The sequence below is a fragment of the Aliirhizobium wenxiniae genome, assembly GCF_019511445.1.
GTDB lineage: Bacteria > Pseudomonadota > Alphaproteobacteria > Rhizobiales > Rhizobiaceae > Neorhizobium > Neorhizobium wenxiniae_A.
The window spans coordinates 1-57671 of the sequence record NZ_JAEUAN010000006.1; the positions used below are offsets into that span (position 1 = coordinate 1).

Genomic DNA, 57671 nt, shown 5'->3' on the forward strand with positions numbered 1-57671 from the left:
ACCACGTTTCTCTTTCTTCTCATATTCAATTGTCAAAGAACCGACGCCCCCAAGCCCTAAAGCCCGAAAACGTCACAAAACCAAGAGACCTAACCGGAGCCCGGTCCCAATCAGCATCCGCCAATCTGTCGTGGTTTCTTCAGAACGAAGGACATCGTCGCTAGCAGCGCCGCCGCCCTCGTCAGTGAGCGGGTTATAAATCCGACAACAGCAAGGAGTCAACAGCGGTTTTTAAAAAAATGTCATTTTTCTCCAATGCGATGCGAGGAGATGTTTGTGGCTTAAATTGAAGGCAATGCATAGATTTTCAGCAGGCCAAACGACAGCCGCTGCTGACTGGAGTGTTGGCCGCTGCTATGTCATTGCGGACATCCGCCACCGCAGAAGATCCCCTGAACGATAGACACAGGTAAAGACACTGGAATCTCATCAATATGGAAACAAGGTCCCTAAAGGATAGTGTGCAGGATGCCGTGAATGCGACACTGCCTATAATGGAAGTCCTGAGCGACCTGACGTCGACCCTTGGTCAAAATGTGCGCGCAGTCCTTTCCGCGCCACCGGGCGCGGGAAAGACCACGATGGTACCGCTTGCGCTGATCAAGGAGCCCTGGTGTTCGGGCAAGGTCATCCTGCTCGAACCACGTCGGCTGGCGGCGCGCGCGGCGGCATCGCGCATGGCTGCGCTTAAAGGAGAGCCTGTCGGGCAGACGGTCGGTTACCGGATGCGACTCGATACCCGCGTTTCACAGGCAACAAGGATAGAGGTCGTCACCGAAGGGGTGTTTTCCCGCATGATCCTGGAGGATCCAGAGCTTGCCGGCGTCTCTGCTGTCATCTTCGACGAATTCCATGAACGCTCGCTCGATGCCGATTTCGGACTGGCGCTGGCGCTCGACGCACAATCGGGGCTTCGTGAAGACCTGCGTATCGTGGTGATGTCGGCAACGCTCGATACGGATCGGATCGCCACGCTGCTTGGCGATGCGCCAGTGATCAAGAGTGAGGGGCGTAGTTTCCCGGTCGAAATCCTTTATCATGAGAAAGGCCAGCAGGAGCGGATCGAAGACGCGGTCACCCGCGCAATCGAAAACTCGCATCGCGACGAAGGTGGCTCCATTCTGGCTTTCCTGCCGGGACAGGCGGAAATCCGACGGGTAGCCGAGCGGCTGCAGGGCCGGTTCGACGGCAAGACCGTGATCGCACCGCTCTACGGCAACCTGACGCAGCAGGAGCAGGATCTCGCGATCAAGCCGGCGGCGCCGGGGATGCGCAAGATCGTGCTTGCCACATCGATCGCCGAGACATCGATCACGATCGACGGGGTGCGGATCGTGATCGATAGCGGATTGCAGCGTCTGCCGGTCTTCGAACCTTCCACAGGGATAACCCGGCTGGAGACAGTGCGGGTATCGCAGGCTTCCGCCGACCAGCGGGCCGGCCGCGCCGGGCGAACCGCGCCTGGTATCGCGATCCGGCTGTGGCACTCCGGGCAGACCGCCGCGCTGCCGGCCTTCACACCGCCACAGATCCTGGCGAGCGATCTTGCAGGTCTCGTGCTGGATCTTTCCCATTGGGGCGTGACGGATCCGGCTACACTCCCCTTTCTGGACCCGCCGCCCGGGCCGGCATTTGCCGAAGCCAAAGCTCTCCTTGTTCTGCTCGGCGCGTTAAACGATGACGGCCGCCTGACACCAAAAGGTCAGGTCATTCGCCAGCTGGCGTTGCCACCCCGGCTGGCGGCCATGGTTATCCGCGCGGACGAGGACGGTCGGGGACGCGAGGCGAGCCTGCTTGCCGTACTTCTGACTGAGCAGGGACTTGGCGGAAACGACATCGATCTGGATGAACGCCTGCGCCGTTTTCGCGCTGATCGCAGCGAGCGAGCCCAAGCCAGCCGCGGACTTGCCAAGAGAATTGCCGACAGCTTGCCGAACACGGCAGGCCAGGAGCCGGGCGGATCGGCCGGCGAGCTACTTCTTCACGCCTATCCCGACCGGATCGCGTTACAGCGTGGCGGCAAGGGACGGTTCGTCATGGCCAATGGCCGGGGGGCGGAGCTGCCGGAAACCGAACGGCTGGCAGGAGCCTCGATGCTGGTGATTGCCGACGTGACCGGGCAGGCAGCGCGGCCACGCATTCTCGGCGCGGCAGAAATCTCGCGCGCACAGGTGGAAGAAGAGTTGCGCGGGGCAATCCAGTCCACCGAGGAGTGCTTTTTCGATCCGGCAAGCCGCCAGGTGCGCGCACGGCAGATCACCCGGCTTGGGGCAATCATATTTGCCGAGAAACCATTGCCGAAGCCAACAGGGGAACAGGCGGCACGGGCATTGGCAGATGGCGTGCGACAGTTCGGGCTGCAAAGCCTGCCATTTTCAAAGGAAGCACTGCAATTTAAGGAAAGGCTGGGTTTCCTTCACCGTTCGCTCGGCGAGCCGTGGCCGGATGTCAGCGACGATGCACTTATCGCCCGCCTCGATGACTGGTTCGTCCCCTATCAGGGAAACGCATCCGCACTTGCCTCGATATCGGCGTCGAGCCTTTCCGATGGCCTACGCTCGCTCGTGCCGCATGAGCTCATACACAGCATGAACCGGCTCGCGCCGACGCATTTCGAGGCGCCGACCGGTCAGCGGCATCCCATTCACTATGACGGTGAAGAACCGACATTGACGATCCGCGTTCAGGAACTGTTCGGCCTCAAAGCCCATCCGGCGATTGCGAACGGCAAGCTGCCGCTTCTTCTGGAATTGACGTCGCCGGCACACCGGCCGATCCAGACGACGCGTGACCTGCCGGGTTTCTGGTCAGGATCCTGGAAGGACGTGCGAGCGGAGATGCGCGGCCGATATCCCCGACATCCGTGGCCGGAAAATCCGGTCGATGCCGATCCGACAACCCGCGCGAAACCAAGAGGCACGTGACATCCTGTCACGTCTTATGGAATACTGAACGGATTTAAGAGTTTTGGTTACATTAAGGCACATGGAATAATGTCCGAACGAATGTTGCATAACGAAGATATATTGTCGCCACAGGGCGGCGAGATCGGTCACTTGAGCCGCAGCATCCGACTGCAGACACTGGTCAGGTTGAGATGGCTGGCTGTGGCGGGGCAGACAATCACGGTTGTCATCATCTGGGGCATTATCGGCTTTCCGATGCCGATCGCCGAGGCGACGATCCTGGTCGCGGCCCTGGCAGTAGCGAACCTCATCCTGTCCGCATGGTTTCCGGCAACGCACCGGCTCGGTCCCAAATCGGCCGTGGCCCTGCTCTGCTTCGACCTTCTGCAGATGGGTGCGCTGCTGTTCATTACCGGCGGGCTTGGCAATCCATTCGCGCCGCTGATCTGTGTGCCGGTGATCATTGCCTTTGCATCACAACCATTGCGGCATTCGCTGATATTGCTGGTCTTTGCGCTTGCCTGCACGACGGTGCTGTCGCTCTCCCCCTACCCGGTTCCGTGGTATGAAGGACAGCATCTGCGCATCCAGCCGATCATGCAGCTCGGTGTATGGTTCTCGATCGCCTCGATGATGGTGTTTGCGGCTTTTTACGCTTACCGCGTTTCCCATGAGGCTAGCCTGCTTTCGGATGCTCTTGTGGCAACGGAAATGATTCTGGAGCGGGAAAAACATCTCGGCCAGCTGGATGGCCTTGCGGCAGCGGCTGCCCATGAACTGGGGACACCGCTTGCCACGATCAGCGTCGTTGCCAAGGAGATGGAGCGCGAACTCGGGAATGACGAGCGTTTCAAGGAAGACGTGCAGCTTTTGCGCAGCCAGAGCGAGCGGTGCCGCGATATCCTGCGGCGGCTGACCTCACTGCCTGCCGAAGGGGAAGAGCATCTGCGGCGCCTTCCGCTTTCATCGATGATGGAAGAGGTTATCGCTCCGCACCGGCAATTCGATATCGACATCAAGCTGGTCAAGAACACCGATGGCGGCCACGAGCCGGTGGGTGCTCGAAACCCCGGAATTCTCTACGGCCTCGGCAATCTGATCGAAAACGCGGTCGACTATGCGAAAAACCAGGTGCTCATATCGGTCGACTATGACGACCAGCGGGTGGCAATTACCATCGAGGACGATGGGCCGGGTTATTCGTCTGTCATCCTCTCGCGGATCGGGGAGCCCTATATGACATCCCGGACACGCGAGCGCAGCGAACATGCCGGTGGCCTGGGCCTGGGGCTTTTCATCGCCAAAACCCTGCTCGAGCGTTCCGGCGCGTCGATCCGCTTCAGCAATCGCGGCGACGGCCAGGCCGGTGCGCGCATTCGAATTGAATGGCCTAGATCAATTATGGACAGGCCAATTTGATCTAGCTCCAATTTTATTGCGTTCTATATGATAATTGGGATCCATCGATCCCGGAGAATGAAGATGGAAACAACACTGCCGCAATCCAATCCTCAGAACGAGGATTACATTGGTTCCGACCCTTCGCTGTTGATCGTTGACGATGACGGGCCGTTTTTGCGCCGTCTGGCACGCGCCATGGAAACCCGCGGCTTTGCCGTGGAGGCGGCAGAAACGGTTGCCGAAGGCATCGCGAAAGTGCGCCAGAAGGCGCCGAAATATGCTGTCGTCGACCTTCGCCTGGGCGATGGTAACGGTCTCGACGTCATCGAGACAATCCGGCAGTTTCGTCAGGATACCCGCGTCATCGTGTTGACCGGCTACGGAAACATCGCGACTGCCGTAACCGCGGTCAAGCTTGGCGCCGTCGACTATCTTTCAAAGCCTGCCGATGCCGACGACGTGTTCAATGCGTTGACGCAGCGCCCCGGGGAAAAGGCCGACCTGCCGGAAAACCCGATGTCTGCGGATCGCGTGCGTTGGGAACATATCCAGCGCGTTTACGAAATGTGCGAACGCAATGTTTCGGAAACGGCAAGACGGCTGAACATGCATCGCCGTACGTTGCAGCGTATTCTCGCCAAGCGGGCGCCTAAATAAGGCGCCCGCTTGGAGTTTGGACTTCAGGCCATTTTAGATTGAAGCGGTTCCCGCCTGTTGCGGGACCTAGCTACACGTCGTCAAAGCTCTTTCCGGTCGCCCACTCCGCCATCATCAGGCGGTGCGCCGCGGCGCGCGAAAAACCAAGCATCAGCGACTTGCGCGTTGCCGGAGCGAGCTTGTGTTCGGGTGCGGCGCGTAGGAGATGTGCACCGTAGCCGTCCGATAAAAGCAGACCGCAATCTTCCGGGAAGATTTCGAGCGGGACATCCTGGTGCGTGGCAAACAGAAGCCGGTCACAATAGGCGCGATAATCCGGCCACTTGCAGTCGATACGAAAATCCTCGATCGACGTCTTTATCTCGACAATCCAGATTTCTCCCTTGTCCGACACGGTGATCAGGTCGGCACGGCGGCCATTGGGCAATACGAATTCGGGCAAAACCGCATGCCGCATATCGTGCAGCAGGATCTGCACGCCCTTGCGGACCATCATCGCACGAACCGATTGGCGTCCGTCGATCAGGGGATTGTCGTTCACGACATTCAATATCGTCATGCCTTGTTCCTTAGCCATTATAGCTTGGCAGCATTGTGAATGTTGCAAAAAGACAATGGCCTTTTCAATTCGACTGATGCCGACGCGCTGAGCGGATGCGCAACTTGCCAAGCGCAATCGAATGGAAAATAACGGTTTCGACGGCGGCTTGACGCCATTTCAATCGATCGTTTCACCAAGAGATATCCATGCGCTTTCGCAACAGCATGCTCGCACTCGGCCTGTTGGCAACCGCTGCCCTGGCCGGCTGCTCGACCACGTCCGAAACAGCCAAAATCGACACAGGCAAAACCGACGCACCGGTTCGCGTCGAGACGGCCCAGATCTTCACCGATTCGTATGGTTCGGTAACGGATGCAGGCTATACCCTGCCGGCCATTCCGATCAACCGGGTCAAGCAGCAGTTCGTCCGCCAGATCGTGACATACGAGACCACAGAAAAGCCGGGCACGGTTATCGTAAATACGCGCGAGCGCTTCCTCTATTACATCATGCCGGGCGGCCGTGCGATGCGCTACGGCATCGGCGTCGGCAAGGCGGGCTTTGCATGGTCGGGTACGGCCTATGTTGCCTGGAAGCAGGAATGGCCAATGTGGCACCCGCCGAAGGAAATGGCGGCTCGCAAACCAGATATCGCCAAGTATGTCGAAAAGGGTATGGGTCCGGGGCTGAACAATCCGCTCGGCGCACGCGCCATGTATCTGTTCAACGAAAAGGGCCAGGACACGCTGTTCCGCCTGCATGGCACGCCGGAATGGGCGTCGATCGGAACGGCCGCTTCCTCCGGCTGCATTCGTCTGATGAACCAGGACGTGATCGACCTCTATAGCCGCGTCCGTCCGGGCAAGGCGACCAAGGTTGTCGTGATCCAGTAAGGCGGATCAGACCTGAAACCGAAAAAGCCGCCAAGGATTTTCCCGGCGGCTTTTTTGTTGGCGGCTTTTCGGGATCAGCCGGCAAGCTTTGCCTTCAGCTCCAGCCTGCGGCGGTGCAGAACCGGTTCGGTATAGCCATTCGGCTGTTCGCGGCCCTTGAGCACCAGATCGAGGGCTGCCTGGAAGGCGATCGAGCCGTCGAAATCCTTCGCCATCGGGACATAGAGCGGATCGCCGGCATTCTGGCCGTCGACCACCTTGGCCATGCGCTTCATCGTCTCGACGATCTGATCTTCGGTGACGACCTTGTGGTGCAGCCAGTTGGCCATGTGCTGGGCCGAGATACGCAGAGTGGCGCGGTCTTCCATCAAGCCGACATTGTTGATGTCCGGCACTTTTGAACAACCGACACCCTGATCGATCCAGCGCACGACGTAGCCGAGAATACCCTGCGCATTGTTATCGAGTTCGCGCTGGATTTCCTCCTGCGTCCAGTTGGGGCGCGGCGCGACCGGCACGGATAGAATGTCCGAGAGCTTTGCGCGGGCGCGGCTCTTCAGGCTCTTCTGGACCGCAGCCACATCGACCATGTGATAATGGGTGGCGTGCAGCGTTGCGGCTGTCGGCGACGGAACCCAGGCGGTGTTGGCGCCGGCCTTAGGGTGGCCGATCTTCTGTTCCAGCATCGCCGCCATCAGGTCCGGCATGGCCCACATGCCCTTGCCGATCTGGGCATGGCCGGAAAGCCCGCATTCCAGGCCGATATCGACATTCCAGTTCTCATAGGCCGCAATCCAGGACGCCTGTTTCATGTCGCCCTTGCGGATCATCGGACCGGCTTCCATCGACGTATGGATCTCGTCGCCGGTGCGGTCGAGGAAGCCGGTATTGATGAAGACGACCCGGTCTTTTGCAGCGCGGATCGCCTCCTTGAGGTTGACCGTGGTGCGGCGTTCCTCGTCCATGATGCCCATCTTGATGGTGTTTTTCGCCAAGCCGAGCGCCTGTTCGACGCGAGAAAAGATTTCGGCGGCGAAGGCGACTTCTTCCGGGCCGTGCATCTTGGGCTTGACCACATACATGGAGCCAAGGCGGGAGTTCTTTTTCCGACCGTTCGGGCCGACATCATGGATGGCAATCAATGCCGTCACCATCGCATCCATGATGCCTTCCGGCACCTCGTTTCCATCGCGATCAAGGATGGCCGGATTGGTCATCAGGTGGCCGACATTGCGCACGAGCATCAGCGAACGGCATTTCAGCTCGAAACTCGAGCCATCCGGTGCCGTGTAGTCCAGGTCAGGATTGAGTTTGCGGGTGAAGCTCTTGCCGCCCTTGGAGACGTCTTCGGTCAGGTCGCCCTTCATCAGGCCGAGCCAGTTGCGGTAGACAACGACCTTGTCTTCCGCGTCGACCGCGGCAACGGAATCCTCGCAGTCCATGATCGTGGTGATCGCGGATTCAGCCCAGACGTCTGAAATGTTAGCCGGATCATCCCTGCCGATCGCGGTGGTTGCATCGATCAGGATTTCGACATGGAGATTGTTCTTCTTCAACAGGATCTGCGTTGGAGCAGCCGTGTCTCCGAGATAGCCGGCGAACTGGGACGGGTCGGTCAGGCCCGTCACCTCTCCATTGCTCAACGTGACGAACAGGCCGCTCTGTTCGATCTTGAACGAAGCGGCTTCCTTCCAGCTGCCGCCGGCCAGCGGCGCAGAGCGATCGAGAAAATCGCGCACCCAGGCGATGACTTTCGTACCGCGGACCGGATTGTAACCTTTTCCCTTTTCGGCACCGTCAGCTTCGGAAATCGCGTCGGTGCCGTAAAGCGCATCATAGAGCGAACCCCAACGGGCGTTTGCCGCATTCAGTGCGTAACGGGCATTCATGACCGGCACGACAAGCTGCGGCCCTGCGATCTGGGCAATCTCCGGATCGACGTTTTCGGTCGAGACCTGGAAATCGGGGCCTTCGGGCAGAAGATAACCGATCTCCCGTAGGAAGCTCTCATAGGCCGCCAGATCGGACGGGGCGCCATTGGCCCGATACCAATCATCGATCTTCACCTGAAAGGCATCGCGCCTGGCCAGAAGCTCGCGGTTCTTCGGCGCCAGGTCGTGGACTATGTTCGAGAACTCCGCAAAAAACCGGTCGGCACCGACGCCCGTATCCGGCAGGGCTTCCTCCACCAGGAACCGATAGAGCTGTTCGTCAATCTTGAGACCGGCGATATCCTTGCGTGCCATACGGCTTCTCCCTCACATGCTTTTGGTTTTTCGTGTCGTCACTTTGCCCGCGAGATATCCGGTGTCAATGCACCGAAAGCCCAAGGTGGTTCGGTCACGGTTGCGGACGGGTCATGCGCGGGCGGCCCGTTGCCGTGGCGGTTATCCGCGCTTCGACCAGTTTTATTGAGCCTTCCACCTCGGGCGCCAGAATTTCCTCTTCAGTGAAGATCAGGATGTCGTGCGCACCCTCCTGTCCTGCCTTCTCGTTCGCTGCAGCCAGCGCCCGATTGCGGGCGGCCTCCAGCGCATTGGTCTCTCCGATCACCATGACTGTCTCACCGGCACCGGTTACGACGTAAAGCCCTTCTTCCGGCGAGGTTACGATGACCGTCACCTTGACCCTGACATGGCTGACGACAGCGCCAATGGCATTGGCAACATCCGCATCCTTCGGGATGACCGATTCGGCACCGAGCTGATCTGCGATTGCCGGATAATAGACCGGTGCCGAAGCGCCGAGGCCGACAAGCGGCCGGTCGAGCCTGACGGAAAACCGGGCGATACCGGGCGTGCGCTTCAAGGCACGATCAACAGCAAGCGAGACCGACGGATTGATCGCTCCAGCTCCATCCTCCGCAAGGCAGGCCGAAAGCACAGCCTCGGAGGATTGACGGGTCAATCGATCGACAATCTGCCTTGCAAGGTCTTCCGCAGACGCGGCGATCTGACGACCGGCACCGTTCTTTTTCCGCGCCGCAATCTGCAGCCCGAGCCGCGCCGCATCGGCATTCCACTGGTTCTGGCGGCCCAGAACATGCAGCGCGTCGGATGGCGTGATACCGCTCAAATGTACTAGCCCGCGCGCGACAAGGCGGTCGAGAACCGCCTTCTGGGAATTCATCGTCAAAAGCGCATTCAAGGCCACCGGTGCCGAACCCATCCGCGCAAGAAGCGCCTGCTCCTGTGGCTGTAGGCCCGCACTCGAAGTCTCGTCCATCGAGATCCGGACCGCGAAGCGGCCGTTGTGTCGTCCGGCATGGGGGGCGCGAAGCTGCATATCCAGTGTTGAGAGCACGCTATCGCCGTGGGGCACAGCAAGAAGACTGAGGGGCAAAAGACGCCGGGGGCCGAGCGTGATTTTCGCCTCCAGCCCGCGATCATCGATATGCACTTCCGAATCACCGCCGAGACCGAAGGTGCGCAGGGCAACCGCCTCCACCATCGTCTCATGACCGCCGACATTCGCGCCATCGGGCGCAAGCTTCGGCCTGCCGCCCTGAAGAACGGCGATATCCGTCGTCGTGCCTCCGATATCGGACACAACTGCCTCATCCAGTCCGCTGAGATAGTGGGCACCCACAAGGCTTGCCGCCGGACCGGAGAGAATGGTCTCGATCGGTCGCAACCGCGCCTCGGCCGAGGACATCAATGCACCGTCGCCCCGCACGACCATGAGAGGTCCATGGATGCCTGACGTTGCAAGGAAATCCTCTGTCGAGCCAATCAGGCGATCGATGATGGAGACCAAGCGTGCATTGAGAAGCGTGGTCAAAGCGCGCTTCGGCCCGCCAAGCCGGGATGACAGCTCGTGGCTGCAGGTGACCGCTTTGTGCTGAAGTTCGCGAATACGCTCCCTCACCCTGATTTCGTGAGCCGGATTCCGCACGGCAAAATAACCGGCCACCGCAAAGGAAGAAACGCTTGGGGCGAGTGCGGGCAGCACCTCAGCCAATGCCGTCATATCGAGCGGCGTCTCGTTGCCATGGACATCATGACCGCCCGGCAGAAAGATCACTGGATCATTGCCCAGTGCATCCGACAAGCCACCGCGCGCAATATCGTCCGGGCCGAAACCGATCATCACCAGAGCGGCCCGGCCCCCCTGCCCTTCGACCAGGGCATTGGTGGCAAGCGTCGTCGACAGCGAGACCATGGCGATTTCGCCAGCCTTGATGCCGCTCTTTGCCAGGGCCGCATCGACAGCGCCCGAGATCCCCTCAGAGAGATCATGCCGGGTGGTGAGCGATTTCGCCTTGGCGATCACCCCTTCATCCTCGCGAAAAAGGACGGCATCCGTATAGGTGCCGCCGGTATCGATGCCGAGAAGAAGAGGTGAAACCACGCGAGAATTCCCAAACCCTTATGCAGCAATCCATAAAGCATGGTGCGGCAGGATCAATCGACCGGCAAAGACATGTCGTGTCGCGGTCAGGACCGGAGGCTTACCCGCATAGGCATGCCGTCCTGCGGCTGGGTCGTCAGTTTCTGCACCGGCCAGATTTCTGTGCCGGGCAAAGCATCGAAACGGTAGCGCTTCATCAGCACGGCAAGCGCAATCACGGCTTCCTGCATGGCGAAGGTTGCGCCGATACAGGTACGCGGGCCGGCGCCGAAAGGCAGATACTGGAAGCGGCCTATGTTGCCGCGGTTTTCCGGCAGAAAGCGTTCGGGCATGAAAGCGCGCGGCTTTTCCCAATAGAGCTCGTGGCGATGCAGCGTCCAGGGCATGACGAGGATGGTGACGCCCGCTTCGATCTCGATGCTTTCACCGCTGGGGCTCGTCCACCTGTCGTCGCCAATCGCCGCACGGTTTAGCGACGGCGCCGGGGGATAGAGCCGCAAGGCCTCCTCGAAGGAGGCGCGCACCCAGGGCATCAGTTCCAGCCATTCCACCGGCTCGGCACCGGTGGCCAGAACCTTGTCGATTTCCTTTTCCATCGCCTCGCGCACATGCGGCGAATGAGCGACGCAATAAAGCGCCCAGGCGAGCGCGCGGGCGGTGGTTTCATGGCCGGCGCCGATGAAAGTGAGAATATTGTCCTCGATCTCATCCAGCGTAAGACCATTCGCCCCTTCGAGCTGAAGGAGCAGTGTCAGGAAATCCTGTGGCACCGCCTCCGGCGTCTCACTCATGCGCTTTTGCCGCTCACGCATCGTGTCGGCGACGATGTTGCGGAATTTTTCAAGCACCTTGCGGCCGCCGATGCGGGTCAGGCGCGGTACCCAAGCCGGCGCGCGCAACAAATCCATAGGGTCGACGCGGCCCATGCGGTGGAGGAGGCTGTCGACATCATCGGAGAAACTGTTGCTCTCAGTGACGATCTGGCCCGAGAAAAGGGTTTCCGACAGGATCGAATAGGCGAGTTCCGTCATGTCGACGGAGATATCGTGGATCGCTCCGTCAGCACCGACCGTCGCATATTTCTCTGCGTATTCCTCCGATTTCGCCAGCATCTGACCGGCAAAGCCACGCGAATGGCGGGGCGTGAAAACCGGCGCCATCGCCTTGCGCGAACGCTTCCAGACCGGGCCTTCCGCCGTCAGCAATCCGTCGCGCAGAATCGGCCGCAGGATCAGCTGGCGGATTTCCGACATTTCGTAATTTGCAGCATTATCGACGAGGACATGGCGGATCAGGCCGGGATCGTTGACGATCAGCGTGCGTTCCTTGAAGAACTTCGTCTTGATCCAGGGCAGCGTATAGGACGGCACACCCCACAGTTCCAGCGGGTTGCGCATGACCGTGCGGATGATTTCCAGCCGAGACGGCGGGACAGTGCGCGGTATGGGTGCCGGCGGCACAAAGGGGTCGGGGCGCATGTCCAACGGCAACCCTCCTCTTCGGTTCCTGATAAAAGGAATATCAGGACTTAGAGCAGCGATTTCAACTCGGCGATCTTGTCGTTGACGAGCCAGCCGTAATAATTCTCTTCCGGCAAACCGCCGCGGGCTTTCAGCGCCGCTGCGCGCTGGGCCGAACCGCCCGTGTTGTAGAGCGTCGCTGTGACGCCGGGATTGCGGGAAATATCGACATCGGCGATCTGCTTATAGTCATCGATCGAGCGGCGGATATTGGCCGCCATATAGGCGAGCGACTTGTCGGGATCCATGATCGCTTCATAGACTTCCGCGGCGTCGTTTTCATCCAGCTTCGAATAGCCGGATGTGCGCGACACCATGTCGGACAACATTAGCGCCGTCAGCGGATTGACCTGGCCTAGACCAAAGGTCTGGCCGGCGTAGAAAGGCTGGAAGAAGACCGCGCTGAAACGGTTGTCGGGATAAGCCTTCCCATCGACCCTTTTGCCACGGAACGACTTTTCCCAAACGCCTTCGCGGCAATTCCATAGCGCGTAGGAACCTGACTTGTCGGCACAGGCGGAAAACTGCGAGTGCGTCAGGAATTCAGCAATGGTCTCGCCGTCATAGGCAAAACGGAAAGCATTGCCTGCATAAGCGGCCGCCTTGACGTAATAGCTTTGCAGCCTGTCATAGGCGTCGACATTATAGGTGTGCTCACCGACGATCGCGCCGACCATGTGGATCGGATCGATGCCATAGGCCGAAGCCGTCGACTTGATCTTGCCGATCAGTGCCTTGTCACTCGCCAGAAGCTCACGGATCTTGTCGTATTTGTCGTCGAAAGTGGTGCGGCCGGCGCGAGTGCGGCGCACGGAAGCGCCGGGGATCTTGGGCTGCACGGCATTGCGATTGCCTTCCGGCACGATGGTCATGGCCATGACCGGACCGGTCGAGGAAGCCGCCCAGGCGACAGTCAACAGCAATGCAATAAGGGTGCGTTTCAAGATTTTCCGTGTCCCAGCGTTTATCTGCGCCACTGCCGGCTCCAGAAACTGTGACAGATCGATCTGGGAAGCCGCTCGCGTCTTCGCGAAAGCGCGTCACCCATACGTTAAGACATATTGGAATGTCGAGATAAAGACGTTCAAAAAGGCGTCAAAGCAGAGATGCGTGGCAACCGAACGTTGCCCGGTTGCCACGCACGAGCATTACAGAATGTAACGCGACAGGTCAGTATCGGCCGCCAGATCGCCCACATGCTTGCGAACATATTCGGCATCGATCTTCACCGACGTGCCGCCCTGGTCGGGTGCCGTGAAGGAGATTTCATCCAGCACACGCTCCATGACCGTCTGCAGGCGGCGGGCGCCGATATTCTCGACCGTGGAGTTCAGATGAACCGCGACATCGGCAAGCGCGTCGATCGCGTCCTCGGTGAACTCCAGTGATAGATCCTCCGTGCCCATCAGCGCCTTATACTGGCGGATGAGGCTCGCTTCGGTTTCCGTCAGGATGCGGCGGAAATCTTCCTTGGTCAGCGGGCGAAGCTCGACGCGGATCGGCAGACGGCCCTGAAGTTCCGGCAGGAGATCGGAAGGTTTCGATACGTGGAAAGCACCCGATGCGATGAAGAGGATATGATCCGTCTTTACCGGGCCATACTTGGTCGAAACCGTCGTGCCTTCGACCAACGGCAGAAGATCGCGCTGTACGCCTTCACGTGAAACACCGGCACCCATGCCGCCATCGCGTGCCGCGATCTTGTCGATTTCGTCCAGGAAGACGATGCCGTCGTTTTCGACTGCACGAACCGCCTCGCGCTGGATGACCTCGTTGTCGATCAGTTTGTCGGATTCGTCGCGGATCAGCTCGCCATAGGATTTTGAGACGGTCGTTTTCACCTTCTTGGTGCGTCCGCCCATAGCCTTGCCGAACATGTCGGAGAGATTGAGCACGCCGATATTGGCGCCCGGCATGCCGGGGATTTCGAAGCCACCGGGCATGCCCGAGCCGCTATCGGCAACCTCGATCTCGATTTCCTTGTCGTCCATCTCACCGGCGCGCAGCTTCTTTCGGAAGCTGTCACGCGTCGCCGGAGATGCGGTGGAGCCGACCAGCGCATCGAGCACGCGTTCCTCGGCGCTTTGATGCGCCTTGGCCTGCACTTCCGTGCGCTTCTTTTCGCGAGCAAGGCCAATGCCGACTTCGACGAGATCACGGATGATCTGCTCGACATCGCGGCCGACATAACCGACTTCGGTGAATTTCGTCGCTTCGACCTTGATAAACGGCGCGCCAGCAAGTTTTGCGAGGCGGCGGGAGATTTCCGTCTTGCCGACACCGGTCGGGCCGATCATCAGGATGTTCTTCGGCATCACTTCATCGCGCAGGCTCTCGTCGAGCTGGTGGCGACGCCAGCGGTTACGAAGCGCGATCGCAACCGCGCGCTTGGCGTCGTGCTGGCCGATGATGTGGCGATCGAGTTCGGAAACGATTTCGCGGGGGGAGAAATTGGTCATTGTATCCTCTCGGCTTTCCCGTTGCGGCCGGCCAATGCGGCCCGGTCCGCGGGACCCTTTTGGGAATTGATTGAATTACTCGGCGTCGAGCGTTTCGACGACGAGATTGTGGTTGGTGTAAACGCAGATATCGGCGGCGATATCGAGTGCCTGGCGGGCGACGTCTTCGGCGGGTTTTTCGCTGTCCATCAGCGCGCGGGCCGCGGCAAAGGCGTAATTGCCGCCGGAACCGATAGCGATCGTGCCGTGCTCGGGCTCAAGAACGTCGCCGTTGCCGGTGATTGCCAGCGTGGTGGATTTGTCGGCGACCAGCATCATGGCTTCGAGATTGCGCAGATACTTGTCGGTGCGCCAGTCCTTGGCAAGTTCGACGGCAGCGCGCATTAGCTGGCCGGGATATTGTTCGAGCTTCTTTTCAAGACGGTCGAGAAGGGTGAAGGCATCTGCCGTGGCACCTGCGAAACCGGCGATCACATCGCCGCCTTTGCCGATGCGGCGCACTTTGCGCGCATTGCCCTTCATCACGGTCTGGCCGAGGCTCACCTGACCGTCGCCGGCCATGACGACCTTGCCGCCCTTCCTGACTGTAATAATCGTTGTCATCAAGTCACCTGTCTGCCCCTCGAAAGCGGGCCATTGCACTTCAGGAAATCCCGCCAAACCGCACTGGCTTTGCCGGGATCGTGTTGACACCTATGTAAGTGGCCGAGTGACGAATACAATCTCGCAGGTTTCGATCGACAAGGTGTCGCAAAGGCCCGTGCTTTTGCTGGATATTTCAGCTTACGGCTGATAAGGAGCGGCGAGAAAAGCATGGAGCAGACCCTGATGGGCGAAACCGCAGCCGCACGCGTGGGAAGCGTTTCCCGCAAGACCAACGAAACCTCCGTCTCCGTTTCCGTCAATCTGGACGGCACCGGCGTGGCCAAGATTTCGACGGGCGTCGGCTTTTTCGACCATATGCTCGACCAGTTGGCGCGACATTCGCTGATCGACATGGAAATCGACGTGAAGGGCGACCTGCATATCGACGATCACCACACGGTCGAGGATACCGGGATTGCGATCGGCCAGGCAATTTCCAAGGCGCTCGGCGACCGTCGCGGCATCACCCGTTACGCTTCGCTCGATCTGGCCATGGACGAGACGATGACCAAGGCTGCGATCGACGTGTCGGGCCGGCCTTTCCTCGTCTGGAACGTTGCGTTTTCGGCGCCGAAGATCGGCACGTTCGATACCGAACTGGTGCGCGAATTCTTCCAGGCGCTGGCGCAGAATACCGGGATCACGCTGCATATCCTCAACCATTACGGCGCCAACAACCATCATATCGCCGAGACCTGCTTCAAATCCGTGGCGCGCGTTCTTCGCACCGCGACCGAAATCGATCCGCGACAGGCCAACCGCGTTCCATCCACCAAGGGAACGCTTGCCTGACGCTTCCGGGAGATCATCCTTGAGAAGCTATCTCGTTCTGATACCGCCGAATGGTCCCGACAGGGATCACCGCTCGACGCTTTTCCTGCCCGACGGGTTTTCCTGGATGGCATTCGTATTTTCCTGGATCTGGCTGATCTGGCATCGGCTCTGGCTTGCGGGAGTTTTCGCACTTGCGCTGCAGGTTGCTGGTGCGGTGTTGATGGGCATGCAGGGCTTCTGGCTCGGGGGATCGCTGCTCGGTTTTGCGATACATATCCTTGTCGCGCTCGAAGGCCGCAATCACTACGCCAACTCCCTTATCCGCCGCGGCTGGACGCTTGAGAGCGTGATCACCGCGACAGACAGAGAGACGGCGGAAGAGATCTATTTTTCCGCCCTGCCGCAGAAAGAGACGCAGCCCCTGCCCTCTTCCGTGGATTGGGCCAAAACAAAACAGCCGCCCGTTTCGGGCTGGCAGGGTCCGGCTCTCGGACTTTTCGATCACGGAGGACGCTGATGCGCGTCGCAATCATCGACTACGGTTCGGGCAACCTGCGCTCGGCCACCAAGGCATTCGAACGGGCGGCGCGTGAAGCCGGCATCGATGCCGCAATCGAGCTTACCGACAAGCCGGATATCGTTGCCGCTGCCGACCGCGTCGTGCTGCCGGGCGTCGGCGCCTATGCGGATTGCCGCGCCGGTCTCAAGGTGGTTTCAGGCATGAACGAAGCGCTTATCGAAGCAGTCGAAACCAAGGCACGTCCCTTTCTCGGCATCTGTGTCGGCATGCAACTGATGTCGTCGCGTGGCTTGGAAAAGACCACGACGGAAGGGCTCGGCTGGATCAAGGGCGATGTCGTCGAGATGACGCCGTCCGATCCAGAGCTGAAGATCCCGCAGATCGGCTGGAATACGCTGGAACTTGCCACGCCTCACCCGCTGTTTGACGGCATTCCGACCGGCCCGGACGGGCTGCACGCCTATTTCGTGCATTCCTACCATCTTGCCGCGACCAATCCGGCCGAAGTGATCGCCACGACCGACTATGGCGGCGCGATGACGGCATTCGTCGGGCGCGACAACATGGCGGGTTCGCAATTCCATCCGGAAAAGAGCCAAAAACTCGGCCTCGCCCTGATTTCCAATTTCCTGCGCTGGAAGCCGTAAGGGCTCGCGCATCTATCGAAGGACCAAGAAGATGATCCTTTTCCCGGCTATCGACCTCAAGGACGGCCAGTGCGTGCGCCTCAAGCTTGGCGACATGGAGCAGGCGACCGTCTACAATCCAGACCCCGGCGCCCAGGCAAAAGCCTTTGAAGACCAAGGGTTCGAGTGGCTGCATGTGGTCGACCTCAACGGCGCCTTTGCCGGTGAGAGCGTCAATGGCGCCGCGGTCGATGCGATCCTGAAGGCAACGAAAAATCCGGTTCAGCTCGGCGGCGGTATCCGCACGCTCGATCATATCGAAAGCTGGCTTTCCAGAGGCTTGGCGCGGGTGATCCTCGGCACCGTTGCCGTGCGTGATCCGGCGCTTGTGATCGAGGCCTGCAAGCGGTTTCCGGGCAAGGTAGCAGTCGGCATCGATGCCAAGGGCGGCAAGGTGGCGGTCGAGGGCTGGGCGGAAGCTTCCGAGCTCGGCGTGATCGAGCTTGCGAAGAAATTCGAAGGCGCCGGTGTGTCCGCGATCATCTATACCGATATCGACCGCGACGGCATTCTGGCCGGCATCAACTGGGCTTCGACGCTGGAACTGGCCAATGCCGTCTCCATCCCGGTGATCGCTTCAGGCGGGCTTGCCTCGCTCGACGATATCAGCCGGATGCTCGAGCCGGATGCGGCCCGCCTCGAAGGCGCTATTTCCGGTCGCGCGCTTTATGACGGCCGTATCGATCCCACCGAAGCACTGGCGCTGATCCGCGCCGCGAAAGGTCTTGGAGCATGACCCTCAAAGCCCGCGTCATTCCCTGCCTCGACGTGAAAGACGGCCGTGTCGTCAAGGGCGTCAACTTTCTCGATCTGGTCGATGCCGGCGATCCTGTCGAAGCGGCCAAGGCCTATGATCTGGCCGGTGCCGACGAGCTGTGCTTTCTCGACATCACCGCCTCTTCCGACAATCGCGAGACGATCTTCGATGTCGTCGCCCGCACGGCTGACCATTGCTTTATGCCGCTGACCGTCGGCGGCGGAGTGCGTGCGGTTGCCGATATCCGCAAACTGCTGCTGGCCGGGGCCGATAAGGTTTCGATCAATTCTGCGGCGGTCAACAATCCGGATTTCGTTGCCGAGGCTGCCGACAAGTTCGGCAACCAGTGCATCGTCGTGTCGATCGATGCCAAAAAGGTTTCGGCCGCGGGCGAAGCGAACCGCTGGGAGATCTTTACCCATGGCGGCCGAAACCCGACGGGGATCGACGCCGTCGATTTTGCGCAGCGGATGGTCGAGCGCGGGGCTGGCGAGCTGCTGGTCACTTCTATGGACCGTGACGGCACCAAGGTCGGCTATGATCTGGAACTGACCCGCGCGATCGCGGATTCGGTGCGCGTGCCGGTGATCGCATCGGGCGGCGTCGGGGATCTCGATGACCTCGTGGCGGGCGTCAAGCAAGGCCACGCAACAGCTGTTCTCGCCGCATCGATTTTCCACTTCGGCACCTATACGGTCGCAGAGGCCAAACGCTATATGGCAGATCACGGCATCGCCATGCGTCTCGACTGAGCTTCGAGACCGGAGGACAAAGACTTGAGCGAATTCACTCTCAGCGATCTCGAAAAGATCGTCGCGGCACGGGCGAAAGCTTCGCCGGACGAATCCTGGACGGCGAAACTTGCTGCCGCAGGCCAGACCAAGGCCGCCAAGAAGCTTGGCGAAGAAGCGGTGGAAACGGTAATTGCCGCGCTTGCCCAGGATAAAAAAGAGCTCACTTCCGAAAGCGCCGACCTTCTCTATCACCTGTTAGTCGTATTGAATATTGCAGGGATTCCATTGCAGGATGTGCTGGACGAACTTCAACGCAGGACCGCGCAGTCCGGACTGCAGGAAAAGGCGAGCCGGCCCAAGTCATGAGTAGCGCACCGCAGCCCGTCGAAGTGTCGGAAGTCAGCCCGATGACAGAGTATTATTCGCCCTATCACCACTTCTCTGCGGATGAATGGGCCAAGTTTCGCGCCGATACGCCGCTGACGCTGACCGCCGACGAAATCTCACGCCTGCGCTCGCTGGACGATCCGATCAATCTCGATGAAGTGCGGCAGATCTATCTGTCTTTGTCGCGCCTTCTGTCGACCCATGTCGAAGCGTCGCAGCAGCTTTTTCGGCAGCGAAACCGGTTTTTGAGCCTGCCCGACGTTTCCAAAACGCCCTTCATCATCGGCATTGCCGGATCGGTCGCGGTCGGCAAGTCGACAACGGCACGTGTGCTGAAGGAACTGCTTGCACGCTGGCCATCAAGCCCGAAGGTGGACCTGATCACCACGGACGGATTTCTCTACCCGAACGCCGTACTGCAGCGCGAAGGCCTGATGCAGCGCAAGGGTTTTCCGGAAAGCTACGACATCGGCCAGATCCTGCGGTTTCTGTCGGCAATCAAGGCCGGCGAACCGAATGTCAGGGCGCCGCAATATTCGCACCTGACTTATGATGTTCTGCCCGATGCCTATACACTCGTCGATCGCCCGGACATCCTGATCTTCGAAGGCATCAACGTGCTGCAATCGCGCCCGCTGCCAGCCGACGGCAAGATCGTGCCGATCGTGTCCGACTTCTTCGATTTCTCAATCTATATCGATGCGGACGAAGAGCAGATCCATCAGTGGTATGTGCAGCGGTTCATGAAGCTGCGCGAGACCGCCTTCCGCGATCCGACCTCGTTCTTCAAGAAATATGCGGCGATCGATGCGGATGCGGCTCTGGCTGTCGCCGAAGGACTTTGGCAGAACATCAACCTGAAGAACCTTCGCCAGAACATTATCCCGACCCGCCCACGCGCCGACATCATCCTGCGCAAGAGCCGCAATCACTTCATCGAGGCGGTCTCGCTCAGGAAGCTCTGAAGGGGTTTACTTCAGGAATTGACCCGACGGAGCGTGAGATTGATGCGGCCGCCGTTTTTCAAAAGCGTCGAGGTGCCGGGATAGATGCGGTCGACGCCGTGATAGGCAAGCCTGCCTTCGCCGCCGAGCAGCACGATATCGCCGCTCTGCAGCTTGAACGATCCGGTCGGATCCTTGCGGTCCAGCCCACCGACGCGGAACAGGCAGCTATTGCCGAGCGAGATCGACAGGACCGGCGCGGAAAACTCCGTCTCGTCCTTGTCCTGATGCAGGCCCATCTTCGCATCGTCGGAATAGAAGTTCACAAGGCAGGCCTCGGGCGGTTTCGAATAGCCAGCCAGTTTTTGCCATAGCTCCATCAACTCCGCGGGGATGTCAGGCCACGCCCTGCCGGTCGCGGGATGGGTCGACTGGTAGCGATAACCGCGCTCCTTGTCCGTTACCCAGCCGAGAGATCCGCAATTGGTCATCCTGACCGACATGGGTTTGCCGGTGCCGGGCATCACCGGAACATAAAGCGGTGCTTCGATGACGATCCGACGGATAAGCTCGACCAGATTTTCCTGCGCTGGACGATCCAGATAGCCTGGAAAATGGCGGATACCGCTCAGCAACGTCGCCATAGCCCCTCTCCCATCAGTCGCCCGTCGGCTTGCCGCGCATCTTCTTGACATCCGAGCGGCCGGATTTCGCCTTAAGCCGTCGCTCCACCGAACCCTTTGTCGGTTTCGTCGCCTTGCGCACCGGCGGCGGTGGCTTGGCAGCTTCGAGGATCAATTCCTTCAGCTTTTCTCGCGCTTCTTCGCGGTTGCGCTCCTGGCTGCGGGAACGGCTCGCCTCTATCATCAGCACGCCGTCCTTCGACACCCGTTTTCCGGCAAGCTTCAGGGCATTCGTCTTCACCCGCTCAGGCAGAGACGGTGAGTTGACGACATCGAAGAACAGTTGGACGGCGGTCGAGACCTTGTTGACGTTCTGGCCGCCGGCGCCGCCCGCCAGAACGAACTGTTCCGTCAGTTCCCATCCTGCAATGGTGATGCGGCTGTTGATGATGAGCGGATTGCTGGCCATGGTCTTCTGGTTCTATCGACTTGGGCGATCTTTCCCATAAAGCCGGACAAAAGAAAACCGCCGGACAGGTGTTCCTCAACCGACGGTTCCACGTGAATCACACGTTTTGCGCTTATTCGGCTGCGATCAGCAATCCCGGGGCTGCATCTTTCACCTTGGCATCGACATGCGCTTCGAACTTTTCGAAGTTCTTGATGAACATCGAAACGAGCTTGGCAGCCTGGTTGTCGTAGGCTGCGCCATCCGCCCAGGTCGAGCGCGGATCGAGAATGGCGTTCTCGACACCTTCGACCGAGACCGGAACGGCAAAGCCGAAATTGGCGTCGGTGCGGAACTCGGCAGTCTTCAGGCTGCCATTGAGCGCCGAGGTCAAAAGCGCACGGGTTGCCTTGATCGGCATGCGGCGGCCGGTGCCATAAGCGCCGCCAGTCCAGCCGGTGTTGACCAGCCAGCAATCGACGCCGTGCTTGGCGATCAGTTCCTTCAAGAGGTTGCCGTATTCTGCTGGGTGACGCGGCATGAACGGCGCGCCGAAGCAGGTGGAGAAGGTCGCTTCCGGCTCGGTCACGCCCTTTTCCGTGCCGGCAACCTTGGCGGTGTAGCCGGAGAGGAAGTGATACATGGCCTGTTCCGGCGTCAGCCGGGCGATCGGCGGCATGACGCCGAAAGCGTCCGCAGTCAGCATGATGATCGTCTTAGGATGGGGCGCAAGGCCGGTGTCCGATGCATTCGGAATGAAATGCAGCGGATAGGCGCTGCGGGTGTTTTCCGTCAGCGAGTTGTCGTCGAAATTGGGTACGCGGTTTTCGTCGAGAACGACGTTTTCCAGAACCGTGCCGAAACGACGGGTCGCGGCATAGATTTCCGGCTCTGCTTCGGCCGATAGCTTGATCGCCTTGGCATAGCAGCCGCCTTCGAAATTGAAGACGCCGTTTTCGCCCCAGCCATGCTCGTCATCACCGATCAGCGTGCGGGCCGGATCGGCCGACAAAGTGGTCTTGCCGGTGCCCGACAGGCCGAAGAAGACAGCCGTGTCGCCTTCCTTGCCGACATTGGCCGAGCAATGCATCGGCATGACGCCCTTGGCGGGCAGAAGGTAGTTGAGGACGGTGAAGACCGATTTCTTGTTTTCACCGGCATAGGAGGTGCCGCCGATCAGCACGAGGCCGTTTTCGAGATCGCAGGCAATCACGGTTTCAGAGCGGCAGCCATGGCGCTCCGGATCTGCCTTGAAACTCGGCAGGTTGATGATGGTGAGCTTCTGCTCGAACGAACCGAGCGTATCACGCTTCGGGCGGATCAGTAGATTGCGGATGAAGAGCGCATGCCAGGCGTATTCGGTGACGACACGCGTGGGGAGCGCGTTATCGGCATCGGCGCCGCCGATCAGGTCCTGGACAAAAAGCTCCCTGCCCGCGGCATGGGCCAGCATATCGGCCTTCAAGACGGCAAAATGCTCCGGAGACATGGGCTTGTTGTTGTCCCACCAGATCTTGTCTTCGGTCACGGCATCGCGCACGACGAACTTGTCCTTCGGCGAACGGCCGGTGTGCTGGCCGGTAACCGCGCGCAAGGCACCATCAGCCGTCAGATCGGCTTCGCCGCGGCGAATGGCTTCTTCGTAAAGCTCGACCTCGGACAGGTTGTAGTTGACGCGAGAAACCTTATCGAGGCCGATCGCTGCAACGCCATTTGCCGGGTTATAAAGTCCAAGCTGCTCCATACGCGCTCACCTCAGGTTACAATTGACGGGATTGGCTGTGAGGCGTGAACCTAGTTGCTGTTTTTCAAAACGGCAAGCAGCGCCGTTTGAATATATCAACGAAATCAATTATTTAATCGATTTAAGGAAATTTATTTCTTTTTAAATCGTTTAGTCAGGCGTTTTAATGCGCTTGATAATGGGCAGTTTTGCGGCGGTTGGCCGAACTGTTCTTAAGGAAAGCAAATTGCCGCCCCTTTAACTTTGCCACAATTTGTTCCACCTTTCTCCTCATGAAGCGCATGGCGAGGGCTGGGAATTGGCGAGACGTCATTACCTGGAGATGCGCAAGAAATGGCAATGGAGATGGACTTTATGCAGACAATCGCGCTCGTAGACGATGACCGGAATATTCTGACTTCGGTGTCGATCGCGCTCGAGGCGGAGGGCTACAAGGTCGAGACCTATACGGACGGCGCATCGGCGCTGGACGGTCTGGTCGCCCGCCCGCCGCAGCTTGCCATTTTCGACATCAAGATGCCGCGCATGGACGGGATGGAGCTTCTTCGTCGGCTGCGACAGAAATCCGACCTGCCGGTCATTTTCCTCACCTCCAAGGATGAGGAAATCGACGAATTGTTCGGCCTCAAGATGGGGGCCGATGATTTCATCACCAAGCCTTTCTCGCAGCGACTGCTGGTCGAGCGGGTGAAGGCCATATTGCGGCGCGCCGGAACGCGCGATCTTCAGGCCCCGGGCCTGAAGCCTACGGCCGACCAGATCGCCGCGCGGACGCTGGAACGCGGGCAACTGGCAATGGACCAGGAACGGCATACCTGCACCTGGAAAGGCGAGCCGGTGACCCTGACGGTGACCGAGTTCCTCATCCTCCATTCGCTGGCCCAGCGACCCGGCGTGGTGAAGAGCCGCGACGCGCTGATGGATGCGGCCTATGACGAGCAGGTCTATGTCGATGACCGCACGATCGACAGCCACATCAAGCGGCTGCGCAAGAAGTTCAAGATGGTTGACACCGATTTCGACATGATCGAAACGCTTTATGGCGTCGGTTATCGCTTCCGCGAAGCGGCCTGAGGCATAGGTTACAACAGGTTAACTTGAAGCCACGACCGGGTCAGCGGTAGATTGACCCGGTGGAAGGATTGAACGTGGCAGACAGGCTGCTCGAAAACCAGGCGATCACAACGGCACCGGCCAAGCGCAATGCGCGCCGGCATTGGCCGCATGCGTTCACCATCATTCGCCGGCTGTTCGGCCATGCGGTGTTTTCAAGCCTGACGCGCCGGATCCTGTTCTTCAATATCGCCGCCACCGTGGTACTGGTCGCTGGCATTCTTTACCTCAACCAGTTCCGTGAGGGACTGATCGATGCGCGCGTCGAGAGCCTGTTGACCCAGGGCGAGATCATTTCGGCGGCGGTTTCGGCCTCGGCTTCGGTCGACACGAATTCGATCACCATCGACCCCGAAAAGCTGCTGGAGTTGCAGGCCGGACAGAGCATCACACCGGTGCCGAATGACGAGGATCTCGATTTTCCGATCGATCCCGAGCGTGTTGCGCCGGTGCTGCGCCGGCTGATTTCTCCGACCCGGACCCGCGCCCGTCTGTTCGATGCGGATGCCAACCTGCTGCTCGATTCGCGGCATCTCTATTCCCGCGGCCAGGTTCTTCGCTACGACCTGCCGCCGGTCGAGAACGAAACGCAGACCTGGAGCGAGTGGATGTCGGGCATGTTCAACCGGCTGCTGCAGCCGGGCAACCTGCCGATCTACAAGGAAGCACCGGGCGGCGACGGCTCGATTTATCCGGAAGTGATGAATGCACTGACCGGCGTTCGCGGCGCGCTGGTGCGCATTACCGAACGCGGTGAACTGATCGTTTCCGTCGCAGTGCCTGTCCAGCGCTTCCGGGCGGTTCTCGGCGTTCTGCTTTTATCGACACAGGCTGGCGATATCGACAAGATCGTTCATGCCGAACGCCTTGCGATCATGCGCGTCTTCGGCGTCGCAACGCTGGTCAATATCGTGCTGTCGCTTCTGTTGTCATCGACGATCGCAAATCCGCTGCGCCGCCTGTCTGCCGCCGCCATCCGCGTGCGGCGTGGGGCCAAGCAGCGTGAGGAAATTCCGGATTTCTCCTATCGCCAGGACGAAATCGGCAATCTTTCGATCGCGGTGCGCGACATGACCAATGCGCTTTACGACCGTATCGACGCGATCGAGAGTTTTGCCGCAGATGTAAGCCACGAGCTTAAAAACCCGCTGACCTCGTTGCGCAGTGCTGTCGAAACACTGCCGCTGGCGAAATCCGAGGATTCGAAACGACGGCTGACGGAAATCATCTTCCATGACGTGCGCCGGCTCGATCGCCTGATCAGCGATATTTCCGATGCATCACGTCTCGATGCGGAGCTTGCGCGAACGGATTCCGCGCCTGTCGATATGGAGACGCTGCTGACCAATCTGGTCGATATTTCCCGGCAGATCCGCAGCGGGCGCAAGCCGGTCGAGATCGACCTTACGATCGACCACAAGGGTGGCGATCGGCATATCTATGTGGTCAACGGCCACGACCTGCGTCTCGGCCAGATCGTCACCAACCTGATCGAAAATGCTCGTTCCTTCGTGCCTGAAAAGGGCGGCAAGCTCTCAATCCGGCTTTCCCGCAACAAGGACAAGGTGGTCATCACCGTCGATGACAACGGCCCCGGCATCCAGGCAGAAAATATCGACCGGATTTTTGAGCGTTTCTATACGGACCGCCCGGACGGCGAGAGTTTTGGCCAGAATTCCGGCCTTGGGCTTTCGATCAGCCGGCAGATCGCAGAGGCACATGGCGGCAGCCTGAAGGCGGAAAACCTGCAAGGAAAAGCCGAAGAGACCAGCGGTGCGCGATTTACCCTTTCGCTTCCCGCAGGGAACGCCGCATGACCCGAAACGTCCACGGCACAGCCATTGTTGTGGGCGAACGGGGGCTGATCTTTCTCGGCCCATCGGGTATCGGCAAATCGATGATGGCCTTTACCTGCCTTGCTATTGCCCGCCGTGCCGGGGCTTTTTCAGCGCTGATCTCCGACGATCAGGTTTTCATCAATCAGCAGGACAACCAGATCGTTGCCGCCTGCCCACCGAGCATAACCGGGCTAATGGAACTGCGCGGTAGCGGCATTATCACGATGGATCACATTCAGTCGGCTCCTCTCGACCTTGCAGTCCAGCTGGTCTCCGCTCCCGGAACGGAACGGCTTCCGCCCGAAAACGAGCATTGGCAGATCGAGGGTTTCGGCAAGTTGCCGCTTGTCAGAATTGCCAATACGGCGGCCGATCCGCTGGCGGTTATCGGTGCCCTCATGCCCGCCTGGAGGCAGGAAGCGCCTTTTTGGTGAGCGGCACGCCCGATTTTTTGACTTGAACTTCATTTCCAGTTGGCGAAGATGGCATCCCGCCGCTTTACGGCACCAGTGCGTTACGATATGGGCCGCGAGCTTTGAAATCAGGGGGCGTATTTTCATGATCGGACTGGTGCTTGTCACCCATGGCAAGCTGGCTGAGGAGTTTAGACATGCGGTGGAGCATGTCGTCGGACCCCAGAAATTCATCGAAACCGTCTGTATCGGTCCCGAGGACGACATGGACCAGCGTCGGCAGGACATCGTCGATGCTGTTGCCCGCGCCAATGCTGGCAAGGGCGTCATCATCCTGACCGACATGTTCGGCGGAACGCCATCCAATCTTTCGATCTCGGTCATGGAAAGCGGCACGACCGAAGTGATCGCCGGCGTCAACCTGCCGATGCTGATCAAGCTTGCCGGCATTCGCGGCGAGGACAATATGGAAAAGGCGCTGGCCGAAGCTTCCGAGGCCGGGCGTAAATATATCAACGTCGCCAGCCGCGTGCTGAGCGGCAAGTGAGGCCATAAGCTTGATGTCTGCCTCCTCCCGCCAATTCGTGATCGTCAACAAGCGCGGACTGCATGCCCGGGCATCTGCCAAATTCGTCCAGATGGTCGAAGGTTTCGATGCGCAGGTTACCGTCTCGAAGGACGGCATGAGCGTCGGCGGCACGTCGATCATGGGCCTGATGATGCTGGCTGCCAGCACAGGCTGTTGCATCGACGTTTCGGCCGAAGGCGTTCAGGCCGGAGAAGCGCTCGACGCACTCGAGGCGCTGGTCGCCAACAAATTCGGCGAGGAAGCCTGACTAAAGACGCCACATAAACATATAAAGACCTCTTTATATCGCCGTTGCAAGCGGCCGGGAAGCCTGCTACACCGCTTGGGAGTTTTGAGCCAGCGGGGTGTCCCCACCCGGCTTGAGCGCCATGCAACGTATCGGAGAGCTTTATGAGCACTGAAAAGGACTACATCGTCGCGGATATCAACCTTGCCGCCTATGGCCGCAAGGAACTCGACATTGCCGAGACGGAAATGCCGGGCCTGATGTCCTGCCGCTCCGAATTCGGTGCTTCCAAGCCGCTGAAGGGCGCGCGCATCTCCGGCTCGCTGCACATGACGATCCAGACGGCTGTTTTGATCGAGACGCTGAAGGAACTCGGTGCCGATATCCGCTGGGCATCTTGCAACATCTTTTCGACCCAGGACCATGCCGCAGCCGCAATCGCTGCAGCCGGCATTCCGGTCTTTGCCGTCAAGGGTGAAAGCCTGACCGAATACTGGGAATATACCGACAAGATCTTCCAGTGGACCGATGGCGGCACCTCCAACATGATCCTCGACGATGGCGGCGATGCCACCATGTATATCCTGCTCGGTGCGCGTGCCGAAGCCGGCGAGGATGTTATGTCCAATCCGGGTTCGGAAGAAGAAGAGATCCTGTTCGCGCAGATCAAGAAGCGTCTTCAGGCTTCGCCGGGCTGGTTCACCAAGCAGCGCGACGCGATCAAGGGCGTGACCGAAGAAACGACGACCGGCGTTCACCGCCTCTACGAACTTTCCAAGAAGGGCCTGCTGCCCTTCCCGGCGATCAACGTCAACGATTCGGTCACCAAGTCGAAGTTCGACAACAAGTATGGCTGCAAGGAATCGCTGGTCGACGGCATTCGCCGCGGCACCGATGTGATGATGGCCGGCAAGGTTGCCGTCGTCTGCGGTTACGGCGACGTGGGCAAGGGTTCGGCCGCTTCGCTGCAGGGCGCTGGCGCCCGCGTCAAGGTCACCGAAGTCGACCCGATCTGCGCGCTGCAGGCCGCCATGGACGGTTTTGAAGTCGTGCAGCTCGAAGACGTCGTTGCGACTGCCGACATCTTCATCACCACCACCGGCAACAAGGACGTCATCCGCATCGAGCATATGCGCGAGATGAAGGACATGGCGATCGTCGGCAATATCGGCCACTTCGACAACGAGATCCAGGTTGCGGCCCTGAAGAACCTCAAGTGGACCAACGTTAAGCCGCAGGTCGACATGATCGAGTTCCCGAAGGGCAACCGGATGATCCTTCTTTCGGAAGGCCGTCTCTTGAACCTCGGCAACGCAACCGGTCACCCGTCCTTCGTCATGTCCGCTTCGTTCACCAACCAGACGCTTGCCCAGATCGAACTGTTCACCAAGCAGGGCGAGTACAGGAACGAGGTCTACATTCTGCCGAAGCATCTCGACGAGAAGGTCGCGCGCCTGCATCTCGACAAGCTCGGCGTGAAGCTTTCGACGCTTTCTGATGAGCAGGCTGCCTATATCGGCGTGTCCGCTCAGGGTCCGTTCAAGGCAGACCACTACCGCTACTGATCGCTAGCCGGTTAATCCACAACATCTTGTAGCCGCAGTCTTGACAAAAGGCTGCGGCTTCTTTTTTGCCTTCCCCCTTCCCGCCCCTTTGCCGAACACGTATTGTTTTGGGACTTGATTCGACCTTCCGGCCATTCGGCTTCGGGCAAGGTGCGAAGTGGTATGTCTTGTCGATGAGCGGCAATTGGACGGAGACACACCGGTCATGGCGGTAAAAAAAACGAGCCTGTCAAAGCAGGCCGATCCAGTTTCTGGCTTGCGCGAACGCGCACTTGGAAACCCGTATTTCGCGGATAGCGGATACGGCAGAAAAACCTATATCCGGCTTAAGCGGATCGCCCATTCCCTTCTTTCGGGGACGGCGCTGGTCGCCTTGCCGACTGCTGCCTTTGCGCAGGAAGAAACGGCAGCACAGCTATTCTCCTCCGCTCAGGTCATCGTCTCTTCCGTCGTTCTGGGCGCGCTGGGCGCTGCCCTTCTTTCCACCGTCTGGCTGGTACGTCAGCGCGGCAATATGGAAGTCGAGACAGAAGAAATGCGTGGTGCGCTTTCGGAAGCGCATCAACGGATTTCGAAATATGAGGCATTGATCGCCGACAAGAACCGGCGGATCGTCGTGTGGGAAAGCGGCTCGTCAAAGGCCGAATTCCTCGGTCACCTGCCCGTCGAGACCGGCGCGCCACAGGCAGACCGCGAATTCCTCGCCTTCGGCCGCTGGCTTCGTCCCGGTTCGGCTGCAGAACTCGAAAAGGCGATCGACGAACTCCGGAGCCATGCGCGCAGTTTCGACATGGTGATCGAGACCGCCAGAGACGAAGTTCTTGAAGTTCAAGGCCGGGTTTCAGGCGGCAAGGCTTTTGTGCGTTTCCTCGCACTCAACAATCTCAGGGCAGAGCTTGCCGAACTGAAGATCGAGCGTGACCGGTTGGGAAGCTCGATCTCGATGTTCGAATCGCTGCTGGATACAATCGAACAGCCGGTCTGGCGCCGTGATAGTCAGGGCAAGCTTGCCTGGGTCAACCATGCCTATGGCGAGGCCGTCGACGCGGTAAGCTCCGCACGCGCGGTGGAAGAAGGCCGCGAACTGCTCGGCACCGTCAGCCGCGAGATGATCCGGGCCAAGGCCACCGTCACATCGCCTTTCCACGACCGGCTTTCGACCGTGGTTCACGGCAATCGCACCGTGCTGGATGTGGTCGATGTGGTGACGACCGACGGTTCGGCCGGCATGGCGATCGACGTGTCCGAGGCAGAGGCCGTGCGCGAGGAACTGAAGCGGACGCTGAAAAGCCATGCCGAAACGCTCGACCATCTGGCGACGCCGGTGGCGATCTTCGACAGCAAGCGCCGCCTGCAATTCTACAATCAGGCCTTCATGCAGCTCTGGGATCTGGACCTGCCGTTCCTGGAATCGAAGCCGGACAATAGCGAACTACTGGACAAGCTGCGCACCAACGGCAAACTGCCGGAACAGCTGAACTGGCGGAACTGGAAGGACACGGCGCTTGCCGTCTACCAGTCGCTCGATACCAAGACCGATACCTGGCATCTGCCGAACGGCCAGACGCTGCGCGTCATCGCCACAGCCCACCCGCAAGGCGGCGCAACCTGGGTCTTCGAAAACCTCACCGAACAGGTGGATCTCGAAGCCCGTTACAATACGCTGGTCCAGGTCCAGGGCGAAACCATCGACCATCTGACCGAAGGTGTTGCGGTGTTCGGTCCCGATGGCCGCATCCGACTGTCCAACCCGGCCTTCCGGGCGCTCTGGGGCATTACCGCCGAGCAGGCGGAACCCGGCACCCATATCAAGACGATCGAAGCTGCATGCGCTTCTTCCTATGCCGAGCCTGATGGCTGGCGCAGGTTTGCCCAGGCGCTTACCGCTTTCGATGACGAGAGACCGACGCTCGACGGCACATTCGAGCTCTATTCCGGCCTGATCCTCGACTATGCGGTCACGCCGCTGCCGAACGCGCAGACGATGCTGACCTTTGTCGACAAGACGGCCAGCGTGCAGGCGGAAAAGGCGCTGAAGGAAAAGAACGAGGCGCTGCGCAAGGCCGACGAGCTGAAGAACGATTTCGTCCAGCACGTTTCCTACGAGCTGCGTTCGCCGCTGACCAATATCATCGGCTTTACCGATCTCTTAAAGACGCCCGGTATCGGCACGCTGAACGACCGGCAGGCCGAATATATCGATCATATCTCGACTTCGTCTTCGGTTCTGCTGACCATCGTCAACGACATTCTCGATCTCGCGACCGTCGATGCCGGGATCATGGAGCTGAACTATTCCGAGCTGGCGATCGAGGACCTGCTGGACGACGTGGCGATGCAGATCGCCGACCGGCTGCAGGAAAACAACATGACGCTGGAAATCGTAGCACCCGCCGGCATGGGCACGATCGTGGCCGACCAGCAGCGGCTGAAGCAGATCCTGATCAAGCTTCTGACAAATGCGACGAACTTTTCGCCGGAGAATTCGACGATCACGCTGAATTGCTGGCGCGATGCGGCAAACGTGTTCTTCTCGGTGCGAGACCGCGGCCCCGGCATTCCTCCGGACATGCTCAAAACCGTGTTCGACCGCTTCAAGGCACAGGCCAAGGATGGCAAGCGTAGCGGTGCGGGCCTCGGCCTTTCGATTGTCGAAAGCTTTGTCCACCTGCATAATGGCGACGTTGTGATCGACAGCCGGGCCGGTGAAGGCACCACGGTTACCTGCCGCATTCCGGCCAATGCCTCATTCCACTCGGTCGCGGCCGAATGAGTGACGGCCAGTCGCTGACGCTGATCCTTGCCGGTGAGCGGGACACGATAGAGTTCGGCGAGGATCTGGCGCTGGCGCTGAAACCGGGGGATTGCGTGGCGCTTTCGGGCGATCTCGGCGCCGGTAAATCGACTTTTGCCCGGGCGCTGATCCGTGCGGTGGCCGATGACACCGATCTGGAGGTGCCGAGCCCAACCTTTACGCTCGTGCAGTCCTATGACGAGCTACGCATTCCGGTCGCGCATTTCGATCTCTATCGGCTGGGAGATTCTTCCGAGCTGGACGAACTCGGTTTCGACGAAGCGCTGTCATCCGGCATCTGCCTTGTCGAATGGCCGGAAATGGCCGGCGATCTTCTGCCCGCCGACCGGATCGTGATGAAGTTGGAGCATGAGGGCGCGGGACGCCGGGTGACGATCACCGCACCGCCCCCTGCCCTTTCGCGCATCCACCGCGTGCTGGCGATCCGCGAATTTCTCAAATTACACGGCTATGCCGGTGCGACCCGGCGGTTCCTGACCGGCGACGCCTCGATGCGGGCTTATGAAAGTGTGGAGACCGCGACTGGCGAAATCCTTGTCCTGATGGACTGGCCGAAGCGGCCGGAAGGTCCGCCGGTGCTTGATGGCAAGCCCTATCCCAAGGTCGCCCATATTGCCGAGGATGCCTATCCTTTCGTGGCGATCTCGCAATATCTGCGCGGCATCGGCCTGACGGCGCCGGAAGTGCTGCATGTCGATTACGACCAGGGCATATTGCTCATCGAAGATCTCGGCCAGGAAGGCGTGCTGGATGAAGACGGCAGGCCGATCGCGGATCGTTATCGCGAAAGCGTCGTCTGTCTCGCATATCTGCACAGCCACGCGATGCAGCAGGATCTGCCGATCGAAGGCGGCCCCACCCATCACGTGCCGGATTTCGATCCGACCGCGATGAAGATGGAGGCCCGGCTGCTTCTCGACTGGTATCTGCCGTGGAAGCGCGGTGAACAGCCGAGCGAGGAAGAGCGGCAGGATTATCTTGCGATCTGGGACGGGTTGATCGGCGAGCTGGCAAGCGCCGAAAAGAACCTGCTGCTGCGGGATTTCCATTCGCCCAATATCATCTGGCAACCGGAGCAGGCCGGTGTGCGCCGCGTCGGGCTGATCGATTTTCAGGATGCGATGATCGGGCCGACGGCTTACGATCTTGCCTCGATCGTGCAGGACGCGCGCGTCGATATTCCCAAGGCGCTCGCCGACCAGATGATGATCGACTACCTGACGCTGCGCCGCTCGCTGGGTGATTTCGATGAAGCATCTTTCCTAAAATCCTGGGCGATCATGGCGGCGCAGCGCAACTGCAAGCTTGGCGGTCTGTGGGTGCGATTGAAAGAACGCGACGGCAAGCCGCAATATATTCAGCACATGCCGCGCACATTGCGTCATCTTTCCACGGCGCTTGCCCATGAGACGCTCGCCCCCTTGCGCGATTGGTGCGCACGGGCTGGAATAGACTTTTCCGAATCATAAATACGGCTTCGATGATGACTTTGGTTCCACTCACGCAGGCCGTCGTGCTTGCCGCCGGGCTTGGCACGCGCCTGAGGCCGATCACCGATACGATGCCGAAACCGCTGGTGCCGGTCGCGGGAAAACCGATGATCGATTACGGGCTCGATGCGCTGGCGGATGCGGGTGTTTTGCGCGCCGTCGTTAACGTGCATCATTTCGCTGACCGGATGGAGGCGCATCTTGCCGCCTATCCGCGGCTCGACATCATCATTTCCGACGAGCGCACCCAGCTGATGAATTCCGGCGGCGGGTTGAAGAAGGGGCTCTCGCTGCTTCCTCCCGGCATCACCTATGTGATGAATGCCGATCTTTTCTGGATCGGCGAGAAAAGAGGCTCGCCCACCAACCTGCAGAAATTAGCCGGATTCTTCGATCCCGAGCGGATGGACATGGCGCTGCTCTGCGTGCCGCTGGAACGCACGACCGGCCATAACGGCAAGAAGGACTTTCAGCTCGATCAGGACGGACGGCTGAGCCGGTATGTCGATGGCGACAACCCAGTGGTCTATGCCGGCGCGATCGTGCTGCATTCCTCGCTGCTTGAGGACGCCCCGGACGATGCTTTCAATCTGAATATCTACTTTGACAGGGCGATTGCTCAGGGCCGGCTTTTCGGTCTCGTCATGGATGGCGAATGGATTACGGTGGGAACGCCGCAAGCGCTTCCAGAGGCCGAAGCTGTGATTGCCCGCCATTCCGAAGAGGTATGATACATGTCGGCTGAACGGCGAATTTTCTCGATCCCGTCTGGCGTACCCTTTCTGAAGACGCTGGCTGCCGCACTTTGCGACGGGCGGCTGAACAAGGATTTTCGCTACGATCCAGCCGATCCATTATCGCTAGCCGATGTGACGATCTTCGTGCCGACGCGGCGTTCGGCCCGTGTGCTACGCTCGGAATTCGTCGATCTGCTCGGCGGTCGCGCCGCCATCCTGCCGGTAATCCGGCCACTTGGCGAAACGGACGACGACAGCGGCTTTTTCGATCTGGTTGCGCCGGAAGAAATGGACATGGCGCTGCCGATCGGCGGGACCTCCCGGCTGCTCGAACTTGGCCGGCTGATCCTTGCCTGGCGCAACCAGCTGCCGAAGATCGTGCTCGACGTGCATTCGGAATCGCCGCTTGTGGCGCCGGCAAGCCCGGCCGATGCGATCTGGCTTGCCCGGGCGCTTGCCGAATTGCTCGACGCGATCGAAACGGAAGAGCGCGACTGGGCTGATCTCGACAACCTGCAGACCGGCGAACATGCGCTCTGGTGGCAGCTGACCGCCGAGTTTCTGAAAATCGCCAGCGCCTTCTGGCCTCTCCGACTGGAGGAGCTGAAACGCTCCTCCCCTGCCAAACATCGTGCCGCGATCCTCAGAAGCGAGGCGCGGCGGATCGGTGAGCGGGACCACAAGGGGCCGGTGATCGTTGCCGGATCGACAGGTTCGGTGCCGGCGGCGGCAGAGTTGATCGCGGCGATTTCCCGCCTGCCGAATGGCACGGTGGTGCTTCCGGGCCTCGACACATCCATGCCGGATGACCAGTGGGCGACTGTCGAAGAGGAAACTTTTGACGGCAAGCCCGACCCCGCCAGCCGCAGCCATTCGCAATTCGGGCTTTCCAAGCTGTTGAAGAAGATCGGCGCCATGCGGGACGATGTCGAGATCATCGGAGAAGTTCCGAGCGATCTGGCATTCCGGGCGGCCGCGATCTCGCAGGCGCTGGTGCCGGCCAAGGCGACCGACCGCTGGAGCGAGTGGCGCGACGATGCGGATATCGAAGCGCTTGGTGCAGCCTTTGCCGATGTCTGTCTGATCGAGGCAGCCAATGAGCGGGAAGAAGCGGTGGCGATTGCCATCGCGCTTCGGCTGGCGCTGCAGAAACCCGGCCGCAATGGCAATGCGGCGCAGGCGGCGCTGATCACACCCGACCGTGCGCTGGGCAGGCGGGTGACGGCCGAGCTTGCCCGGTTCGGCATCCTTGCCGACGATTCGGCCGGTTCGGCGCTTTCCGGCACGCCGCAGGGAACGCTGACACAGCTGCTTCTGGAGGCGGCACTTCGACCGGGCGATCCGGTGGCCATCGTCGGGCTGATGAAACATCCGCTGATGCGGCTTGGCCTGCCCACCGCCGAACTCAAGACCGCAATCGATGCGCTGGAAGTTCTCGCACTGCGTGGTGGTGTCGGCGAGATGGATATTTCGACGCTCGAACCGCTGCTCGAAACCCAGCTGACGGCACATGCCGAGAACCGGCACACGCCGCATTGGATCGATTCGTTGCCGGAAGATGCGATCGAGATGGCGCGGGATGTTGCACGGCGGATCACGCAGGCGGTCGAACCTCTGGTCAGCTCTTTCGTTCACCGGCGCGCTGACGGTCGCGGGCTGACGGCAAAGCTGCCGCTTTCCGAATGGGCGAGCCGCACCGGCAAGGCGCTGGAGGCGATTGCGATCGACGAGCGTGGCGATCTTGCGGCGCTCTGGTCCGGCGAGGCGGGCGAGCAGCTTTCCGGCCTGCTTGCCGAGGTTATGGAGACCGATGGGCAGATCGATGCCGATGGTCCGCAATGGATCGACATCGTCATGGCGCTGACAACGGGCGGGGCAGTGAAACCCCGTTCGCTTGCGCATCCGCGGGTGTTCATCTTCGGTACGCTGGAAGCACGATTGCAGAGCGTCGACACGATGATCCTCGGCGGGTTGAATGAAGGATCGTGGCCGGGCCAGACGGTCAACAACCCGTTCCTGTCGCGCTCGATGAAAACAGATATGGGACTGGAACCGCCGGAACGGCGGATCGGCCAGCTGGCGCATGATTTCGAAATGGCCTGCGGCACGCGCAAGCTGATCTTTTCACGCTCGCTGCGCCAGGGCGCGACGCCGACGGTTGCTTCCCGCTGGCTGCAGCGATTGCTGGCGCTGGGCGGCAAGGCTTTTGCCGACGGGTTGAAAGCGCGCGGCGAAGATTTTCGCCACTGGGCCTCGTTGATCGACAGGGGCGAAGACCAGAAGCCGGCAAAGCGCCCTGCCCCGAGACCGCCGGCAGAATTGCAGCCGGTCAAATATTCCTTCAGCGAGGTCGGCCGGTTGCGGCGCGACCCCTATTCCGTTTACGCCCGCCGTATCCTGAAACTCGATCCGCTTTCGCCGTTCAACGAAGACCCCGGTGCTTCGCAGCGCGGCACGCTCTATCACGCGATCATCGACCGCTACACGCGTGAGGGTCACAATCCCGGCAGCAATGTTTCACGTGAATCCATGATGCGGATTACCGAAGAACTGTTCGACGCCGAGCAATTGCCGCCGCATATCGACCGCGTCTGGCGGCCACGCTTCATCGAAGTGGCGAAGGCATTTCTCGACTGGGAAGAGAAACGCGCGCCGGATGTGCGCTCTACGGTGACGGAAGCCGGGGCCGGTTTCGAGGTCGAGACGGCCGGGATAAGAGTGACCGGTATTGCCGACCGGATCGATCTCATGCGCTCGGGAAATGCCGACATCATCGACTATAAGACCGGCTTGAGCCCCTCGGTCTCACAGGCTCGTGCGCTACTTGATCCGCAGCTTGCGCTGGAGGCTGCAGCGCTTCAGGCGGGCGCGTTCAAGGCGATGGGCGTTCAGCAGCCGGGGGATCTTCTTTATGTGCGGTTGCGGCCGGGAGACCGGTTCAGATCCGAGCGGGTGAACAATGAGGGCTCTTCCGCCACCGCCAAAAAGCAGCCGAAATCGGCAATCGACCTGGCGCAGGATTCGATCGATCAGCTGACCAAGTTCGTGCTGAAATTGCGAAGCGGCGATGCCGGCTTTGCCTCGCGGCTGGTGCCGTTTGCGCAGGGCGATTTCGGTGGTGAATATGATCACCTCGCCCGGGTCGCGGAATGGTCGACGGCGGATGATGACGGAGAGGGTGAAGCCGATGAGTGAGATCCTCACCGATGAATTGCCGGCCGGCGACGAGCCGAAGCAGTGGATCAACTGGACGACGGTGCAGCAGTCGCGCGCTTCGGATCCGGCAAGTTCGGCCTGGGTTTCGGCCAATGCCGGTTCAGGCAAGACGCATGTTCTAACCCAGCGGGTGATCAGACTGCTGCTTGCCGGTTGCCGCCCCTCCTCCATCCTGTGCCTCACCTATACCAAGGCTGCGGCATCGGAAATGTCGAACCGGGTGTTCCAGCGCCTGTCCGAATGGACGGTGCTTTCCGACGAGGAGCTGCGCAAGCGGATCACCGGCATCGAAGGTCATGAGCCGGATTCGGCCAAGCTGGCCGAGGCGCGGCGGCTGTTTGCCAAGGCGCTGGAGACGCCGGGCGGGCTGAAGATCCAGACGATCCACGCCTTCTGTGAAGCGCTGCTGCATCAGTTTCCGCTGGAGGCCAATGTTGCAGGGCATTTCTCCGTGCTCGACGACCGGGCGGCTTCGGCGCTTCTGGCGGAAGCACGGCGTTCGCTTCTGACCGCCACCTCTGCCGAGGACGATGCTGATCTGGCGGAGGCCTTTGCGCATGTGCTCGATCTCGGTGACGAGTTCGGGTTGGAGGCGCTGCTTTCCGACATCGTGGCAAACCGCACGGCGATACGGCGTTTCACGGCGAGTGCCAAGCGTCATGATGGGATAGGGGCAGAGCTCAAGCGGATGCTGGGGCTTGATGCGGGTGATACGGAAGCGAGTATCGCCGGCAGCTACTGGCCACTTCCCGGCCTGTCGGGCATCACGCTCGATCTCTACCTGTCGCTGGCCGACCAGAGCGGTGGGGCCAAAGTGACGGATGTCGCCTATGGCCTGCGGGTAGTGATGAAGGAGCCGGATGCGTTTAAGCGGGCCGACTATCTGGAATCGATCTTCCTGACTGCCAAAGGGACGGTGAAGGCAGATAGTTCGCTCGTTGCCAAGGCAATGCTGAAGCCGGCGCCGGAATTGGCGGCAGCCATCGATGCTGCGCGGAACCATGTGTTTGCCTGCCGTGACCGGTTGCGGCTGGTCCGGATGTTTTCGGCAACCAAGGCGGCGCTGACGCTGGCGGCGCGGTTGACCGAGGATTACGAGGAGCTGAAAAGAAGGCGCAGCCTGCTCGACTTCGAGGATCTGATTGCGCGGACCGCCGATCTTCTGACCCGCGACGGCGTTGGCGCCTGGGTGCATTACAAGCTCGACCAGGGCATCGACCATATCCTGGTCGACGAGGCGCAGGACACCAGCCCGATCCAGTGGACGGTGATCAAGTCGCTGGCGGAAGATTTTTATTCCGGCACCAGCGCCCGTGAAACGCTGCGGACTATTTTTGCGGTGGGCGACGAGAAACAGTCGATCTATTCGTTTCAGGGTGCGCGGCCGGAACGGTTTGCCGAGGAACGCAGTGCGACACAGAAACAGGTGAGCGGTAGCGGCCAGCCGTTTCACGCGATCCGCCTGCCGCTCTCCTTCCGTTCCACCGCAGATGTTCTCTCCGCCGTCGACCAGGTGTTTTCGCTGGAGGAGAACGCCAAGGGGCTCTCGGCGATCGGCGATGCGGTGCAGCACCGGTCCAACCGCATGGGCCATGCCGGCGCGGTCGATCTCTGGGACGTGGTTGCGCCGGAAGTGTCCGAGCAGGAAGAGGACTGGACGGCACCCTTCGATTCGACGCCGGATAAGGCACCAGCTGCCATTCTGGCGGCACGAATCGCCGACCGGATCGGCGAGATGATCGGCCGTGAAACGGTGATCGAGAAGGGCGTCGAACGCCCGATCGAGCCGGGTGACATTCTGGTTCTGGTGCGCAAGCGCGATGCCTTCGTTAATGCGCTGACACGGGCGTTGAAGCGGCGTGACAATATTCCAGTGGCGGGGGCCGACCGGTTGCGGCTGACCAGCCATATCGCGGTGCAGGATCTGCTCGCGCTCGGGCGTTTCATGCTGTTGCCGCAGGATGATCTTTCGCTGGCGGCTTTGCTCAAGAGCCCGTTGTTTGACCTTTCCGAAGAGGATGTGTTCGAGGTTGCGGCGCTGCGGGCGGAAAATACCAGCGCCTGGATGCGGCTTGTCGCGCTTGCCGAGGAACAACCGTTGCGGTTCCGTGACGCTGCGGAACAGCTGCAGCATCTGCTAGCGCTTTCCGGGCTGCTCAGCCCGCATGATCTTTATGCGCGGATTCTGGGGCAATATGGCGGGCGTCGGAAATTTCTCGGGCGACTCGGCACCGAGGCTGGCGATATTCTCGATGAGTTCCTGACCTTTGCGCTGGACCATGAGACATCCGGCCTGCCGGGTCTGCAGGCTTTCGTCTCGACGCTGGAGCTTGAAAGCCCAGAGGTGAAACGCGAACAGGATGGCGGTCGCAACGAGGTACGGATCATGACCGTGCATGCCTCGAAAGGGCTTGAGGCGCCGGTAGTGTTTCTGGTCGACAGCAATTCGAAATCCTTCATCTCGTCGCATGTACCGAAATTCCGGTTTCTGAAAACCGCGCAGGGTGATGTTCCGGCTTGGCTGCCGGGCAAGACGCTTGCGAATGCGCTGACCGGTGCGGACGAAGAGCGGCTGAAGACGCTTTCCGAAGAAGAATATCGGCGGCTGCTTTATGTCGGCATGACGCGCGCGGCCGACCGGCTGATCGTCTGCGGCTATCGCGGCGTTCGCGATAATCCCGACAGCTGGCAGGCGATGATCTCGCGAGCGCTTTCGCTCGACGAACAGTATTGCAGCGCCGCCACGTTCAGCGGGCCGGATGGCGAATGGAACGGGTTGAAATGGCGGCTGCCGGTTACCGGCGGGACAGTCGAGCGGGCGGAGCGCGAAGAACACCAGGCGGCGGAAAGGCCGGGCCTGCCGGGAGACCTGTCACGCCCCCTGCCCCCACAAAAGATATTGCCGCGGCCGCTCAGCCCGTCCGGCGCCGGCGTGATGATCGATGACGATGCGGATGACCTTATCGTCACCTCTCCCCTGTTCGGCGACAAGGCAACATCAAGCCTGGCGCTGCAGAAGGGCAAGCTGGTTCACCGCATGCTGCAGATGCTGACGGAGTTTTCCGATGGCGAACGTGAAACGGCCGCGTTTCGTTATGCCGAGCGGGCTGCACGGTTCTGGCCCAAGGCCGAGCGGGAAAAGCTGGTCGCGAGCGTCATGTCGGTGCTTTCGCATGAAGGGCTTGCGCCGGTATTTTCGGCGCGCAGCCAGTCGGAAGTGTCGATCATGGGCACGCTTCATCTGGAGGGGCAGGATTATGCGATCTCGGGGCGGATCGACCGGCTGGTGGAGATGGACGACCGGGTGATCATTCTCGACTACAAGACCAATCGCAAACCGCCGGCGGACGTCGAGGCCGTGCCGCTGACGCATCGGGCGCAGCTCGCTATCTATCGCGAGATATTGAAGCCGCTTTATCCCGGCAAGGAGATCGACTGCGTGCTGGTCTATACCGAGACGGCAACAGTCATGACATTACCTGTCGAGCTGATGTCGCGCTCGCTTGCGGAGCTCAAGACAAAGTGACATGACGGACATTGAAAATGATCAATGCCGATCTCACATTTGCAGCAACGAAGAATCGTGAAGGAGAGCCCTATGGCTACCGTTAAGGTCGATACCAACAATTTTCAGGCAGAAGTTCTCAACTCCGCCGAGCCGGTCGTCGTGGATTTCTGGGCTGAATGGTGCGGCCCGTGCAAGATGATCGCTCCGAGCCTTGAAGAGATCGCCACCGAGCTTTCCGGCAAGGTGAAGGTCGCCAAGCTGAATATCGACGAAAACCCGGAACTGGCGGCCCAGTTCGGCGTTCGCTCGATCCCGACGCTTGCCATGTTCAAGGGCGGCGAAGTGGCCGATATCAAGGTTGGTGCCGCTCCGAAGACCGCACTTGCCGCCTGGATTTCCGGCGCTGCATAACACTTAAGAAAGTGTTTCACGTGAATCCAAAACCCGGTTGGTGATCCAGCCGGGTTTTTGTTTGCCCGAAAGATAGAGTCCGCCCTTGGTGATATCGGCTTTTGAGTTTCGGCCGGGACACGTCGGGTGCCTCGAATTGAATTTTTATATGTGACACACGGCGTGTCCCGTTCGGTGTGTTTTTCCGCGCAACTCCGGTCCGTCTGCGGCGGATCGGATGCCTTGCAGCTCGACCCGGTATGTGTGCGACACACGCACGTCCCCTGCGATCAGGAGAGGCAGACCATTTTCTGCGCGGCTCCGGATGATCCGCCTGCATAAGGGCGACCCGTCCGATCACCGGTCCCGCCTCGCCGGTTATGCGGACCGGTGTAGCCGAAGCGGAACGGCGTGATTGTAGACACGGGTTTGGAGAGTGGGGATGAAGATCAATTCAAGTGATTGGAATTGCTGGAGCTGAGCGTGATTTCGTCCCCGCTTGGGGTGGCGCTGGTGGATGCGTCTGCCCTTCATCCGCCTGCCGGTACCTTCTCCCCGTTCGCGGGGAGAAGGAGTAAGTCGCGCCGTCTCCGCCCCTCTCTACGTTTCACGGGGCACATCCCCTCTCCCCGCCATTACGGGGAGAGTGTTAGGGGCAAAAGCTACGGGTACAGCCCGACCTATATCACGTCGGCGGGGTGCCGTTGTCTGCCAGAACGTTGCCGGCAAAATAGAGCGAGCCGCCGATGAGGATGCGCGGTGGGGGGCGATCGGGGATCTGGCGGAGGGTGATTTCCTGGAGGGCTTCGGCGACCGAGGCGGACGGTTCTGCAACCAGGCCGGCGTCGAAAGCGGAATGGGCAAGCACCACGGGATCGAGCCCGGCTTCGCTACCGCGGATGCGAACGGTAAAGACGTGTTCCGCGAGATCGGCAAAGGCGCGGAAATAACCGACCGGGTCCTTGGTGTTGATCATGCCGGTGATGAGATAAAGCGGGCGCGGCTGGCGTTCCTCGAAAGCGGCGATCGCTTCGGCGATGACTTCGCCACCGGCGGGATTATGCCCGCCATCGAGCCAGATCTCGGCTCCCTTGGGCGCGAATTCGAGAAGTTTGCCTTCGGTGATCCGCTGCAGGCGTGCCGGCCATTCGACACTTACCATCGCCTTTTCCATCATCTGATCGGTGACGGCGAAACCGGCTGCCTTGACGGCGCGGATGGCGGCGGCGGCATTGGCATATTGATGGCGGCCCGGCAGGCGCGGCAAAGGCAGGTCGTGCAAGCCATCCTCGTCCTGATAGATCAGGCGGCCGAATTCTTCATGAGCGGAGAAATCCTGACCATAGACAGAGAGCGGACAGCCGAGACGATCCGCCGTCGAGATCAGCACCTCGCGGGCGGCCTCGAATTCCTGATGACCGACGACGACAGGACGCTTGCGTTTCATGATCCCGGCCTTTTCGGCGGCGATCAGTTCGACACGATCGCCCAAATAAGCCTGGTGATCGAGCGCGATCGGCATGATCACGGAGACGGCGGGATCGGAGATGACATTGGTGCTGTCGAAGCGTCCGCCAAGACCGACTTCCAGAATGACGGCATCGGCCGGCCTTTCGGCAAACAAGAGGAAGCCGACGGCGGTCAGCATTTCAAAGACGGTGATCATTTCGCCGCCATTGGCGGCTGCGACGCGGCGCACGGCATCGGCCAGATCGGCATCGGAGACGAGTTCGCCGCGACTGCCCTTCACGCCGATGCGATAGCGCTCATGCCAGCGCACGAGATGCGGCGACGTATCGACATGGACGGAGTAACCGCCTGCTTCCAGAAGCGCGCGACAGAAGGCAGTGCAGGAGCCCTTGCCATTGGTGCCGGCGACATGGATGACCGGCGGCATTTTGAGATGCGGATTTCCGAGCGCTTCCAGGAGCCGGGTGATGCGGCCGAGCGATAGGTCGAAACCCTTGGGATGGAGCGCCAGGAGCTTTTCGATCTCCTGTTCGGCTTCGCTTGAAACGGGCTGGTTCATGGTGGACATCCCGTGGCTCCGGCTGTTGTCTGAAATCAAAACGGTCTCGCCTTCAGTCAAAGGCGAAACCGGCGTTCTTGTCTATCACGATGCAACCGCGGCAAACTGTTTTCAGGCCTGACGCGCTTCTCTCATCAGGCCGTCTCAGCAACTGCTTCCGGCTGCGGCTTAGGCGCAGGCAGTGCTTCCTGCACCGGCTGCTTCATCAGCATGCGGATGATGCGGGCGAGCGTCTCCGGAATATCGTGACGGTTGACGACCATATCGACCATGCCGTGTTCCAGCAGGTATTCGGAGGTCTGGAAACCTTCCGGCAGCTTTTCACGCAGGGTCTGTTCGATGACGCGCTTGCCGGCAAAGCCGATTTCCGCACCGGGTTCGGCAATATGGACATCGCCCAGCATCGCGTAGGATGCAGTGACGCCGCCCGTGGTCGGGTTGGTCAGCACACAGATATAGGGAAGGCCGGCTTCCTTCAGCATATCGACGGCAACCGTGGTGCGCGGCAGCTGCATGAGCGACAGGATGCCTTCCTGCATGCGGGCACCGCCCGAGGCCGGGAAGATGATCAGAGCGCATTTTTCCTTCAGCGCACGCTCGGCTGCCTTCACGATCGCCTCGCCGGCTGCCATGCCGAGCGAGCCGCCGATGAAGTTGAACTCGTGCACGACCGCAACGAGCTTGACGCCCTGGACGGTGCCGAGGCCCGACAGGATCGTGTCTTCCTGCTCGGTCTTCAGGCGGCTGTCCTTCAGGCGGTCGGCATATTTCTTGGAATCGCGGAATTTGAGCGGATCCTGGGCGACCTTGGGCTGCGGCAGGGCTTCATATTCGCCTCCGTCAAAGAGGTCCCTGAGGCGCGCCTTGGCCGGCATCTTCATGTGGAAGCCGGAAGCGGGAATGACCCACTTGTTCTCTTCGAGGTCCTTGTGGAAGACCATTTCGCCGGTTTCAGGGCACTTGATCCAGAGGTTTTCCGGAACTTCGCGACGACCCAGCATGGAATTGATGCGCGGTCGAACGTAATTGGTGATCCAGTTCACTTGGGGGTACTCCGATAAAACAGTGTCAGGACTGAAGCGTATCGCGATCCTTCAAACCGCGTGCCACGCTCCAGGTCTAATTCTCGGACATGCCTTGCTCTCGAAACCGGTGGCGACTTTCGAGAGGCATGCCCTATGTGGGCCAGTTATTCGGCAGCAACAAGGCGTGCGGAACGCACACCGGTTGAAAGGCCGCGAACGAAAGTGGAAACGGCGGAAACCGTGTCGGCAGTTGCAGCACCATCCTTGGTGAGGCTGCCGGCGACCTGGGCGACAATCGCCGTGCCGACGACAACGCCATCTGCTGCGGCACCGATCGCCTTTGCATGATCGGCCGTCTTGACGCCGAAGCCGACGCAGACCGGCAGATCGGTGTGATCCTTGATACGGGCGACGGCACCGGAGATCAGCGACGGATCCGGCAGAGCCGAACCGGTAATGCCGTTCATCGAGACATAATAGACGAAGCCGGACGTGTTGTTGAGCACGGTCGGCAGACGCTTCTCGTCGGTGGTCGGTGTCGTCAGGCGGATAAAGTTTATGCCCTTGGCGAGCGCCGGGATGCAGAGTTCGTCATCCATTTCCGGCGGCAGATCGACGATGATCAGGCCATCGATGCCGGCTGCCAGCGCATCGTCGATGAACTTGTCGACGCCATAGATATAGATCGGGTTGTAATAGCCCATCATGACGATCGGGGTTTCATCGTCGCTTTTGCGGAAATCGCGGGCGAGATCGAGCGTCTTTGCGAGCGTCTGGCCACCTTTCAGCGCGCGCTGGCCGGCGAGCTGGATGGTCGGGCCATCGGCCATCGGATCGGAAAACGGCATGCCGAGTTCGATCACGTCGGCACCGGCTTCCGGCAGCGCCTTCATGATGCCGAGCGAGGTTGCGTAATCCGGATCGCCGCCCATGAAATAGGTGACGAGAGCGGGGCGACCTTCGGCCTTCAGCTTGGCGAAGCGTGTGTCCATTCTGGAAGTCATGATTACAGCCCCACTCCAAGCAACTTGCCGACGGTGAATATGTCCTTGTCGCCGCGGCCGGACAGGTTCATCAGGATGATCTGGTCCTTGCCCATCTTTGGCGCACGCTTGATCACTTCGGCAATCGCGTGGCTGGGTTCCAGAGCCGGGATGATGCCTTCGAGCTTGGTCAGGAGCTGGAAGGCTTCGAGCGCTTCGTCATCCATGACCGGCACATATTCTGCGCGGCCGATATCGTTCAGCCAGGAATGTTCAGGACCGATGCCCGGGTAATCTAGACCGGCGGAAATCGAGTGACCTTCGAGGATCTGGCCGTCCTTGTCCTGCAAGAGATAGGTGCGGTTGCCATGCAGCACGCCGGGAGAACCGGCGGTGATCGAGGCGCAATGTTCGTTACCGTCAAGGCCATGGCCGCCGGCTTCGACGCCGACAATCTTGACGCCTTCGTCATCGAGGAAGGGGTGGAAGAGGCCGATGGCGTTCGATCCACCGCCAACCGCAGCGATAACGACATCCGGCAGCCGACCTTCGGCTTCGAGAATCTGCTGGCGGGCTTCCTGGCCGATGACGGCCTGGAAATCGCGGACCATTTCCGGATAGGGATGCGGGCCGGCGGCGGTGCCGATCAGGTAATAGGTGTCGTCGACATTGGTGACCCAGTCACGCAGCGCCTCGTTCATGGCATCCTTCAGCGTGCCGGAACCGGCCGTGACAGCCTTCACTTCGGCACCAAGAAGCTTCATGCGGAAAACGTTCGGGGCCTGACGCTCGACATCGGTCGCGCCCATATAGACGACGCAAGGAAGGCCGAAGCGGGCGGCGACAGTGGCAGAGGCCACGCCGTGCTGACCGGCACCGGTTTCGGCGATGATGCGGGTCTTGCCCATGCGCTTGGCCAGCAGGATCTGGCCGATGCAGTTGTTGATCTTGTGCGAGCCGGTGTGGTTCAACTCTTCGCGCTTGAAATAGATCTTTGCGCCGCCGAGATGTTCAGTCAGGCGCTCAGCATAGTAGAGCGGGCTCGGGCGACCGATATAATGGGTGCCGAGATCAGCCAGTTCCTTCTGAAATTCCGGATCGTTCTTCGCCTTTTCCCATTCGGCCTGAAGATCAAGGATCAGCGGCATCAGGGTTTCCGCGACAAAGCGGCCACCGAAAATGCCGAAACGGCCGTCCTCATCGGGGCCGGAGCGGAAGGAATTGGGTTTAGGCGTCTCGTTCACTCTCTGCTCCTTCAGCGCTTATTGGCTTTCGCATCGGCGACAGCATCAAAAAACGCATCGATCATTCCAAGATCTTTCACACCCGGGGCGCTTTCCACTCCGGACGATACATCGATACCCGTTGCGCGCGTGGACGCGATCGCATCAGCGACATTATCCTTGTTCAGCCCCCCGGAAAGCATGTAACTCACGCCTTCGTCAAGCGAAGCCATCAGGTCCCAATCAAAGGAAACCCCGTTACCGCCCGGAAGATCCGATCCTTTCGGTGCCTTGGCATCGAAGAGGAAGCGGTCGGCGACGCCGATAAAAGGATCGACACGGTCCAGATCAGCGGCTTCCCTTACGGAAAACACTTTCATTACCGGCAGGCCATAGAGCGCCTTGATATGCAGGATGCGTTCAGGGCTCTCATGCCCGTGAAGCTGGAGAATGTCGGGGCGCAGAAGCGAGACGATGTCGTCCAGGTCTTCGTCATTCGCATCCACGGTAACGGCGACGATCTTTGCCCGGCCACGGACCCGGTCGGCCAGCTCACCGGCGATCTCGGGCGCGATATTGCGCGGGCTCTTTTCGAAGAAGATGAAGCCGATATGGGTTGCGCCGCGCTCAACGGCGCGATCCACGGCATCCGCCGTCGACAACCCACAGATCTTGATGTCGAGTTTCATGATCGCGGAGTGACACGAAATGCCTGCGGAGTCGAGAATCTTTTACATGGCTGGACAGTTAGGGATCACCAGATACGAAGAATTAACCGTGATGCCGGATACACGAATCGTACCGTCCTCACGCTTGATGAATGCGTGAAATATCAGTTTTCGCTCATGAAAGTTTATTGCGGCCAAAATCGAAAAAGGAATGGAATTTCCGAGCTTTGGCCCGTCATGAAAGATAATTGATAAACGGTGTGAATTGAGGTAGGTTATTCCTCAACCAGATGATTTTTGAAATTTTTTGGCGGGGTACCATGACGAGGATTACGACAGCTGCCTGGCGGGCGGCTTTATGTCTGACTGCTGGGGGGCTGCTCTCTGCATGCACCAGCACACAGACGGTCTCGTCGGTGGACAGCAAAGACAAAACGACCAAATTGGCGGCGGCGCAGACTGGTCCACAAAAGGCAGTCTACAGTTACACCAATAAAGATCGCGAATGCCTGAAGCGCGCGATGTATTTCGAATCCAGGCGAACGAGCGAAAAAGGCTTTATCGCTGTCGGCAGCGTGATCATGAACCGTCTGACCTCTGGTATTTACCCGGAGACGATCTGCGGTGTTGTGGCGCAGAAAAACCAGTTCGCTCCGGGTGTGATGACCCGCAAGATGGACGAGGCCACTGCGCCTGATCTCAACACGGCGGCGGACGCCGTCTTGAAGGGTGCGCGCCATCCCGATGTGAAGAATGCGATGTTCTTCCATACGGAGGGATACAGCTTCCCTTACAACAACATGCACTATGTCGCCGCTGCCGGTGGCAATGTGTTCTACGAAAAGCGTGACGAGGACGGCAATCTGCAGACCGCCGCGCCGAAACCGGCCAATAGCTACGTTCTCGCCTATGCCTCGAGCGATCCAGAGCAGAACCCTGCCCTGTCGTCGTCGATCATTGCCGAGGCTGCCACAGCCGCCGCAACCAGCACGCAGGTGGCAATGGTTTCAACGCCTGCTGCTGCTCCCCAGACTACGGCAATGCCGGAAAAGAACGCACATAACGGTTCTGTACAGCCGGCTGTTGCTTCCACCAATCCGCCGCTTGCGCCTGTCATCACAGCAGCGGTTGCCCGGTCCAGCATGGAAGAGGCATTCGATACCGCCTATGCGGTGCCGCAGAACGCTTCCTACACATCCGCGCATGCCTATCAGGCCAGCCTTGAGAACGGCGCGAAGGTTCCGGTGCCCACGGCGCGTCCGAATGTGCAGAAGCGTCCCGGAGCCGGCATGGCGATGGCTGATCAGGCGCCAGGCCTGAGCCAGGAAAACTGGAATATGCGCATGAGCAACTGGCAGTAAGCCGGTTATTGGCTAAAGCACCTCGCGATCTTTCAGATTCGCCTATCGTGCTTTAGCTCTTTGTTTTTACGCATGTCTTTATCCCGAAACCGGCGACCACTTTCGGGAGACATGCTGTAGCGGTCTTTCGAGACAATTTTCTCAACTGAAATCTATCGCGTGAAGCTGTGAACCATGCAGCTTCAGCCAGCGGCGCGCTTCGTCCATGCGCGGGCATAGATCGCCGCAGAGCGCCCAAAATTTCGGGCCGTGGTTCATCTCTTTCAGATGCGCGACTTCGTGGGCTGCGAGGTAATCGATGATGAGCGGTGGCGCCATGACGATGCGCCACGAGAAGCTGAGATTGCCATCCCAGGAACATGAGCCCCAGCGGCTGCGGGTATCCTTCATCGATACCGACGCAATCGGCTTGCGGATGGCCGCGGCATGACGGCGGGCAAGCGCTTCGAGATCGTGGCGGGCTTCCTTCTTGAGGAAGGTCGAGATCCTGCGGCCCATATGTTCCTCAAGTCCGCTTACCTTCAGGACCGGTTCGCCATCGATGACCAGCGCCTGGGTGATGCCGCGCAAGGATCCTGTGTGTTCGATGCGATGCTGGACGCCACGGATAGAGATGGTGCCGCCCGGCCGGATCGGGTTGTCGAGGGAGAATTTGGAGAGCTTGTTTTTCAGCCAGCCCTCATGACGAGACAGAAAGTCATCCACCTCGTAGTGTTTCAGACCCACGGGGATGGTGAGATTGAGCGCCCTGCCGCCTGGCTCGATCCGAAGAGTGATGCGGGTCGCGCGGCTGTTTTCCTTGATGGTCAACGGCATGGCCCTGTCGCCGACGGCAAGCGTGCGCTTGACAGTCTGGAGCGGTTTGGCTGGCCGGCGTACCGGCTTCTTCAAGAGCGCGAACATGACTATTCCTTACCCGATTCACCGGGAATCTTCCCATCAAAAAAGCCGGCGCTCGCAAGAGCACCGGCCTTCATCATCTCAAAACCGACTTTCAGGTCAGACATCGACCACCGGCTGATCGCCCGACGGACGATTTTTGCGGTCGCGCATGAAGCGGTCGAACTCTTCCTGGTCCTTTGCGCGGCGAAGTTCGCGCGCATAGGCATCGAAGTCTTCCCGCATCTCATCAAGCTTGCGGCGTTCTTCGTCCAGGCGTTCCAGTTCGGCCTTGCGCCAGTCGTCGAAAGCGACATTGCCGGTGGAGAAATGCGTGTTGTATCGGCGGCTTGCCTTGCGGCAACCGGCGAACCATTTGTCAGCGCGATCATTGGCGTCGCGCTTGAAGCCGCGAAGCCGATCCCCGAAAATGATATAGGCGAGCATAGCAAGGCCAAGCGGCCAGAAAACTATGAAACCGAGCACCATGAGAGCAATGGTGGCCGGCGTCCACTCCGGACGTATCAATGCAGACTGGTTCATAGGTCACACCCTTAGGGTTAGAGCGGGAGGCCATATGCCAGCCCGACGGGAATCGATTTGGTGAGCCCCGGATCGCGCTTCAAGACGAGCAAAGATTAAATCCGCTAAAATGCGGAATTTCATGCCCAAATTCGATCTATTCCGCCTTTGGCGCGCTTTTCCTGGTGTTGCGCTTCGGCTTCGGGGCAGCATCGCCTGGCCGAGCTTCGGACTGAAGCCGGGTGAATTCGATGATCCTCGGAACGATTTCCCGACGGAAGCGAGAGCCGTTGAAAACGCCGTAATGACCGACATCCGGCTGCATGTAATGAAGGCGCATGCTGTCTGGGATATTCGGACATATCGTGTGTGCCGCATTGGTCTGGCCGAGGCCTGAAATATCGTCGTTTTCGCCTTCGACTGTCATCAGCGCGACGTTGCGGATGGCTTTGGTATCGACCGGGACATCGCGATGCATCATCTCGCCCTTGGGCAGGGAATGGCGGATGAAGACGGTATCGACCGTTTGGAGATAGAACTCCTCGGTCAGGTCCATCACGGCAAGATATTCATCGTAGAAATCGCGGTGTCGCTCCGCCGACTCTCCGTCATTCTTGACAAGGTGATCGAAGAATTCGCGGTGCGCCATCACATGGCGGTCGAGGTTCATCGACATGAAACCCGAAAGCTGGAGGAAGCCGGGATAGACCGGACGCATGAAGCCGGGTTGTGGAAAGGGTACCGTCATGATGACGTTATCCTTGAACCATTCGAGCGGATGCTCGTTTGCGAGCTTGTTGACCGCCGTCGGATTGATGCGAGTATCGATCGGGCCGCCCATGAGGATCATCGAGGCGGGCAGCATCGGGTCCTTTCGCGTCTCCATGATCGCAACGGCAGCGAGGACAGGAACGGAAGGCTGACAGACACCGGCGACATGCGCGCCGGGGCCGATTTCGTGCAGCATCTCGATGACGTAATCGATATAGTCATTAAGATCGAAACCGCCTTCTGTGACGGGCACGACCCGCGCATCGACCCAATCGGTGATGTAGACCTCCGCATGAGGAAGCAGGGCTTCGACCGTTCCACGCAGCAGCGTCGCGTAATGGCCGGACATGGGCGCGACGAGCAGGATTTTCGGATCCGGCTGATGGGCCGGCGGAAGGTCGCGTTTGAAATGCAGCAGTTGACAGAAGGGTTTCGACCATATGGCCTCTTCTTCCACCGCAACCGTTTCGCCATTGACGATGGTTTCGCTCAGGCCGAAGTCCGGCTTGGCATAACGTCGCGTCGCCCGTTCGAACACTTCGAGGCTTGCCGTGAGCGTGCGGCCGAGCACGGTTTGCGACATGGGATTGAGCGGATTGCTGGAGACATAACGCAGCGCTTCCGCACCGGCGCGAAACGGCGCGAGTGCGGCGTGGTTCAACTCATACAGCTGATAGAACATGATCGCGCTGCCTTTCATGGCGGTGCACTCCTCTCCTGATGCGCCCCATCGGAGCGCCTCCCTCCCCTTGTCCATCTATGCCGGATGTATGCGCGATTGTCACCTCCACGAGGTTGATTGCCAAAGGGGTGGTGAGGCCTATCTTGGGGCAGAATGGCAAGGAGACCTCGATGACCACCAGCAATTCCCGCATGTCCGAATTTCCAATCGACGCGTATTTTCTCGACCGCTGGTCACCGCGCGCCTTTACCGACGAGACGATGGATCGCGAGCAGATTCTGACCATTCTTGATGCAGCGCATTGGGCGCCCTCCTCCGGCAACAACCAGCCCTGGCGCTTCATCTATGGTCTGCGCGGCACGCCGGCATTCGAGGCGATCCTTGATCTTCTCGTGCCCGGCAACCAGCGCTGGGCAAAGAATGCAGCTGCCCTGATGATCATCGTGTCAAAGAGCTACCGGGTTTCATCAAGCGGCGAACACAAGCCCGCCTATACCCATTCCTACGACACGGGCGCAGCCTGGTTTTCGGTAATCTGCGAAGCCATGAAGCTCGGTTATCACGCGCATGGGATGGAGGGCTTCGACAAGGAAAAAGCTGTCGACGTGCTGGAACTGCCAGAAGGTTACAGGGTGGAGGCCGCCGCAGCACTTGGCCGGATGGCCGCAAGAGAGACATTGCCGGAAGATCTGCGCGAGCGGGAGGTGCCGAGCGGGCGCAAAGCCGTTTCGGAGATCGCCTTCGAGGGGAAGTTTTCCGGCGAACCGTGATCACATTGCCCGGAACCGTGGCGTTTCACGTGAATCCTTAGCCGGATGCGAGAACGGGGCCTTTCGGCCCCGTTTCAATTTCAGACTGATTGTAAAACCTCAGATATCGAGGTTGGCGACGCTCAATGCGTTGTCCTGGATGAACTCGCGGCGAGGCTCGACTTCATCGCCCATCAGGCGGGAGAAGAGACCGTCGGCATCGGTCGCATCGTTGACCTTGACCTGCAGCAGCGAGCGGACGTTCGGATCAAGCGTCGTTTCCCAGAGCTGCTCGGCATTCATTTCGCCGAGACCCTTATAGCGCTGCATCGACAGGCCCTTGCGGCCGGCGGCGAAGATCGCATCGAGAAGCGCACGCGGACCGGAGATTTCCAGCTGGCCATCCTTGCGGGCAAGGATCGGCGAGGTGGAGTAGATCTCCTGCAGGCGGCCCGACAGCTGATCGATATAGCGGGCATCGGCCGAGCCGATCAGCGCATTATCGATGAAGGCGACTTCGCGAACGCCGCGCACCATGCGTTCGAAACGCAGGCCACCCTCGTCCGTTACATGGCCGCTCCAGCCGCGTTCGGTCTCTTCTGCGATCATATCCAGACGCTGAGCGACGAGATCGGCGGTCTGCTGTGCACGTTCGCGGTTGTCGGTAAGCTCGGGATTGAGCGCGCCGGCAATCGCAGCCTGCTCGATGATCGCACGGTTATAGCGGGAATGAAGACCGTCGATGAGCGAACGCAAGCGCTGGGCATCGTGGATGACTTCACGCATGTCTTCGCCGACACGTACCTCGCCGGAACCGACAATCAGCCTTGCTTCCTCGATACCCATGGTGATGAGGTATTCTTCGAGTGCCGCCTCGTTCTTCAGGTACTGGACGGACTTGCCGCGCGCGACCTTATAGAGCGGCGGCTGGGCGATATAGATATGGCCACGCTCGATCAGCTCCGGCATCTGGCGGAAGAAGAAGGTCAGGAGCAGCGTGCGAATATGCGCTCCGTCGACGTCAGCGTCCGTCATGATGATGATCTTGTGGTAACGCAGCTTGTCGGCGTTGAATTCGTCCTTGCCGATCGACGTGCCGAGCGCGGTGATCAGCGTGCCGATTTCCTGGCTGGAGAGCATCTTGTCGAAGCGAGCGCGCTCGACGTTCAAGATCTTGCCGCGCAGCGGAAGGATCGCCTGGTTTTCACGCGAACGACCCTGCTTGGCCGAACCACCTGCCGAGTCACCCTCGACGAGGAAGACTTCGGACTTGGACGGATCACGCTCGGAGCAGTCAGCCAGCTTGCCTGGCAGGGAAGCGATATCGAGAACGCCCTTGCGGCGGGTCAGTTCACGGGCCTTGCGGGCGGCTTCGCGGGCAACGGCTGCCTCGACCACCTTGCCGACCAGAACCCTGGCTTCGCCGGGATGTTCTTCGAGCCAGTTGCTGAGCGCTTCGTTGACGAGGTTTTCGACGACCGGGCGGACTTCAGACGAAACGAGCTTGTCCTTGGTCTGCGACGAGAATTTAGGATCCGGAACCTTGACCGACAGGACGGCGGTCAGGCCTTCGCGGCAGTCATCGCCGGTGAGCGAGACCTTTTCCTTCTTCATCATGCCGGACGTATCGGCATAGGAGGTGATCTGGCGGGTCAAGGCGCCACGGAAGCCGGCCATATGGGTGCCGCCATCGCGCTGAGGGATGTTGTTGGTGAAGCAGAGCACGTTTTCGTGGTAGCTGTCATTCCACCACATGGCCACTTCGACGGTGATGCCGTCCTTCTCGCCCTTGATGGCGACCGGCTTTTCGACGAGCGGTTTCTTGGAGCGGTCGAGATATTGGACGAAGGCTTCAAGGCCGCCGTCATAGATCATTTCCTCTTCCTTGACGTCCGGCTTGCGGCGATCCGTGAGCCGGATTCGAACGCCGGAATTCAGGAAGGCGAGTTCGCGCAGGCGATGTTCGAGCGTGTTGTAATCGAACTCAGTCATGGTGAAGGTTTCGGGGCTGGCAAGGAAGGTGACTTCCGTGCCCGAGCGACCTTCATAGTCTCCGATCTCCTTCAGCGGGGCATCGGCGACACCATGGGTGAAGCGGATTTCATGAACCTTGCCGTTGCGGCGGATCTTCAGTTTGAGCCAGACCGAAAGCGCGTTAACGACCGAGACGCCGACGCCGTGCAGACCACCGGAAACCTTGTAGGAATTCTGGTCGAATTTACCGCCGGCATGGAGCTGGGTCATGATGACTTCAGCCGCCGAGACACCCTCTTCCTTGTGGATGTCCGTCGGGATGCCGCGACCGTTGTCGGTGACGGTGACGGAGCCATCGGAATTAAGCGTGACGGTGACGATGTCGGCATGGCCGGCCAGCGCCTCGTCGATCGCATTGTCGACGACTTCGTAGACCATATGGTGAAGACCGGAACCATCATCCGTATCACCGATATACATGCCGGGGCGCTTGCGAACGGCATCCAGGCCCTTCAGCACCTTGATCGAATCGGCACCATATTCTGCACTCGCACCATTTTCGCTGGCGGGTAGATCGGTCATTCAGCTTCTTCCAGGTTGGTTCTTCTCGGTGACGCGCGAATCACCGCTTTTTCCGTTTTCAATATAGGAAATCGCGGGCGGCTTCTAAAGGTTGAGCACACCATTATGGCAGGAAAGCCGTGGTTCTTCCCGAGAAAAATGGCTATTTCGGGCTCTTCAAGAGCCGGTTGAGCTCTTCTACCATCTCCGGCGTCAAAGTGCTAATCCGTTTCGACAGCTGATTGGCCAGAAGCGTGTATTCCGGCGGCAGGCCTGCGGTATCGATCACGACCCTGGGATCGGATGCATCGGCCAGGCGGAAGAGATCGTCCGCCTCATCCCAGATGATGTTGAAATAGCCGGCAATGCGCTGCAGAAGCTCGAAGGTCGGGCGGCCGCGGTGGCCGTGTTCGAGTGCGGAAAGATAGGCGGGCGTGACGCCGATCGCCTGCGCCAGGGCGCGCTGGGTGACGCCCCTGCGCTGGCGCAGTTCGCGCATCGCCTGGCCGAAGGGCGTCAACGGTCTGCCCTCTCTGTGCGCGCCAGCCTCACATAAAGCGCGCCCTCGCCGCCGTGATGGCGGGCTGCCCATTCATAGGACGAAATCAGGAAACGAAACTCGGCCTTGGAAAACCAGAGAGGAACCGCACGGCGAAGCGCGCCTTCGCTGCCCATCGAGCTGCCCTTGCCGGTGATGACGAGAACATGGCGCAGGCCCCGTTCATGCGCTCGATAGATGAAATCAAGCAGAAGGTCATGTGCTTCACCTTGGAACAGGCCGTGCAGATCGAGACGCGCTTCGATCGCAAGTCTTCCCTTGGCGAGTTTCTTCTTCGTCGGCTTTTCCAGCGGATAGTGATAGCCACCAGGCTTCTTCGGGCTGCGGAGCTGCTCAATCGGTTGCTCAGGCACTTCACGCGGCAATGCGGGTTTCGATTTCTCGACCTCTGCCGCATGGGCTGCCTCTTCGGCTTCGAAGGCAGCAAGGTCGGTCCAGCGCTCCTTGAAGGCGCGGGTGGATTTTGCCACCTTGCCCCAGAGCATCCGTTCCTCGGAATTGAGTTTACGTCCGCCGCTCATGCTCCAAACCTGCTTGCCGCCGTCTTGGGGATCAGGATGTAGAAATCGGCTTCATTCCTGACCGTTCCGGCGCGTTCGCCCGCTTCATAACCCGAACCGGTAAAGATATCGCCGCGGCTTGGGCCGACAATAGCCGATCCGGTATCGAGCGCCAGCATCAGCCTGGCGAAGGATTGACCGTCATCGAGATGAAGCAGCGTCGGAGCATGAATGAAGAAGGGATAGCCGAATGTGTGGATCATGCGATCCACGGCAAGCGAACGCCCGGCGATGAGCGGCACCTTGGCCGCGGCGACAGGACCGAGTGTCTCATCCGAAACATCGGCATTGCGGAAAAAGATATAGGACCGATTATGCCAGAGGATTTCATCAACCTTAGCCGGATTCTCGGCGAGCCACTTACGGATGCTCTGCATCGAGATTTCTTCGCGCGGGATTTCGCCAAGATCGATCAGAAGTTTCCCGATCGGTGAGAACGGATGTCCCGCCTTTGCGGCATAGGTGATGCGGCGAATGTTGCCGTCTGGATAACGGAGGCGTGTGGCACCCTGAATATGGGCGAAGAAGACATCCACCTTCGACCGCGCCCAGGCAATTTCAAGACCGCGACCGGCAAGGTAGCCCTGATCGATTTGACTACGATCCGGGTATTCGGTCACGCCTGATGCGGTTGCATGGCCGAACATGTAGCCGGAGTCCATTTCGGATGGCCGGTTTGTTTCGTCGAGATCGATGAGGTCGTCAGGGCGGAAATAGAAGGGGTGGGTGAAGGTCTCGTCAGGTTTTGCCGAGACGTCGACTTCCGGTTCGTAAAAGGCGGTCACCAGCCCCGGCTGGGCGTCATCGCGCTCGATGCGGAAGGGAATGCAATTGTCTTCGAAAAACGCCCTCGCCTGCGCGGCCGCCATATCCGGGGATCGTTTGCCGGCTGCAGCCAGAAGCGGTACCAGGTCATCTGCGGTGAGGCCGAGAGCGCCGGCTCGATAGGGCTTTACGTCGCTGATGTGGGAGAGACACCGCGCCATTGCATCAAACAAGGCGCGGGGGTCGTCCCTTTCCCAACCGGGAAGGTCGCCGAAGGATACAGGGAATAAGCGGTATCCCGGCGAAGTCGGGCTCATTGTTCGGATTCGGTCGCGATCAGTTTCCAGTTCGGATCCTTCGACCGCACATCCCTTGCGAAGGTCCAGATATCGGTCACTTCCGCAACTGCTTCCTGGTCACCGTCGATCAACTTGCCTTCCTTGTCGAAGGTGGCCGAAATCAACTGGCTGACGATGCGGACCGTGACCTGCGCTTCCGACTGCTTGAGCGCAGCCTGGGTGAAAGCAGCCTTGTCGATGCCGACGAAGGTGGATTTCACCACCTCGCCGCGGGTCTCGCGTTCACGTATGGCGGCGTCGAAACCTTCAAAGACTTCCTTCGACAAAAGCCCCTTCAAGGTTTTGCGGTCGCCATCGGCGAAGGCCATGACGATCATCTCATAGGCCATCTTGGCGCCGTTCAAGAATTCCTTCGGCTGGAAGGACATATCGGCCCTGATCAGCGACTTCAGCGCCTCGTTCAACTCCGTGCCCGGCTTTGCCAGCGCATCGGCTTCCGCCAGGCGCTGGTCCTCTTCGCCGGCTTCGCGTCGCGGCAGGGTTACGACCTTGCCGTCATCCGCTGCAGCAGGTGTTTTCAGCGCTTCGCGTGAGACATAGGTCTCCGGCGGCTTCTCATTTCCCGTCCGGCGGCCGAGCACGCTGCGCAGCTGCAGGAAAATAAGGACCGCCGCAACAAGGAAAAAGAGTGTAATGAAGTCGTTGGAGCCCATATTAACCCACGATTACCGTTTAAAAGTTGAATTCACATCATCATATAGTCTGCATTAAGCCATCTTCAAATAGCGAAGGTGTGAGCCCTTAAAACGACCTCCTACAACACTCATGGATCATGCGCCCATTTATTGCTCTTAGCGTGCTGCTAGCCTGGCCTTTGGCCGAAATTGCCGGATTTGTCGTGGTCGGGCGTGCGCTCGGCCTGTGGTGGACACTTGGCCTCGTCATCATCACCGGATTGCTCGGTGCCTTCCTGATGCGGCAACAGGGCCTGCATCTCCTGAAAAAACTTTCCGAGCAAAGCCAGCAGGGGCAGATCCCAGCCAGTTCCGTGATCGACGGGGCGATGATTGTCGTTGCCGGCATTCTTTTGCTTCTGCCCGGTTTCGTCACTGACATTATCGGTGTCGCACTGTTCATTCCGTTCGTACGTCGGCTTCTCTGGTCGGCGATCG

48 protein-coding genes and 1 pseudogene (1 of these 49 running past the window's edge) are annotated in these 57671 nt (G+C 59.8%); 26 read left to right on the top strand and 23 right to left on the bottom strand.

Features of this window, described 5'->3' with window-relative positions; translation table 11 throughout:
• The first annotated feature begins 434 nt into the window (after positions 1 to 434).
• The 3 genes from hrpB (at position 435) to JNB91_RS09315 (ending at position 4964) form a co-directional block, all read left to right on the top strand.
• On the top strand, positions 435 to 2924 hold the full coding sequence (hrpB, locus tag JNB91_RS09305; RefSeq protein ID WP_220325243.1) for an ATP-dependent helicase HrpB: 2490 nt from the start codon (positions 435 to 437) through the stop codon (positions 2922 to 2924).
• A gap of 81 nt (positions 2925 to 3005) precedes the next feature.
• Entirely contained in the window at positions 3006 to 4325 is a 1320-nt protein-coding gene (locus tag JNB91_RS09310) for an ActS/PrrB/RegB family redox-sensitive histidine kinase (RefSeq protein ID WP_220325244.1), read from the top strand.
• Between the two features lie 63 nt (positions 4326 to 4388).
• Positions 4389 to 4964 carry an ActR/PrrA/RegA family redox response regulator transcription factor gene (locus tag JNB91_RS09315; protein ID WP_223218118.1) on the top strand — a complete coding sequence of 192 codons (576 nt, stop codon included), beginning with the start codon at positions 4389 to 4391 and terminating at the stop codon, positions 4962 to 4964.
• Between the two features lie 70 nt (positions 4965 to 5034).
• Here JNB91_RS09315 and JNB91_RS09320 read toward each other — a convergent pair whose 3' ends face one another.
• Positions 5035 to 5523 (bottom strand): MmcB family DNA repair protein, encoded by a 489-nt coding sequence (locus tag JNB91_RS09320; protein ID WP_220325246.1) that lies wholly within the window; start codon positions 5521 to 5523, stop codon positions 5035 to 5037.
• 188 nt (positions 5524 to 5711) lie between these two features.
• On the opposite strand from JNB91_RS09320, the gene JNB91_RS09325 reads away from it, so the two are divergent.
• Positions 5712 to 6398: a L,D-transpeptidase gene (locus tag JNB91_RS09325; RefSeq protein WP_220325247.1), complete on the top strand. Its 687-nt coding sequence runs from the start codon at positions 5712 to 5714 to the stop codon at positions 6396 to 6398.
• A gap of 74 nt (positions 6399 to 6472) precedes the next feature.
• Here the strand turns inward: JNB91_RS09325 and JNB91_RS09330 are convergent, their stop codons facing one another.
• The 6 genes from JNB91_RS09330 to hslV form a co-directional block, all read right to left on the bottom strand.
• Complete coding sequence (locus JNB91_RS09330) at positions 6473 to 8644, bottom strand: malate synthase G (RefSeq protein WP_220325248.1); 2172 nt, start codon at positions 8642 to 8644, stop codon at positions 6473 to 6475.
• Positions 8645 to 8738: 94 nt separating this feature from the next.
• Complete coding sequence (locus JNB91_RS09335; protein WP_220325249.1) at positions 8739 to 10748, bottom strand: hydantoinase/oxoprolinase N-terminal domain-containing protein; 2010 nt, start codon at positions 10746 to 10748, stop codon at positions 8739 to 8741.
• A gap of 86 nt (positions 10749 to 10834) precedes the next feature.
• Positions 10835 to 12232: a cytochrome P450 gene (locus JNB91_RS09340; protein WP_220325250.1), complete on the bottom strand. Its 1398-nt coding sequence runs from the start codon at positions 12230 to 12232 to the stop codon at positions 10835 to 10837.
• Positions 12233 to 12276: 44 nt separating this feature from the next.
• Entirely contained in the window at positions 12277 to 13212 is a 936-nt protein-coding gene (locus JNB91_RS09345; protein WP_220325251.1) for a DUF1402 family protein, read from the bottom strand.
• A 204-nt stretch (positions 13213 to 13416) separates the two neighbouring features.
• Positions 13417 to 14727 carry an ATP-dependent protease ATPase subunit HslU gene (hslU, locus tag JNB91_RS09350; protein ID WP_220325252.1) on the bottom strand — a complete coding sequence of 437 codons (1311 nt, stop codon included), beginning with the start codon at positions 14725 to 14727 and terminating at the stop codon, positions 13417 to 13419.
• Positions 14728 to 14802: 75 nt separating this feature from the next.
• Entirely contained in the window at positions 14803 to 15330 is a 528-nt protein-coding gene (gene hslV, locus JNB91_RS09355; protein ID WP_220325253.1) for an ATP-dependent protease subunit HslV, read from the bottom strand.
• Between the two features lie 225 nt (positions 15331 to 15555).
• Between hslV and hisB the strand changes: the two genes are divergently transcribed.
• The 7 genes from hisB to coaA are packed head-to-tail and all read left to right on the top strand — an operon-like array spanning position 15556 to position 20195.
• Entirely contained in the window at positions 15556 to 16164 is a 609-nt protein-coding gene (gene hisB / locus JNB91_RS09360; protein WP_220325430.1) for an imidazoleglycerol-phosphate dehydratase HisB, read from the top strand.
• 19 nt (positions 16165 to 16183) lie between these two features.
• Complete coding sequence (locus JNB91_RS09365; protein WP_220325254.1) at positions 16184 to 16663, top strand: DUF2628 domain-containing protein; 480 nt, start codon at positions 16184 to 16186, stop codon at positions 16661 to 16663.
• Entirely contained in the window at positions 16663 to 17313 is a 651-nt protein-coding gene (hisH, locus tag JNB91_RS09370) for an imidazole glycerol phosphate synthase subunit HisH (RefSeq protein WP_220325255.1), read from the top strand. Before JNB91_RS09365 ends, hisH begins: the two co-directional genes overlap by 1 nt.
• Before the next feature lie 31 nt (positions 17314 to 17344).
• A complete protein-coding gene (gene hisA / locus JNB91_RS09375; RefSeq protein WP_220325256.1) occupies positions 17345 to 18088 on the top strand; it encodes a 1-(5-phosphoribosyl)-5-[(5-phosphoribosylamino)methylideneamino]imidazole-4-carboxamide isomerase in 744 nt (247 codons plus the stop codon).
• Positions 18085 to 18861 (top strand): imidazole glycerol phosphate synthase subunit HisF, encoded by a 777-nt coding sequence (gene hisF, locus JNB91_RS09380; RefSeq protein ID WP_220325257.1) that lies wholly within the window; start codon positions 18085 to 18087, stop codon positions 18859 to 18861. Before hisA ends, hisF begins: the two co-directional genes overlap by 4 nt.
• Before the next feature lie 24 nt (positions 18862 to 18885).
• A complete protein-coding gene (locus JNB91_RS09385) occupies positions 18886 to 19209 on the top strand; it encodes a phosphoribosyl-ATP diphosphatase (protein ID WP_220325258.1) in 324 nt (107 codons plus the stop codon).
• Positions 19206 to 20195 (top strand): type I pantothenate kinase, encoded by a 990-nt coding sequence (gene coaA / locus JNB91_RS09390; protein ID WP_220325259.1) that lies wholly within the window; start codon positions 19206 to 19208, stop codon positions 20193 to 20195. The genes JNB91_RS09385 and coaA overlap by 4 nt, the downstream gene beginning before the upstream one ends.
• An 11-nt stretch (positions 20196 to 20206) precedes the next feature.
• On the opposite strand, the gene JNB91_RS09395 is transcribed toward coaA, so the two are convergent.
• From JNB91_RS09395 to JNB91_RS09405, 3 genes are all read right to left on the bottom strand, one after another.
• Positions 20207 to 20818: an alpha-ketoglutarate-dependent dioxygenase AlkB family protein gene (locus JNB91_RS09395; RefSeq protein WP_220325260.1), complete on the bottom strand. Its 612-nt coding sequence runs from the start codon at positions 20816 to 20818 to the stop codon at positions 20207 to 20209.
• A gap of 13 nt (positions 20819 to 20831) precedes the next feature.
• On the bottom strand, positions 20832 to 21266 hold the full coding sequence (arfB, locus tag JNB91_RS09400) for an alternative ribosome rescue aminoacyl-tRNA hydrolase ArfB (RefSeq protein ID WP_220325261.1): 435 nt from the start codon (positions 21264 to 21266) through the stop codon (positions 20832 to 20834).
• Positions 21267 to 21378: 112 nt separating this feature from the next.
• Positions 21379 to 22989: a phosphoenolpyruvate carboxykinase gene (locus tag JNB91_RS09405; protein ID WP_220325262.1), complete on the bottom strand. Its 1611-nt coding sequence runs from the start codon at positions 22987 to 22989 to the stop codon at positions 21379 to 21381.
• Positions 22990 to 23343: 354 nt separating this feature from the next.
• Here JNB91_RS09405 and JNB91_RS09410 point away from each other — a divergent pair, with 354 nt between their 5' ends.
• The 12 genes from JNB91_RS09410 to trxA all read left to right on the top strand — a co-directional run bounded on the left by JNB91_RS09410 (position 23344) and on the right by trxA (position 40910).
• Positions 23344 to 24063 carry a response regulator transcription factor gene (locus tag JNB91_RS09410; protein WP_220325263.1) on the top strand — a complete coding sequence of 240 codons (720 nt, stop codon included), beginning with the start codon at positions 23344 to 23346 and terminating at the stop codon, positions 24061 to 24063.
• Between the two features lie 86 nt (positions 24064 to 24149).
• Positions 24150 to 25919 (top strand): stimulus-sensing domain-containing protein, encoded by a 1770-nt coding sequence (locus JNB91_RS09415; protein ID WP_222857494.1) that lies wholly within the window; start codon positions 24150 to 24152, stop codon positions 25917 to 25919.
• Positions 25916 to 26374 (top strand): HPr kinase/phosphorylase, encoded by a 459-nt coding sequence (locus JNB91_RS09420; RefSeq protein WP_220325264.1) that lies wholly within the window; start codon positions 25916 to 25918, stop codon positions 26372 to 26374. Before JNB91_RS09415 ends, JNB91_RS09420 begins: the two co-directional genes overlap by 4 nt.
• Before the next feature lie 124 nt (positions 26375 to 26498).
• Entirely contained in the window at positions 26499 to 26900 is a 402-nt protein-coding gene (locus tag JNB91_RS09425; protein ID WP_112459233.1) for a PTS sugar transporter subunit IIA, read from the top strand.
• 13 nt (positions 26901 to 26913) lie between these two features.
• The gene (locus tag JNB91_RS09430) at positions 26914 to 27189 is read left to right on the top strand and encodes an HPr family phosphocarrier protein (RefSeq protein WP_220325265.1); all 276 of its coding nucleotides are present in this window, start codon (positions 26914 to 26916) and stop codon (positions 27187 to 27189) included.
• Between the two features lie 143 nt (positions 27190 to 27332).
• On the top strand, positions 27333 to 28733 hold the full coding sequence (gene ahcY / locus JNB91_RS09435) for an adenosylhomocysteinase (protein ID WP_220325266.1): 1401 nt from the start codon (positions 27333 to 27335) through the stop codon (positions 28731 to 28733).
• Positions 28734 to 28938: 205 nt separating this feature from the next.
• Entirely contained in the window at positions 28939 to 31506 is a 2568-nt protein-coding gene (locus tag JNB91_RS09440; protein ID WP_220325267.1) for a sensor histidine kinase, read from the top strand.
• On the top strand, positions 31503 to 33017 hold the full coding sequence (gene tsaE, locus JNB91_RS09445) for a tRNA (adenosine(37)-N6)-threonylcarbamoyltransferase complex ATPase subunit type 1 TsaE (protein ID WP_220325268.1): 1515 nt from the start codon (positions 31503 to 31505) through the stop codon (positions 33015 to 33017). Before JNB91_RS09440 ends, tsaE begins: the two co-directional genes overlap by 4 nt.
• A gap of 14 nt (positions 33018 to 33031) precedes the next feature.
• Complete coding sequence (locus JNB91_RS09450; protein ID WP_220325269.1) at positions 33032 to 33769, top strand: nucleotidyltransferase family protein; 738 nt, start codon at positions 33032 to 33034, stop codon at positions 33767 to 33769.
• A gap of 3 nt (positions 33770 to 33772) precedes the next feature.
• Entirely contained in the window at positions 33773 to 36970 is a 3198-nt protein-coding gene (gene addB, locus JNB91_RS09455; RefSeq protein WP_220325270.1) for a double-strand break repair protein AddB, read from the top strand.
• The gene (gene addA, locus JNB91_RS09460; protein ID WP_220325271.1) at positions 36963 to 40517 is read left to right on the top strand and encodes a double-strand break repair helicase AddA; all 3555 of its coding nucleotides are present in this window, start codon (positions 36963 to 36965) and stop codon (positions 40515 to 40517) included. Before addB ends, addA begins: the two co-directional genes overlap by 8 nt.
• A 72-nt stretch (positions 40518 to 40589) precedes the next feature.
• Entirely contained in the window at positions 40590 to 40910 is a 321-nt protein-coding gene (gene trxA / locus JNB91_RS09465; RefSeq protein WP_148143837.1) for a thioredoxin, read from the top strand.
• A 664-nt stretch (positions 40911 to 41574) separates the two neighbouring features.
• Here trxA and JNB91_RS09470 read toward each other — a convergent pair.
• The 5 genes from JNB91_RS09470 to JNB91_RS09490 all read right to left on the bottom strand — a co-directional run bounded on the left by JNB91_RS09470 (position 41575) and on the right by JNB91_RS09490 (position 46838).
• A complete protein-coding gene (locus JNB91_RS09470) occupies positions 41575 to 42918 on the bottom strand; it encodes a bifunctional folylpolyglutamate synthase/dihydrofolate synthase (protein ID WP_430736263.1) in 1344 nt (447 codons plus the stop codon).
• Positions 42919 to 43052: 134 nt separating this feature from the next.
• The gene (accD, locus tag JNB91_RS09475; RefSeq protein WP_220325273.1) at positions 43053 to 43961 is read right to left on the bottom strand and encodes an acetyl-CoA carboxylase, carboxyltransferase subunit beta; all 909 of its coding nucleotides are present in this window, start codon (positions 43959 to 43961) and stop codon (positions 43053 to 43055) included.
• Between the two features lie 146 nt (positions 43962 to 44107).
• The gene (gene trpA, locus JNB91_RS09480) at positions 44108 to 44947 is read right to left on the bottom strand and encodes a tryptophan synthase subunit alpha (RefSeq protein ID WP_220325274.1); all 840 of its coding nucleotides are present in this window, start codon (positions 44945 to 44947) and stop codon (positions 44108 to 44110) included.
• Between the two features lie 2 nt (positions 44948 to 44949).
• Positions 44950 to 46170, bottom strand: a complete 1221-nt coding sequence (gene trpB / locus JNB91_RS09485; protein WP_220325275.1) for a tryptophan synthase subunit beta — start codon at positions 46168 to 46170, stop codon at positions 44950 to 44952.
• Positions 46171 to 46181: 11 nt separating this feature from the next.
• Entirely contained in the window at positions 46182 to 46838 is a 657-nt protein-coding gene (locus JNB91_RS09490) for a phosphoribosylanthranilate isomerase (protein ID WP_220325276.1), read from the bottom strand.
• 269 nt (positions 46839 to 47107) lie between these two features.
• Between JNB91_RS09490 and JNB91_RS30685 the strand changes: the two are divergent.
• Positions 47108 to 47693 (top strand): annotated as a pseudogene (locus tag JNB91_RS30685) (cell wall hydrolase); the annotation flags it as partial.
• 626 nt (positions 47694 to 48319) lie between these two features.
• Here JNB91_RS30685 and JNB91_RS09500 read toward each other — a convergent pair.
• The 3 genes from JNB91_RS09500 to JNB91_RS09510 form a co-directional block, all read right to left on the bottom strand.
• Entirely contained in the window at positions 48320 to 49081 is a 762-nt protein-coding gene (locus tag JNB91_RS09500; RefSeq protein ID WP_220325277.1) for a M48 family metallopeptidase, read from the bottom strand.
• A 96-nt stretch (positions 49082 to 49177) separates the two neighbouring features.
• On the bottom strand, positions 49178 to 49600 hold the full coding sequence (locus JNB91_RS09505) for a DUF2852 domain-containing protein (protein ID WP_220325278.1): 423 nt from the start codon (positions 49598 to 49600) through the stop codon (positions 49178 to 49180).
• A gap of 136 nt (positions 49601 to 49736) precedes the next feature.
• Positions 49737 to 51032 (bottom strand): polyhydroxyalkanoate depolymerase, encoded by a 1296-nt coding sequence (locus JNB91_RS09510; protein ID WP_220325433.1) that lies wholly within the window; start codon positions 51030 to 51032, stop codon positions 49737 to 49739.
• A 170-nt stretch (positions 51033 to 51202) separates the two neighbouring features.
• Between JNB91_RS09510 and JNB91_RS09515 the strand changes: the two genes are divergently transcribed.
• Positions 51203 to 51802 carry a nitroreductase family protein gene (locus JNB91_RS09515; RefSeq protein ID WP_220325279.1) on the top strand — a complete coding sequence of 200 codons (600 nt, stop codon included), beginning with the start codon at positions 51203 to 51205 and terminating at the stop codon, positions 51800 to 51802.
• 99 nt (positions 51803 to 51901) lie between these two features.
• On the opposite strand, the gene gyrB is transcribed toward JNB91_RS09515, so the two are convergent.
• From gyrB to JNB91_RS09540, 5 genes are all read right to left on the bottom strand, one after another.
• Positions 51902 to 54337 (bottom strand): DNA topoisomerase (ATP-hydrolyzing) subunit B, encoded by a 2436-nt coding sequence (gyrB, locus tag JNB91_RS09520; protein ID WP_220325280.1) that lies wholly within the window; start codon positions 54335 to 54337, stop codon positions 51902 to 51904.
• Between the two features lie 142 nt (positions 54338 to 54479).
• Complete coding sequence (locus JNB91_RS09525) at positions 54480 to 54836, bottom strand: helix-turn-helix domain-containing protein (RefSeq protein ID WP_220325281.1); 357 nt, start codon at positions 54834 to 54836, stop codon at positions 54480 to 54482.
• Positions 54833 to 55396 (bottom strand): Smr/MutS family protein, encoded by a 564-nt coding sequence (locus JNB91_RS09530; protein ID WP_220325282.1) that lies wholly within the window; start codon positions 55394 to 55396, stop codon positions 54833 to 54835. The genes JNB91_RS09525 and JNB91_RS09530 overlap by 4 nt, the downstream gene beginning before the upstream one ends.
• Positions 55393 to 56517, bottom strand: a complete 1125-nt coding sequence (gene mltA, locus JNB91_RS09535; RefSeq protein ID WP_220325283.1) for a murein transglycosylase A — start codon at positions 56515 to 56517, stop codon at positions 55393 to 55395. Before mltA ends, JNB91_RS09530 begins: the two co-directional genes overlap by 4 nt.
• Complete coding sequence (locus JNB91_RS09540) at positions 56514 to 57212, bottom strand: Tim44/TimA family putative adaptor protein (RefSeq protein ID WP_220325284.1); 699 nt, start codon at positions 57210 to 57212, stop codon at positions 56514 to 56516. Before JNB91_RS09540 ends, mltA begins: the two co-directional genes overlap by 4 nt.
• A 119-nt stretch (positions 57213 to 57331) precedes the next feature.
• On the opposite strand from JNB91_RS09540, the gene JNB91_RS09545 reads away from it, so the two are divergent.
• Positions 57332 to 57671 carry the 5' portion of an FxsA family protein gene (locus JNB91_RS09545; RefSeq protein ID WP_220325285.1) on the top strand. It continues 185 nt past the right edge of the window, so the window shows 340 of its 525 coding nt (coding positions 1-340); it begins with the start codon at positions 57332 to 57334; the stop codon falls past the right edge of the window.

Excerpts from the sequence above, each read along its gene's own strand:
- hrpB (WP_220325243.1), top strand. The coding sequence starts at position 435 with ATGGAAACAAGGTCCCTAAAGGATAGTGTGCAGGATGCCGTGAATGCG.
- JNB91_RS09310 (WP_220325244.1), top strand. The coding sequence starts at position 3,006 with ATGTTGCATAACGAAGATATATTGTCGCCACAGGGCGGCGAGATCGGT.
- JNB91_RS09315 (WP_223218118.1), top strand. The coding sequence starts at position 4,389 with ATGGAAACAACACTGCCGCAATCCAATCCTCAGAACGAGGATTACATT.
- JNB91_RS09320 (WP_220325246.1), bottom strand. The coding sequence starts at position 5,523 with ATGACGATATTGAATGTCGTGAACGACAATCCCCTGATCGACGGACGC.
- JNB91_RS09325 (WP_220325247.1), top strand. The coding sequence starts at position 5,712 with ATGCGCTTTCGCAACAGCATGCTCGCACTCGGCCTGTTGGCAACCGCT.
- JNB91_RS09330 (WP_220325248.1), bottom strand. The coding sequence starts at position 8,644 with ATGGCACGCAAGGATATCGCCGGTCTCAAGATTGACGAACAGCTCTAT.
- hslU (WP_220325252.1), bottom strand. The coding sequence starts at position 14,727 with ATGACCAATTTCTCCCCCCGCGAAATCGTTTCCGAACTCGATCGCCAC.
- hslV (WP_220325253.1), bottom strand. The coding sequence starts at position 15,330 with ATGACAACGATTATTACAGTCAGGAAGGGCGGCAAGGTCGTCATGGCC.
- hisB (WP_220325430.1), top strand. The coding sequence starts at position 15,556 with ATGGGCGAAACCGCAGCCGCACGCGTGGGAAGCGTTTCCCGCAAGACC.
- hisH (WP_220325255.1), top strand. The coding sequence starts at position 16,663 with ATGCGCGTCGCAATCATCGACTACGGTTCGGGCAACCTGCGCTCGGCC.
- hisA (WP_220325256.1), top strand. The coding sequence starts at position 17,345 with ATGATCCTTTTCCCGGCTATCGACCTCAAGGACGGCCAGTGCGTGCGC.
- hisF (WP_220325257.1), top strand. The coding sequence starts at position 18,085 with ATGACCCTCAAAGCCCGCGTCATTCCCTGCCTCGACGTGAAAGACGGC.
- coaA (WP_220325259.1), top strand. The coding sequence starts at position 19,206 with ATGAGTAGCGCACCGCAGCCCGTCGAAGTGTCGGAAGTCAGCCCGATG.
- JNB91_RS09395 (WP_220325260.1), bottom strand. The coding sequence starts at position 20,818 with ATGGCGACGTTGCTGAGCGGTATCCGCCATTTTCCAGGCTATCTGGAT.
- arfB (WP_220325261.1), bottom strand. The coding sequence starts at position 21,266 with ATGGCCAGCAATCCGCTCATCATCAACAGCCGCATCACCATTGCAGGA.
- JNB91_RS09405 (WP_220325262.1), bottom strand. The coding sequence starts at position 22,989 with ATGGAGCAGCTTGGACTTTATAACCCGGCAAATGGCGTTGCAGCGATC.
- JNB91_RS09410 (WP_220325263.1), top strand. The coding sequence starts at position 23,344 with ATGCAGACAATCGCGCTCGTAGACGATGACCGGAATATTCTGACTTCG.
- JNB91_RS09420 (WP_220325264.1), top strand. The coding sequence starts at position 25,916 with ATGACCCGAAACGTCCACGGCACAGCCATTGTTGTGGGCGAACGGGGG.
- JNB91_RS09425 (WP_112459233.1), top strand. The coding sequence starts at position 26,499 with ATGATCGGACTGGTGCTTGTCACCCATGGCAAGCTGGCTGAGGAGTTT.
- JNB91_RS09430 (WP_220325265.1), top strand. The coding sequence starts at position 26,914 with ATGTCTGCCTCCTCCCGCCAATTCGTGATCGTCAACAAGCGCGGACTG.
- ahcY (WP_220325266.1), top strand. The coding sequence starts at position 27,333 with ATGAGCACTGAAAAGGACTACATCGTCGCGGATATCAACCTTGCCGCC.
- JNB91_RS09440 (WP_220325267.1), top strand. The coding sequence starts at position 28,939 with ATGGCGGTAAAAAAAACGAGCCTGTCAAAGCAGGCCGATCCAGTTTCT.
- tsaE (WP_220325268.1), top strand. The coding sequence starts at position 31,503 with ATGAGTGACGGCCAGTCGCTGACGCTGATCCTTGCCGGTGAGCGGGAC.
- JNB91_RS09450 (WP_220325269.1), top strand. The coding sequence starts at position 33,032 with ATGACTTTGGTTCCACTCACGCAGGCCGTCGTGCTTGCCGCCGGGCTT.
- addB (WP_220325270.1), top strand. The coding sequence starts at position 33,773 with ATGTCGGCTGAACGGCGAATTTTCTCGATCCCGTCTGGCGTACCCTTT.
- addA (WP_220325271.1), top strand. The coding sequence starts at position 36,963 with ATGAGTGAGATCCTCACCGATGAATTGCCGGCCGGCGACGAGCCGAAG.
- trxA (WP_148143837.1), top strand. The coding sequence starts at position 40,590 with ATGGCTACCGTTAAGGTCGATACCAACAATTTTCAGGCAGAAGTTCTC.
- JNB91_RS09470 (WP_430736263.1), bottom strand. The coding sequence starts at position 42,918 with ATGAACCAGCCCGTTTCAAGCGAAGCCGAACAGGAGATCGAAAAGCTC.
- trpA (WP_220325274.1), bottom strand. The coding sequence starts at position 44,947 with ATGACTTCCAGAATGGACACACGCTTCGCCAAGCTGAAGGCCGAAGGT.
- JNB91_RS09490 (WP_220325276.1), bottom strand. The coding sequence starts at position 46,838 with ATGAAACTCGACATCAAGATCTGTGGGTTGTCGACGGCGGATGCCGTG.
- JNB91_RS09500 (WP_220325277.1), bottom strand. The coding sequence starts at position 49,081 with ATGTTCGCGCTCTTGAAGAAGCCGGTACGCCGGCCAGCCAAACCGCTC.
- JNB91_RS09505 (WP_220325278.1), bottom strand. The coding sequence starts at position 49,600 with ATGAACCAGTCTGCATTGATACGTCCGGAGTGGACGCCGGCCACCATT.
- JNB91_RS09510 (WP_220325433.1), bottom strand. The coding sequence starts at position 51,032 with ATGTTCTATCAGCTGTATGAGTTGAACCACGCCGCACTCGCGCCGTTT.
- JNB91_RS09515 (WP_220325279.1), top strand. The coding sequence starts at position 51,203 with ATGACCACCAGCAATTCCCGCATGTCCGAATTTCCAATCGACGCGTAT.
- gyrB (WP_220325280.1), bottom strand. The coding sequence starts at position 54,337 with ATGACCGATCTACCCGCCAGCGAAAATGGTGCGAGTGCAGAATATGGT.
- JNB91_RS09530 (WP_220325282.1), bottom strand. The coding sequence starts at position 55,396 with ATGAGCGGCGGACGTAAACTCAATTCCGAGGAACGGATGCTCTGGGGC.
- mltA (WP_220325283.1), bottom strand. The coding sequence starts at position 56,517 with ATGAGCCCGACTTCGCCGGGATACCGCTTATTCCCTGTATCCTTCGGC.
- JNB91_RS09540 (WP_220325284.1), bottom strand. The coding sequence starts at position 57,212 with ATGGGCTCCAACGACTTCATTACACTCTTTTTCCTTGTTGCGGCGGTC.